The 57554-nt window shown below is 57.7% G+C and carries 50 protein-coding genes (2 of these 50 cut by a window edge); 23 read left to right on the top strand and 27 right to left on the bottom strand.

Annotated elements, in window-relative coordinates:
- The 5 genes from Pan97_RS09045 to Pan97_RS09025 form a co-directional block, all read right to left on the bottom strand.
- Positions 1 to 965, bottom strand: partial view of an FG-GAP repeat domain-containing protein gene (locus Pan97_RS09045; RefSeq protein WP_144971787.1) — the 5' portion only. The gene continues 223 nt to the left of window position 1, outside the view; only the first 965 of its 1188 coding nucleotides appear in the window; its start codon is at positions 963 to 965; its stop codon lies beyond the left edge, outside the window.
- Between the two features lie 118 nt (positions 966 to 1083).
- The gene (locus tag Pan97_RS09040) at positions 1084 to 1506 is read right to left on the bottom strand and encodes a hypothetical protein (RefSeq protein ID WP_144971786.1); all 423 of its coding nucleotides are present in this window, start codon (positions 1504 to 1506) and stop codon (positions 1084 to 1086) included.
- A 34-nt stretch (positions 1507 to 1540) separates the two neighbouring features.
- Positions 1541 to 2590 (bottom strand): M28 family peptidase, encoded by a 1050-nt coding sequence (locus tag Pan97_RS09035; protein ID WP_144971784.1) that lies wholly within the window; start codon positions 2588 to 2590, stop codon positions 1541 to 1543.
- 14 nt (positions 2591 to 2604) lie between these two features.
- Positions 2605 to 3648 carry a glycosyltransferase family 9 protein gene (locus Pan97_RS09030; RefSeq protein WP_144971782.1) on the bottom strand — a complete coding sequence of 348 codons (1044 nt, stop codon included), beginning with the start codon at positions 3646 to 3648 and terminating at the stop codon, positions 2605 to 2607.
- A gap of 111 nt (positions 3649 to 3759) precedes the next feature.
- Positions 3760 to 4968, bottom strand: a complete 1209-nt coding sequence (locus Pan97_RS09025) for a PDZ domain-containing protein (RefSeq protein WP_165698670.1) — start codon at positions 4966 to 4968, stop codon at positions 3760 to 3762.
- A gap of 122 nt (positions 4969 to 5090) precedes the next feature.
- Between Pan97_RS09025 and Pan97_RS09020 the strand changes: the two genes are divergently transcribed.
- Complete coding sequence (locus tag Pan97_RS09020) at positions 5091 to 5960, top strand: class I SAM-dependent methyltransferase (RefSeq protein WP_144971778.1); 870 nt, start codon at positions 5091 to 5093, stop codon at positions 5958 to 5960.
- A 278-nt stretch (positions 5961 to 6238) separates the two neighbouring features.
- The gene (locus tag Pan97_RS09015) at positions 6239 to 7039 is read left to right on the top strand and encodes a TrmH family RNA methyltransferase (protein WP_144971777.1); all 801 of its coding nucleotides are present in this window, start codon (positions 6239 to 6241) and stop codon (positions 7037 to 7039) included.
- A 2-nt stretch (positions 7040 to 7041) separates the two neighbouring features.
- Here Pan97_RS09015 and folD read toward each other — a convergent pair whose 3' ends face one another.
- Complete coding sequence (gene folD / locus Pan97_RS09010; RefSeq protein ID WP_144971775.1) at positions 7042 to 7926, bottom strand: bifunctional methylenetetrahydrofolate dehydrogenase/methenyltetrahydrofolate cyclohydrolase FolD; 885 nt, start codon at positions 7924 to 7926, stop codon at positions 7042 to 7044.
- Between the two features lie 333 nt (positions 7927 to 8259).
- On the opposite strand from folD, the gene Pan97_RS09005 reads away from it, so the two are divergent.
- Positions 8260 to 9969: an NADPH-dependent assimilatory sulfite reductase hemoprotein subunit gene (locus tag Pan97_RS09005; RefSeq protein WP_144971773.1), complete on the top strand. Its 1710-nt coding sequence runs from the start codon at positions 8260 to 8262 to the stop codon at positions 9967 to 9969.
- Between the two features lie 95 nt (positions 9970 to 10064).
- Here the strand turns inward: Pan97_RS09005 and Pan97_RS09000 are convergent, their stop codons facing one another.
- On the bottom strand, positions 10065 to 11720 hold the full coding sequence (locus tag Pan97_RS09000; protein ID WP_144971771.1) for a formylmethanofuran dehydrogenase subunit A: 1656 nt from the start codon (positions 11718 to 11720) through the stop codon (positions 10065 to 10067).
- Between the two features lie 28 nt (positions 11721 to 11748).
- Entirely contained in the window at positions 11749 to 12867 is a 1119-nt protein-coding gene (gene tatC / locus Pan97_RS08995; protein WP_144971769.1) for a twin-arginine translocase subunit TatC, read from the bottom strand.
- 480 nt (positions 12868 to 13347) lie between these two features.
- Here tatC and Pan97_RS08990 point away from each other — a divergent pair, with 480 nt between their 5' ends.
- The 4 genes from Pan97_RS08990 (at position 13348) to Pan97_RS08975 (ending at position 16799) form a co-directional block, all read left to right on the top strand.
- Entirely contained in the window at positions 13348 to 14319 is a 972-nt protein-coding gene (locus tag Pan97_RS08990; protein ID WP_144971767.1) for a type I phosphomannose isomerase catalytic subunit, read from the top strand.
- 286 nt (positions 14320 to 14605) lie between these two features.
- Positions 14606 to 14866 carry a hypothetical protein gene (locus Pan97_RS08985; RefSeq protein ID WP_144971765.1) on the top strand — a complete coding sequence of 87 codons (261 nt, stop codon included), beginning with the start codon at positions 14606 to 14608 and terminating at the stop codon, positions 14864 to 14866.
- A 94-nt stretch (positions 14867 to 14960) separates the two neighbouring features.
- Positions 14961 to 15923 (top strand): pseudouridine synthase, encoded by a 963-nt coding sequence (locus Pan97_RS08980; RefSeq protein WP_144971763.1) that lies wholly within the window; start codon positions 14961 to 14963, stop codon positions 15921 to 15923.
- Positions 15924 to 15947: 24 nt separating this feature from the next.
- Positions 15948 to 16799 (top strand): dihydroorotate dehydrogenase electron transfer subunit, encoded by an 852-nt coding sequence (locus Pan97_RS08975; RefSeq protein ID WP_144971761.1) that lies wholly within the window; start codon positions 15948 to 15950, stop codon positions 16797 to 16799.
- Positions 16800 to 16828: 29 nt separating this feature from the next.
- Here the strand turns inward: Pan97_RS08975 and rpsT are convergent, their stop codons facing one another.
- Together rpsT and Pan97_RS08965 are read right to left on the bottom strand one after the other, a co-directional pair.
- Positions 16829 to 17107 carry a 30S ribosomal protein S20 gene (rpsT, locus tag Pan97_RS08970; protein WP_144971759.1) on the bottom strand — a complete coding sequence of 93 codons (279 nt, stop codon included), beginning with the start codon at positions 17105 to 17107 and terminating at the stop codon, positions 16829 to 16831.
- Between the two features lie 73 nt (positions 17108 to 17180).
- The gene (locus tag Pan97_RS08965; protein WP_144971757.1) at positions 17181 to 18623 is read right to left on the bottom strand and encodes a tetratricopeptide repeat protein; all 1443 of its coding nucleotides are present in this window, start codon (positions 18621 to 18623) and stop codon (positions 17181 to 17183) included.
- A 166-nt stretch (positions 18624 to 18789) separates the two neighbouring features.
- Here Pan97_RS08965 and cobA point away from each other — a divergent pair, with 166 nt between their 5' ends.
- A complete protein-coding gene (cobA, locus tag Pan97_RS08960; RefSeq protein ID WP_165698669.1) occupies positions 18790 to 20334 on the top strand; it encodes a uroporphyrinogen-III C-methyltransferase in 1545 nt (514 codons plus the stop codon).
- On the opposite strand, the gene Pan97_RS08955 is transcribed toward cobA, so the two are convergent.
- Both Pan97_RS08955 and Pan97_RS08950 read right to left on the bottom strand, forming a co-directional pair.
- Entirely contained in the window at positions 20331 to 21380 is a 1050-nt protein-coding gene (locus Pan97_RS08955; protein ID WP_196782330.1) for a prenyltransferase/squalene oxidase repeat-containing protein, read from the bottom strand. The genes cobA and Pan97_RS08955 overlap by 4 nt on opposite strands.
- Before the next feature lie 161 nt (positions 21381 to 21541).
- Complete coding sequence (locus Pan97_RS08950; protein WP_144971755.1) at positions 21542 to 21724, bottom strand: hypothetical protein; 183 nt, start codon at positions 21722 to 21724, stop codon at positions 21542 to 21544.
- 287 nt (positions 21725 to 22011) lie between these two features.
- On the opposite strand from Pan97_RS08950, the gene Pan97_RS08945 reads away from it, so the two are divergent.
- Genes Pan97_RS08945 through coaD form a run of 3 tightly spaced genes read left to right on the top strand, consistent with a single transcriptional unit; the run spans position 22012 to position 24412 of the window.
- Entirely contained in the window at positions 22012 to 23172 is a 1161-nt protein-coding gene (locus Pan97_RS08945) for an aminotransferase class V-fold PLP-dependent enzyme (protein ID WP_144971753.1), read from the top strand.
- A 50-nt stretch (positions 23173 to 23222) separates the two neighbouring features.
- The gene (locus tag Pan97_RS08940; RefSeq protein WP_144971751.1) at positions 23223 to 23864 is read left to right on the top strand and encodes a hypothetical protein; all 642 of its coding nucleotides are present in this window, start codon (positions 23223 to 23225) and stop codon (positions 23862 to 23864) included.
- Positions 23865 to 23908: 44 nt separating this feature from the next.
- Entirely contained in the window at positions 23909 to 24412 is a 504-nt protein-coding gene (coaD, locus tag Pan97_RS08935) for a pantetheine-phosphate adenylyltransferase (RefSeq protein ID WP_144971749.1), read from the top strand.
- Here the strand turns inward: coaD and Pan97_RS08930 are convergent.
- The 3 genes from Pan97_RS08930 to Pan97_RS08920 form a co-directional block, all read right to left on the bottom strand.
- On the bottom strand, positions 24409 to 26715 hold the full coding sequence (locus tag Pan97_RS08930; protein ID WP_144971747.1) for a TIM44-like domain-containing protein: 2307 nt from the start codon (positions 26713 to 26715) through the stop codon (positions 24409 to 24411). The two genes, coaD and Pan97_RS08930, sit on opposite strands and share 4 nt — an antisense overlap.
- A gap of 316 nt (positions 26716 to 27031) precedes the next feature.
- Positions 27032 to 28072, bottom strand: coding sequence for a protein arginine kinase (locus Pan97_RS08925; protein ID WP_144978248.1), 1041 nt, complete (start codon positions 28070 to 28072; stop codon positions 27032 to 27034).
- Positions 28073 to 28204: 132 nt separating this feature from the next.
- On the bottom strand, positions 28205 to 28714 hold the full coding sequence (locus Pan97_RS08920; protein ID WP_144971745.1) for a UvrB/UvrC motif-containing protein: 510 nt from the start codon (positions 28712 to 28714) through the stop codon (positions 28205 to 28207).
- Between the two features lie 289 nt (positions 28715 to 29003).
- Between Pan97_RS08920 and trpE the strand changes: the two genes are divergently transcribed.
- A complete protein-coding gene (gene trpE / locus Pan97_RS08915) occupies positions 29004 to 30518 on the top strand; it encodes an anthranilate synthase component I (RefSeq protein WP_144971743.1) in 1515 nt (504 codons plus the stop codon).
- Positions 30519 to 30550: 32 nt separating this feature from the next.
- Complete coding sequence (locus Pan97_RS08910; RefSeq protein ID WP_241676376.1) at positions 30551 to 30871, top strand: putative quinol monooxygenase; 321 nt, start codon at positions 30551 to 30553, stop codon at positions 30869 to 30871.
- A 46-nt stretch (positions 30872 to 30917) separates the two neighbouring features.
- On the opposite strand, the gene Pan97_RS08905 is transcribed toward Pan97_RS08910, so the two are convergent.
- On the bottom strand, positions 30918 to 31622 hold the full coding sequence (locus tag Pan97_RS08905; RefSeq protein ID WP_144971741.1) for a class I SAM-dependent methyltransferase: 705 nt from the start codon (positions 31620 to 31622) through the stop codon (positions 30918 to 30920).
- Positions 31623 to 31806: 184 nt separating this feature from the next.
- Between Pan97_RS08905 and Pan97_RS08900 the strand changes: the two genes are divergently transcribed.
- Positions 31807 to 32856 carry an XdhC family protein gene (locus tag Pan97_RS08900; RefSeq protein WP_144971740.1) on the top strand — a complete coding sequence of 350 codons (1050 nt, stop codon included), beginning with the start codon at positions 31807 to 31809 and terminating at the stop codon, positions 32854 to 32856.
- Complete coding sequence (locus Pan97_RS08895; RefSeq protein WP_144971739.1) at positions 32853 to 33458, top strand: nucleotidyltransferase family protein; 606 nt, start codon at positions 32853 to 32855, stop codon at positions 33456 to 33458. Before Pan97_RS08900 ends, Pan97_RS08895 begins: the two co-directional genes overlap by 4 nt.
- Positions 33459 to 33519: 61 nt before the next feature.
- On the opposite strand, the gene Pan97_RS08890 is transcribed toward Pan97_RS08895, so the two are convergent.
- On the bottom strand, positions 33520 to 34164 hold the full coding sequence (locus tag Pan97_RS08890) for a hypothetical protein (protein WP_144971738.1): 645 nt from the start codon (positions 34162 to 34164) through the stop codon (positions 33520 to 33522).
- A gap of 169 nt (positions 34165 to 34333) precedes the next feature.
- Positions 34334 to 34978 (bottom strand): hypothetical protein, encoded by a 645-nt coding sequence (locus tag Pan97_RS08885; RefSeq protein ID WP_241676375.1) that lies wholly within the window; start codon positions 34976 to 34978, stop codon positions 34334 to 34336.
- Positions 34979 to 35650: 672 nt separating this feature from the next.
- On the opposite strand from Pan97_RS08885, the gene Pan97_RS08880 reads away from it, so the two are divergent.
- A complete protein-coding gene (locus Pan97_RS08880) occupies positions 35651 to 37051 on the top strand; it encodes a transglutaminase-like domain-containing protein (protein ID WP_165698668.1) in 1401 nt (466 codons plus the stop codon).
- A 125-nt stretch (positions 37052 to 37176) separates the two neighbouring features.
- Here the strand turns inward: Pan97_RS08880 and Pan97_RS08875 are convergent, their stop codons facing one another.
- Together Pan97_RS08875 and Pan97_RS08870 are read right to left on the bottom strand one after the other, a co-directional pair.
- Positions 37177 to 37620, bottom strand: coding sequence for a bis(5'-nucleosyl)-tetraphosphatase (locus tag Pan97_RS08875; RefSeq protein ID WP_196782329.1), 444 nt, complete (start codon positions 37618 to 37620; stop codon positions 37177 to 37179).
- Between the two features lie 8 nt (positions 37621 to 37628).
- Entirely contained in the window at positions 37629 to 38720 is a 1092-nt protein-coding gene (locus Pan97_RS08870; protein ID WP_241676374.1) for a TolB-like translocation protein, read from the bottom strand.
- A gap of 332 nt (positions 38721 to 39052) precedes the next feature.
- Between Pan97_RS08870 and Pan97_RS08865 the strand changes: the two genes are divergently transcribed.
- The 3 genes from Pan97_RS08865 to glnD all read left to right on the top strand — a co-directional run bounded on the left by Pan97_RS08865 (position 39053) and on the right by glnD (position 43705).
- The gene (locus Pan97_RS08865; RefSeq protein ID WP_144971735.1) at positions 39053 to 40528 is read left to right on the top strand and encodes an ammonium transporter; all 1476 of its coding nucleotides are present in this window, start codon (positions 39053 to 39055) and stop codon (positions 40526 to 40528) included.
- Positions 40529 to 40633: 105 nt separating this feature from the next.
- Positions 40634 to 40972 (top strand): P-II family nitrogen regulator, encoded by a 339-nt coding sequence (locus tag Pan97_RS08860; protein ID WP_105356788.1) that lies wholly within the window; start codon positions 40634 to 40636, stop codon positions 40970 to 40972.
- A gap of 96 nt (positions 40973 to 41068) precedes the next feature.
- Entirely contained in the window at positions 41069 to 43705 is a 2637-nt protein-coding gene (gene glnD / locus Pan97_RS08855) for a [protein-PII] uridylyltransferase (protein ID WP_144971734.1), read from the top strand.
- A 6-nt stretch (positions 43706 to 43711) separates the two neighbouring features.
- Here glnD and Pan97_RS08850 read toward each other — a convergent pair whose 3' ends face one another.
- From Pan97_RS08850 to mutM, 3 genes are all read right to left on the bottom strand, one after another.
- Positions 43712 to 45112 (bottom strand): DUF1570 domain-containing protein, encoded by a 1401-nt coding sequence (locus Pan97_RS08850; RefSeq protein WP_144971733.1) that lies wholly within the window; start codon positions 45110 to 45112, stop codon positions 43712 to 43714.
- Between the two features lie 13 nt (positions 45113 to 45125).
- The gene (locus Pan97_RS08845; RefSeq protein WP_144971732.1) at positions 45126 to 46148 is read right to left on the bottom strand and encodes a DUF3500 domain-containing protein; all 1023 of its coding nucleotides are present in this window, start codon (positions 46146 to 46148) and stop codon (positions 45126 to 45128) included.
- A gap of 97 nt (positions 46149 to 46245) precedes the next feature.
- Complete coding sequence (gene mutM / locus Pan97_RS08840; RefSeq protein ID WP_144971731.1) at positions 46246 to 47085, bottom strand: bifunctional DNA-formamidopyrimidine glycosylase/DNA-(apurinic or apyrimidinic site) lyase; 840 nt, start codon at positions 47083 to 47085, stop codon at positions 46246 to 46248.
- 169 nt (positions 47086 to 47254) lie between these two features.
- Here mutM and trpB point away from each other — a divergent pair, with 169 nt between their 5' ends.
- From trpB to Pan97_RS08825, 3 genes are all read left to right on the top strand, one after another.
- On the top strand, positions 47255 to 48469 hold the full coding sequence (trpB, locus tag Pan97_RS08835) for a tryptophan synthase subunit beta (RefSeq protein ID WP_196782328.1): 1215 nt from the start codon (positions 47255 to 47257) through the stop codon (positions 48467 to 48469).
- A 133-nt stretch (positions 48470 to 48602) separates the two neighbouring features.
- The gene (gene trpA, locus Pan97_RS08830; protein WP_144971729.1) at positions 48603 to 49406 is read left to right on the top strand and encodes a tryptophan synthase subunit alpha; all 804 of its coding nucleotides are present in this window, start codon (positions 48603 to 48605) and stop codon (positions 49404 to 49406) included.
- Between the two features lie 408 nt (positions 49407 to 49814).
- Positions 49815 to 50354 (top strand): hypothetical protein, encoded by a 540-nt coding sequence (locus Pan97_RS08825; protein ID WP_144971728.1) that lies wholly within the window; start codon positions 49815 to 49817, stop codon positions 50352 to 50354.
- Between the two features lie 184 nt (positions 50355 to 50538).
- Here the strand turns inward: Pan97_RS08825 and Pan97_RS08820 are convergent, their stop codons facing one another.
- Positions 50539 to 51465: an ABC transporter ATP-binding protein gene (locus tag Pan97_RS08820; protein ID WP_144971727.1), complete on the bottom strand. Its 927-nt coding sequence runs from the start codon at positions 51463 to 51465 to the stop codon at positions 50539 to 50541.
- 31 nt (positions 51466 to 51496) lie between these two features.
- Positions 51497 to 54151, bottom strand: coding sequence for a hypothetical protein (locus Pan97_RS08815; protein ID WP_144971726.1), 2655 nt, complete (start codon positions 54149 to 54151; stop codon positions 51497 to 51499).
- 540 nt (positions 54152 to 54691) lie between these two features.
- Here Pan97_RS08815 and Pan97_RS08810 point away from each other — a divergent pair.
- On the top strand, positions 54692 to 55564 hold the full coding sequence (locus Pan97_RS08810; protein ID WP_144971725.1) for a hypothetical protein: 873 nt from the start codon (positions 54692 to 54694) through the stop codon (positions 55562 to 55564).
- A gap of 48 nt (positions 55565 to 55612) precedes the next feature.
- Here Pan97_RS08810 and Pan97_RS08805 read toward each other — a convergent pair whose 3' ends face one another.
- Together Pan97_RS08805 and rnr are read right to left on the bottom strand one after the other, a co-directional pair.
- Positions 55613 to 56728, bottom strand: coding sequence for a pyridoxal phosphate-dependent aminotransferase (locus Pan97_RS08805; protein ID WP_144971724.1), 1116 nt, complete (start codon positions 56726 to 56728; stop codon positions 55613 to 55615).
- A 96-nt stretch (positions 56729 to 56824) separates the two neighbouring features.
- A protein-coding gene (rnr, locus tag Pan97_RS08800) for a ribonuclease R (RefSeq protein ID WP_144971723.1) crosses the window boundary here: on the bottom strand, positions 56825 to 57554 show its 3' portion. Its footprint extends 1622 nt past the window's final position; only the last 730 of its 2352 coding nucleotides appear in the window; its start codon lies beyond the right edge, outside the window; the stop codon is at positions 56825 to 56827.

The following is a 57554-nucleotide window of genomic DNA, read 5'->3' as shown; positions in this document are numbered from 1 at the left end:
TAGCATTTGCCGGTGACGATGTCCTTGAGTCCGTCGCCGTTCATGTCGGCCATTTCCACGGCATGCAGCTGGCTGAAGACCAAGTCGCTGACCGACTTGTCTGGCGTGCCCATGATCTCGTGCTCAGTGAACTGAATCTCGCCGTTCTCCCCTTTGGTCTGTTCGTGCCATACCAGGCCGTACTTGTGCCCGTGCAGGCTGGTGACCACGTCGTTGTCGCCATCGCCATCCAGGTCGTACGCGTGGATGCCAGCTCCGCCGGGGGCAAAACGATAGGCATGTTTCTTCCAAGGCGTGGTACCGTCCCAGTTTTCTGGCTGTTCCCACCACCCTTCAGGCATCAGGAAGTCTTGCCGGCCATCGCCGTTGACGTCCCCCACACCGAGCCCGTGCTGGTAACGTCCCCAACCTTGCTTCTCCGAAATGGGCGTCCACACCCAGCGCTGGGTCGGATCCTTTTCGCTGGGTTTGGCATAGCCGAGTTGGCCTTCGAAGTGACAAATCAATTCCGGCTTGCCATCTCCGGTGATATCGAGAAACGTCGGAGCTTCGTTGTCGACCGCGGGGAAGGCGAAGTGCTTCTTCCAAGTGTCGCCGGACTGGCTATTCTCGTACCAATGGGCCGGCGTGCCAGGCAGGCCCACGACAAGGACGTCGTCGAAGCCGTCGCCGTTGAAATCGCTCACGAACGAAAAGAAGTTATCGGAGTACCCGCGATCGTTGGGAAATGCCTTGCCATCGTAAAACGTGTGCTTCGTCTGGAAGTCAGGGCCAGCGAACCAATGGGGGCCACAGACGATGTCGGTCTTGCCATCTTTGTTGAAATCGCCAACGGATGCCCCTTCGGCGAAGTACTCTTCGGTGAGACGGGTCTTCTCGAACATCGGCTGCGTGGCTTCTTCAGCCGCCAGAGAACCAACACAAAGCAACAGGGCGGGGGAGAGCAGTAGCAAGCGAGATAGCATGAGCGGGGAACTCCAGGCAGGAATAGGAAATCAACGAGCATGAGGCCTCTATTGTCCCACTGAAATATTCACGTGTCACGTAAATATTTTCCACACCCGATGCCGCTGCCCGCGCGGCCTATTCTTCGCTGTGCGGGCCGGCCTGGGCTTTTTCTTCCCGCATCCGCCGTACTTCTTCTTCTAAAGCACGACGGCTGGCGATGCGTTGATCGCGAAGCGCGAGAATGTAGTTCTTGGTCGCAAAGCCATCGAGCCCCGCCAGCACCACAATCCGCAACAGCAGCAGCGAAACGCAGGCCCAATACAGAACGTAGAAGATATTCACCGGCACGACATTGCTAAACAGAAAGGCGACCGCGATCAACACGATCGTGTGCGTCACCTTCGTGCGCCGGCGCACTTGCGAAAGCAGAAACTCGCGTTTGCGGTCGTCCCATTCGGTGTGCTTCTCGACCATCTTGATCGTGTGCTGATGTTGCGTATGCATCATCCAGGCAACGACGATCAACACGAAAGCAATAAGTGATGTGGCGAAGAGCATGTACGAGTATCCGCTCGAATCGAGTACGGCGTGGTTATTCGACTTCTTGCAGCCAGGTCAGCACCACTTTCCCAACTTTGGCCAGCGATGCGGCTGAGCAGTTCTCAGGCACGTCCTGCTGCGTATGCCAATATTTTGGTCCATAGCCCGGACTTGGGAAGTCAAAATCGATAATATCGATGATCGGAATCCCGCCAATATCGTGCAAGGGGACATGGTCGTCATTGATCGTATGTCGTGGCCTGCGAACGAATTCCGGAATATTCAGCCGGTTCGCCACACGCCAGACGTCAATCACCAACGGCCGGGTATCTTTCCAGGACAGACTGTTGCGCTCCTGGTAGATCTGCAGATCCTTGTCCCCAACCATGTCGAGCAAGATGCCCCACTTGTACCGAAAATCGATGTCGGCGCTGCGATATCTCTGGGCAAGATAGGTCGAACCGAGAAAGAATGGATCGCGTTCCTTATCGAAGATGAACTCTTCCGCGTCCAGAAAAACCACGTCGATGCCGTACTTTGTATCGACCTGGCTCAGGTGCCGAGTCAACTCCATCAGTGCCGCGGCGCCGCTTGCTCCATCGTTCGCCCCCAGAAACGGAGCTTTGGGGTTATCGGGATCTTCGTCGGCGTAAGGACGGGTATCGTAGTGGCAGCAAAGCAAGATCCGCTCGGTACGCTCGGGATGAAAGCGACCAAACAGATTGGTCAGCGTTACCGGCTGTCCTGTTTCCGGATGGCGAACTTCCCACGACTGCTTTACCACCGTCGCCCCATGCTGGGTCAGGTGATCCTCGATCATCTGCTGCTGCTTCTGCATCGCAGCACTGCCGCTGACTCGCGGCCCGAGGGCACAAATATCTTTCAGATGCTGGTACGCTTTTTCGCCGTCGAAGGGAAGGTATCGCGAAAGGTCCTCGGGGCCGTTGACGTTGGCGGCTGGAGGTGTCGGGTCACCGTTACCACTGAATGCGATCATCACGACAATCGCGACCACGCCGATCATGCCAGCGACGAGCGTACTCCAAAGCGGGATCCGTTGTTCTTGCTGATCGGACGGCAAAGTGAGGCTCGATTGGGGCACAGAATAAGTCCAGGTTACGCAGCTTTAGGATGCCGCATATTAAGCAGGATGTCTACCTGGCTTAGGACGTCCACCGTAGGAATTGCCCGCATCGCGTCGTTTCCGGCTCGGCGTCGCTTGCGGCAGGAAAGCGGATCGTGCATGTTTTGAATCGTGCGGTGGATGCCGCGACATGGACTATAGTACTCTGCCTTGGTGACGCCGAACAAGGAAATGGTCGGCGTATCCAACGCCACGCCGAAGTGCAAAGGCCCCGTATCGCCGCTGATTAGCAGCGATGCGTGCCGAATCGTCTCTTTCATTTCCGCGATCGACATTTTGGGCAGAATCGTGACGCAGTGCGGGGCGATCGCACGTGCCGTCTCCGCCGCTTCCTCGGCGTACTTGTGCTCGACGTCGTTGCCCCACAGCAGCAAACTGGGGATCTCGTACCGCATGAACAGGTCGGCCGCGACCTCGCCAAAGCGGGCCGGGACCCACGTTTTCGAGAACCATCCGGCACCGACGTTCAGCACCGCATAGCGACCAGTTGAGATGACCGGCACGCGACCGGCGACCACCTGATGGGCGACCTGGTCGTACGGCATCTGAAACTCAAGTTTCGGCTTCTCGATCCCCAAGGGTGCCAGCAGTTCCAGGTAACGCTCGGCAATGTACTTGGCCGTCGGGGCAATGCGCGTTCCGGCCAGGTTCGGAGCGATTTCGCGCGATTGTCCGCGTTTAAAAGTGATTTGATGTTTTCGCCCCGAAAGCCAACCAGCGACGGCACTCTTGGTCAGTCCCTGCACGTCGAGCACGATTTCAAACTTATGCCGCGAGAGCGCACGTCGCAGCCGATTGATTTCAACCGGTTTGGTGAGCCAACCTTTTTCGACCGTGAACAAGAAGTTGAGGTCGGTCCGATCGGCCAGCACCTTCGAGGCCGCTGGCTCGGCTACCCAGCCAATTTGAGCCGAGGGAAATGCCTTTCGCAGCGCACACAGCACCGGCAGCGTAAGAACAGTATCTCCCAGAGCACTAAGGCGAGTGATAAGAATGCGTGGGGCAGGTGATAGCATGAATTCGACAACTCCTTTTGTCGCGTGCCAGTTCTGGCGGCACGGATGCGGAGCGTATCGTAGGGGTAATCGGCCTGCCGTGGCAATAGAGGTTCGCCGCCTTAGTGCCTCTTAATAGACTTCGCGAAGCTGCCACTTTCCGAGGGTAACGTCCAGTTCTTTGGTTTCGGTTCCGCGAACGGCAACCATTTTAACCTTATCGCCTGCCTTCTTATCTTGCAGCAACTCGATCAAGTGCATGAACCCTTGGACCTGCGTCCCGTTGACTTCGGTCACCGTGTCCCCACCCCGCAGGCCAGCCTTGTAGGCTCCGGTGTCCTGGTCGACACTCTGCACGACGCACGGACCGCGGTTGCCATCACTGGGACCGCGTACCCCCAGAAAGCCACCGCTACGAAACTTGATTCCTTCCGGCAGAACGCCTGGTAAAGCCGAGCGAATACGCTGCTGTTCTTGTGCGTCCTGGAAGAGTTCTTTGCCGTCGATCACCATGCCAAACAGTTCTGCCTGGCGAAGCATCGTCATCTTCGACAACAGCGGAGCAGGGGAGGTCTTCAGTTTCAGATAGTAGAGCCGCACAAACTCAATCTTGTGCAGAAGCGGTTCCAGTTCCCGCAGCATTTCGATATCGACCGGTCCATCTTTGATCGTCAAATGATCGACGTTAGGCATCTTGGCGATCTCGGCAAACCAGTCCGCCGTGATCTTGTCGTTCTCGATCTGCACGTCTTCGATGAAGCCCAGGTGCTGCAGGTAATGCAGATGCTTGGCCGAGCCGGTGTAGTCGTTGGTGATCCAGATGCCGGGCCCTTCGTCCATCCCCTGAAACCCTTGCATCGGGGCGTAGCTGGTGAACTTCACCCCGAGACCGCTAAGGATGCGAATGGCCCGTTCACGCTGAATCGGCTCGATCCGCTTCAGTACGTCGCCGGCGTATGCCCCCACACGATCATTCTCGGTGGCGGCGATCAGGGCCAGTTTCGCGCTGGCCTGGATCTCGGTCTCGATATCGTCCCCGATGGCGAAGGCCCGCAGGACATGGATACAACGAAAAGCCTTTTCCAGGCTGCCAGTACGAACCGCATCGGCCAGGGGCCCAATCGCCGCCTGCTGGGCACTGATCAGTTTCTGCGTGGCATTTTCGCGCAAGAGGAACTTGTCGCTATCGAGTTGATCGATCCAAGACGCGATCTGTGCCGAGGTCGGAGGCTGCTTCGCCGGGGCACCCTCAGCAGGATCGGCCCCGTGGGCAACGGGCGCGAACATGATGCCGCCGCAAATCAGGCAAACCAACAGACTTAGTACTAGACAACGTGTCACGAGCGATCTCGATTCAGGGGACGACGACAGACGAGTCATGTTCTGCTATTGTGGGAAGATATGGTCAATTATTCCAGGGCAAAACCAATTTCCCGCCCCTTGCGTTACCTTTGTTGATCAACATGACCGCTGCCGATCTGGCCTCATTTCAATATAGCTTGCTCGACTTTGGCTCCGGTCGAAAGTTAGAACAATTCGGATCGGTCGTTCTCGATCGGTATTCTCCTTCCGCCGAAGGATTTAAGGCCACCAAGCCCGATCTCTGGTCGCAGGCCATCGCCAAATACGTACGCCGCACCGAAACCCAGGGAGACTGGCTCGACGCCGACTGTTTGCCCCCAACCTGGGAGGTCGCCGCGGGCTCTCTGAAATTTCGTTTGAAAACGACCAAGTTTGGTCACTTGGGTCTCTTCCCCGAACAGTTCGCCAACTGGAAATGGCTGACCCAGACCTGTCGCGAGAGTTCCCGCCCGCTAAGAGTGCTCAACTTGTTCGCTTACACCGGAGGCTCTTCGCTAGCCTGCGCCCTGGGTGGGGCCGAAGTCGCCCATGTCGATGCAGCCGCCAACGTCGTGAAATGGGCGCGAACCAACGCCGAACTTTCCGGCATGGCCGGTGCACCGATTCGCTGGATTGCCGAGGATGCCCGCAAATTCGTGAAACGCGAGATCAAACGAGGCAACACGTACGACGGGGTAATCCTCGATCCACCCAGCTACGGCCACGGCTCGAAGGGGGAAGTCTGGCGGATTGACAAACACCTTCCGCTGCTCATGGGATACCTGAACGAGCTTTTGGCCGAAGACCCCAAGCTCGTTTTGCTGACGTGCCACTCCCCCGGCTATGAAGACGATACCCTTAAGCAAATGATCGACGAAGCGTTCCCCAGTATTTCCCCCCGAAAAATCGAAGCCGGACCATTAACCATCGCCGATCGCAACGGACGCCAATTACCCAGCGGGTACTACGCAAGTTTTCAAAACGTGTCGTGAGCCAACTTCATACCATCATTTCACGCCTCAGTAGCGTGCGAATCACCAACTCTTAAGCCCCAAAGGGGCGGCAGATAATAGCCAGGGGCGTAAGCCCCTGGTAGCGAACCACGAAGAACGAGAGCCCCACAGGGGCGACAGAATCGAATCACAAGCGACAACTTCTGTCGCCCTTTCAGGGCTAACCACTTCTTGAAACGCCTTCCAGGGGCTTACGCCCCTGGCTATTGTCTGCCGCCCTTTCAGGGCTTGGGAGGTTTACCTACTGACCACCATCTATGCCAGAAATCATCCGTTCCCTCCAGAACGCTCAGATCAAGTCGGCCGTTAAGCTTCGTGACCGGCGTGGGCGCATGCAGCAGAAGCGAACCGTGGTGGATGGCCTCCGCGAGATCCGCCGGGCTCTTCAATCGTGCTTTCCGATCGAAACGATCTTCGTGTTTCCCGACGCCATCTCCGGTCCTGAGGCCGCCTACTTCGAACAACTTCTAGCCGATTACGGCGACATCCCCATCCTGCACGTCACCCGCGAAGTGATGGAGAAACTGGCGTTCGGTCAACGCATTGAAGGGGCCGTCGCCGTCGCAAAAGTTTCGGAAAAGAAGCTGGCGGACATGGTTCTTCCCGAGTCTCCGTTGGTCGTCGTCATCGAACAAGTCGAGAAGCCCGGCAACGTCGGGGCCATCTTACGCACGATGGACGCCGTGGGAGCCGATCTCCTGATTTCGGCCGATGGCCGCACCGATTTGTTCAACCCCAATGCGATTCGCGCGAGCCTGGGGACGATCTTTTCGATGGCGGTGGTCGATGCGACCTCGGAAGAGACGATTGCGTTTTTAAAGGACAACCAGTTTCAGATCTATGCGGCCAGGGTCGATGGGTCGGTACCCTACACGACGGTCGACATGCAGCAGGCCACGGCCTTGGTTCTCGGCAGCGAAGCACACGGCCTCAGCGACCAGTGGCACCAGGCAGGGATCGTCAACATTCACCTGCCGATGCAGGGAATCGCCGATAGCCTGAACGTTTCGACCACTGCGGCAGTCCTGCTGTACGAATCGCTGCGACAGCGATCGTAGCGTTAGCCGCCGGCCTGAATCATGGCGGCCTGAAGCGTATTCTCCATCAGCATCGTGACCGTCAGCCGTCCGACACCACCCGGCACCGGCGTGACGGCTCCGGCGACTTGCAGCAGGGCGTCGTAGTCGACGTCGCCGCAAAGGCCGTCATCGGTGCGATTGATCCCCACGTCGACGACCACCGCTCCTGGCTTCACCATGTCGGCCGTCACAAACTTGGCGACGCCGATCGCCGCCACCAAAATGTCGGCCTGGAGGGTCAGTTCTTTCAGATTCGGCGTGCGACTATGGGCAACCGTAACCGTGGCATTGGCGTAGTCGGAACCGCACGTCTGGCTGGTTCGCTGCATGAGCATCAGCGCTAACGGCTTGCCGACGATATCGCTGCGGCCAAGGATAACCACGTTCTTCCCGGCGGTCGGCAGATCGAAATGTTTCAGAATCTGGACGACCCCATGGGGTGTGCAAGGCAAAAAGTTCGGTCTTCCTTGAGAAAGCAGACCGACATTGCTGGGGTGAAAACAATCGACATCCTTACGAGGATCGATCGCATCCAACACTTCCGAGGCATCCAAGTGCTTGGGAAGAGGGAGCTGAACCAAAATGCCGTTGACGTTGTCGTCTTGGTTAAGCTGCTGGACCAGGGCCAGAAGATCCGCTTGCGAAATGTCTTCGGCCCTGCGAAACAACTGACTGGTCATTCCGACCTTGGCACAGGCCCGCTCCTTGTTCCGCACGTACACTTGGCTGGCCGGGTCTTCACCCACCAAAACCGCTGCCAGACAAGGAGTTACGCCCGTTTTCGCTTTGAATTGTTCGACTCGCTGGGCGATATCGTCTTGCAAAGCGGCAGAGACCGTTTTTCCATCCAGAATCGTCGCAGTCACGGGGAACCTCGTTCATCGAGTAGCAGGCACGTGGGAGAGACTCATTTTATAAGCCGACACCCCAGCGCAAACTACCACCTCAAGGCGAATGTCCCCCGTTTGTCCCTCCCTTCAGGGCAGCGAAACGGGTTGTCAATTGTCAATTTAGGCAAGAAGGATCAGCTAAACGGCGACAAATTGACGCATTACGAAGAATTGAAGGAATGTGTATATTAGGCGCGTTGTCCCCTGTTTTGGCCGGATTGCCATGACCTGGGGACTTTTAGCGTGCCGAAGAACTGAATTTTCGCAGGCCATCCTCCTGCCACCTACTTACCCACATAACTTAGCTCCATGGCTTCCACTGATAACAAGCTGAGCCCGGTTGAGGGCATCAAAGACGAAAGCAACTACCTGCGCGGCACTGTCGCTGAAGAACTGGCCGACGGAACGGACCATTTCAGCAAGGAAAGCATCCAGCTGATCAAGCATTTCGGGATGTATCAACAGGATGACCGCGACGCTCGCGCCTCGAACCGAGCCGCCGGCGGTGGCAAAGATTACATTATGATGGTCCGCACGCGTTTGCCGGCCGGCCTCTTGAATAGCCAGCAAATGCTGGAAGAGTTGGATCTATGCGACGAAATCGGCAACGGTACGCTCCGCATCACTAGCCGCCAAGGCACGCAGTTCCACGGCATCCAAAAGAGCGATGTTCACCAACTCATGCAGCGTATGAAGGGGGTCGGCCTGACCTCGCTGGGCGCTTGCGGCGACGTCAACCGAAACGTCATGTGCTGCCCGGCTCCCTTCAAGAACAACGAACTGCACGACCAGATTCAAAAAACCTCGTTTGCGATTGCCGATCACTTCGCCCCCCGCACTGGTGCTTACCGCGAGATCTTCCTGCAAGATCCCGAAACGGGCGAGAAGACCCGCGTCGATGAAAACGGCAACGAAATCGTCGAACCGATCTACGGCAAGCATTATCTGCCGCGTAAATTCAAAATGGGCATCTGCCTGCCGGAAGACAACTGCATCGACGTCTACACCCAGGACTTGGGCATGATTGCCATCCACGAAGGAGGCAAGATCCTTGGCTATAACATCCTGGTCGGTGGCGGCATGGGGCGTACGCCCAGTGCCGACAAGACCTACCCGGCCTTGGGCATGAAGCTGACCTACGTTTCGCCGGAAGACCTGATCGGCGTCTGTGAAGCGATTGTGAAGGTCCAGCGCGACTTCGGCAACCGCGAAGACCGCAAGGTTGCCCGTCTGAAGTACACCGTCCGCAACATGGGCTTGCCGGAGTTCAAGAAGAAGGTCGAGGAATACTTCGGCCGCGAGCTTCCCGAACCGCACGAAGCCGACGTGACCGACTTCGACGACCACAAAGGCTGGTCCGCCCAGGGAGACGGCAAGTGGTTCTACGGCCTCAACGTCGAAAACGGCCGCATCGCCGACTTCGAAGATTGCAAGCTGAAGACCGCCATTCGTGAAGTCTGCACCACGCTCAACCCAGGCATCCACTTCACCGGCCACCAGGACATCATCTTCAGCGACATCGTCGAAGAAGATAAGCCAAAGCTGGAAGCGATCCTGAAGAAGCACAACGTTGTGCTGACCGAAGAAATCAGCAATACGCTGCGTTGGTCGATGGCCTGCGTTGCTTGGCCGACCTGCGGGCTTTCGATCACCGAAAGCGAACGGGCCTTGCCTGGCATGGTCGACGACCTGGAAAAGGAAGTCGCCAAGCTCGGCCTGCAGGACGAGAAGTTTACCCTGCGAATGACCGGCTGCCCCAACGGCTGTGCTCGCCCTTACAACAGCGACATCGGCCTGGTCGGACGTGCCAAGGAAAAGTACACGATGTTCCTCGGCGGCCGCCTCTTGGGCAACCGTTTGAGCTACATCTACAAGGACATGGTCCCCGCCGACGAAGTCGTTCCGGAACTGGTGAAGGTCTTCACCGCGTTCAAAGAGCAACGCAACGATGGGGAAAGCCTCGGCGACTTCTGCGATCGCCTCGGCCAGGAAAAGCTGCTGGAAGCCACCGGCGGCTAAACCGCATCTCCATTTCAAGCCAAAACAAAAGGGCACGCTCAATCGTGCCCTTTGTCATTTCTTGTCCCCTCCGAGGCCGAGGGGACAAGAAAGACCTAAGAACTCGCCACGGTCTCCACCGTGCCCAGGTGTTCTTTCTCGATCGCAAAATTCCGGAAGCGGATCGTGTGGGCGTCATCAAACCACTTCTGAATCACCGGTAGCTGTCCCTCGTCCATGCCTGGCGAAACGGTGAATAGCTTGCCGAACACCTCGCCGCCGATCTCGCCATCTTCGACAATCACGCGGCCGGCCTGCACGACGTAGCGTGGCCTTTGGAACATCTTGGTGCGGTCGGTGCTGGGCGTGTAGATCGTCACGTCGGCGTCGGCACCTTCGCCGAGGTGTCCCTTGTGCTTCAGTCCCAACAGCCTGGCCGGCGCGGCCCGGGTGATGATGGCGATGTCGTTCAGTGAGTACTCACGATCCAGCTGGGCCAGCGTGGTCCGTTCACCCAGCAGCTTGTGCATTTTGCCGATCGCTTCGCGGCGGAAGGCCGAATCCATCAACAGGTGAATCACTTCCGGATAGCGGAAAACGGCACCGCCGTTGGGATGATCGCTGCTCATCGCGATCCGCCACGGGTCATCGATCAGCAAGTACCACTCGAGCGCGGCTGCCCACTGCACGGCATGCACCAGGGCTTTCTTCGGCTGGAACTCCATCGGAATCACGCCGCAGCTGGCTTCCAGCTCGCTATCGGCCGCGTACCAACGATTGCCGGTCAGCTTCGACAGGAAGTAACCAAACGGGGCGTCGCCGGTGATGCCGAGCGTCTTGCCTGGGTTCACGTGGCCGACGTCGATCGAAATGTTCGGGTTGGCGTTCACATACTCGGCCAGTCGAGCCGCGTCAGAGCGGAAGCTGGACGGGTCGTTCTCGTCGCCGGCGTAGCTATGAAACTGCGTGTGAGCGAAGTGACCGCGATGTCCGTCGAGGGCTTGCATGGTGCGAAGCGTCGTCTCACTATTGCCTGGCACGCCCAGGTTGTTGCAGTGGATGTGTACGGCATGCGGCAGCTTCAAGCGATCGACCGACGCCGCCAGGTTTCGCACGATCGCCCGTGGCGAAACACCAAAGCCAGGGACTGGCTCGTCCAGTTGCTGCACCGTCTTGCGACTGACCTGCTTCCAGTTCTCGACGCCGCCAGGGTTCACGACCTTCACGGCATAGCCATGCGTTGAAGCGAGTGCCCAGGCCAGGTAGGCATCCAAACAGTCGTTCCGGTCTTCGCGAATGCGGTCCATCACGAACTGGTTGTTACCGAACAAAAGGTAGAAACCTTTGTCCAATAGCGGCGTATCGAGCAAATCTTCGTGAGCATGCCGCGCGTGCAAACCGGGGATGGCCGCATCCATGGCCGTTGTGTAGCCGAGCCCGGCGAACATGTAACCAGTACCAACGCAGCTAGGGAGCAGTCCGCCACTGGCACTACGGCGTCCTTCGCCGCGGGGGATTCCTTCGTCGCGGCGGTACTCAGGCGTCATCTGCCGCCCGATGTTCACCTTGGGGCCGGCGATGTGGCAGTGCATGTCCACCCCGCCTGGCATGATCACGTAGCCGCGGCAGTCGATGCGGCGATCGATCGGTGGGTGGTCTTCAGTCGGCGGGCTGACGATCTTGCCGTCCTTCAGCCACAGCGTACGCACCTCGCCATCGACGCCGTTAGCCGGGTCGTGAACGGTTCCGTTTTCAAGGACGAGGTATCCCATGAGCGAGTCCTTGCAGGTGCGCAACTAACTATGACTTGGCGGCAGGGAAGGGCTTTCGAATGCCCGGCATCCATTTGCACAAACCAATCCCTAAACCATAAAGCAGCGTCAGCGGCACCGCCAGCAGGAGCATGCTGATCGGATCGGAGGGCGTCAGCAGCATCGACAAAACAAAGATCACGATCACGGCGACTCGCCAGTTGGCGGTGTAGGCCTCAATGCTGAACAGACCAATACGGTTGAGCAGCAGCATCACCAGCGGCAACTGAAAACTGATCCCGAAGCCCAAGGGAAGCATGATCACGAAGCCCAGCCACTCGTTAATACGCGGGCGAGGATCGATACCGGTCATCAGATTGAACTGGAACAGGAAGTCGAGCACCGGTTCGAATGCCAGGAAGTAAGCGATCGCGGCGCCACCGAAAAAGAGGGACAGGCTGAAGGGCATGAAGATCCAGACGTACTTCTTTTCGTGCGGGTACAAACCGGCGGCCACGAACTGCCACAAGTGCCAGAAGATACCAGGGCTAGCAATGATGAAGCCGAACACGATGCCCGCTTTTAACCAGACCATGAAAACTTCTTCGGCACGCAGAGCCTCGGTCGAAGGTTGAATCCGCTGCCAGGTTCGCATACGAACGGGGGCCTCGGTCGGAAGCACCTTGGCGTTCTGCAGTGCCTTCAAGATATCTTCGTCCGAGAGGGACTCGTCGGTAGGCAGTTCTGCCGGGGGCACTTCTCTCTCCGGCTCTGGCGAAGCCTCGACCTCCGAACTAGCGTCAGTCAGCGGACGATTCTTGGCCTGGGATAACCGTTCGATTTCGGCCGGCTCGATCCACATATCGACGGCAATCCAGTCGTTTTCCTTCAAGTGGTTAGCGACCGCGGTTCGCTGCTTGCTGTTGAGCTTGATCCCGAGGTTTTCTTCCAACTGCGTGATCGACTTCGCTTGATAGTACCTGATCAAGGCGCTTTGGATCGGCTGCTCGAGAAACTTGACGACGTCGCTGCCGAAATACAGACCAATTGACACCCCCACGGCCAGCCAGATCACAGCGCGGAACAAACACTTACGTAGTTCCTCCAGGTGATCGCCGAAGGACATCGAACTGCCTTCGAAGAAATCATCGTTGATCTTGCTGTTCATTCCGAGAACCTCAGTGCAGGAAGCGCATCGCTATTTGATTGGCTGGGTGACAGAAAGTCGCAGTAAGCTTGTGCCTGAGCGGATCTGGGTGACCGACGGCTGGCCTTAATTCAGGCCGACCGCTTCACGCCTATCGAAGCGAACAGGTTGTCTTACCATGTCGGTGGATCCTGCCCGGCACCCCGAAAGAGCACTTCGCGCGACAGCAATGGGGCTGAGAAATGAGCCGGTCCTGCCACCAGACATAGTTTTATCCTATCAACGACTCGGTTTCGTTACAATATGCGGCAGTGGGTCCAACCACTCTGGTCCCCTCGCCCTTCCCAAGGGAGAGGGCTAGGGTGAGGGTTGGTGCAGCGGGTACCAGCTTCGCCCCTCACCCTAACCCTCTCCCCAAAGGGGCGAGGGGACAGGATTTCGCAGCCAAATAACACGCACAACCGATATAACCGTTCGACTCGCAGCTAAGAGGGAACCGCCGTGTCGCTGAACTATCCTTTGATCTTCAAGCCAACGTTTCGAGACTACATCTGGGGCGGCCGGCGGCTTGGCACGGTGCTGGGCAAGCCCATTCCGGAAGACGGGATCTTCGCCGAAAGCTGGGAAGTGGTCGATCATGGCGAAGACCAGAGCGTCGTGGCCAACGGCCCCGAAGCCGGTAAAACGCTGGGAGAGTTAGTCCAGCAGTTTCCGCAAGATCTCTTCGGCGTGAAAGCTCCGACCGAGACGTTTCCGCTGTTGTTCAAGTTTCTCGATGCCAACCGCGATCTCTCGATTCAGGTCCATCCCAACGACGCCCAGGGAGCCCAACTCGATCCGCCTGATTTGGGCAAGACCGAGGCCTGGTACATCCTCGATGCTCAGCCAGGGGCCAAGGTCTATGTCGGCTTGAAAGAGGGAGTCACCCGGGAAGACTTGGCCCAAGCGGTCGAACAAGACACGGTCATCGAAACCATGCATGTCCTCCAGCCCCAGGCCGGCGACTGCTTGTTCATCCCGGCCAACACGGTGCATGCGCTGGGTAAAGGCCTGTTGGTGGCTGAGATCCAACAGGCCAGTAACACCACGTTTCGCTTGTACGACTGGGGCCGCGTGGGGGCCGACGGCAAACCCCGCGCACTGCACATCGAGCAATCACTCGACACGATCGACTACGACAAAGGCCCCGTCCAGCCGCAAACGCCCCAGGCAACGTCAGATCCGGAAATTGAACGCCTGGTCACATGCGACAAATTCGTCCTCGATCGCTGGGAATTCGACGACCGCAAGTCGATTGGCGACGAGAAACGCTTCCACATCGTAGCCGTCCTCGAAGGGAAAGTACGTTCGTCGCACGCCCACTTGGACCAAGCCCTGGGCAAAGGATCAACATTCCTGGTCCCAGCCGCCTGCGGTCCGCTGTCGCTAAGAGCTCTGGAACCGACCGTCCTGCTCGACATGTACTTGCCGTGAGGGGACAAAGGATTAGCCACAGAGCACACAGAGGTCACAGAGAAGAAGAATTTTGACCACGGATTTCACGGATAGGATGAAGAATGGACGAGCCAACAGTGGCACCAACTTCCCAGTTCTTTCCCATCCGTGATATCCGTGGTTACTTCCCTCGGTGATCTCTGTGTCCTCGGTGGCTAATGCCCTCTTCCCAGGACCCAAATCGGTTCTCCATTGCGGGAATCCGGGGAAATCGGTATGGTTCGCGGAAATGACCTCGGGTTTTCCCTCTCGGAGACTTTCCCCCATGTTGGTTCGCCTGGCGATGATCGGCCTGTTTTTGCTGACCACGGCCGGCTGCGCGAATTTGGCGGGACCCAACTGGTTCAACCCAGGCACCGTCCAGCAACAACGCATAAGAGCTTTGTACAGCGACCCTTACCCGGATACCGATGCCGGACCGGAAATGTTGGGCGTGCGGCCTCGCGAGTTCAGCTCGTCGCTGCCTGAGGCGGTCAAGAACCAGCCGTACAGCTATCTCGATCCTTACGGAAACCCCGCGTTTTAGCCGGTTTACGCTCGCTACCCATGGGCTAAGTAGGACTCCAGGCTTATCATAGAGCCATTCGCAAGAGTCCTATTTATCGCAGTCTGCTGGCCCCATGCCTGGTTCATCGTCCTCACTCGTTCGTCTCCACAAAGTCCTCGCCGAAGCCGGAATCGGCTCGCGCCGCAAATGCGAAGAGATCATCCAGGAAGGACGGGTCGAAGTTGATGGAGAATTCGTGACCGAACTGGGCACCTCCGTCGATCCGGCCAAACAAGAGATCATGGTCGACGGCCAGCGAATTCGCGTCCGCCGCAAGCAGTACTTCATCCTGAACAAGCCGGTCGGCGTGGTCAGCACCAACTTCGATCAGGCCGGTCGAACCCGCGTGATCGACCTGGTCCCGCAAGACGAGCGGCTGTTCACCATCGGGCGTCTCGACCGCCAGAGCGAAGGGCTGATCATCATCACCAACGATGGCGAGTTGGCCAATCACCTGGCTCACCCTCGTTACGGCGTCCCCAAGACGTATCACGTGGAAGTCGCTGGATCGGTCTCGGTTGAAGAGATCAAGATGATCCAAAGCGGCGTCTACATCGCCGAAGGCTTCGTCAAAGCCGAAAGCTGCCGCTTGAAACAGAAACGGGGCAAAAGCTCGATCCTTGAGATCGTCCTCCGCGAGGGCAAGAATCGCGAAATTCGCCGACTGCTCGCCAAAGTCGGGCACAAGGTCCTGCGTCTGAAGCGCATTTCCATTGGTCCCCTTAAGCTCGGTGACGTTCCAGCCGGATCGTTCCGGGAATTGAAGCCCTCGGAAGTGAAAGCCCTGCGCGAGGCCTCGGAAGCAGGTTCCGCCAAGGGTGCTCCGAAACGCAAACCAGCCGGTCGCCGCACGACCGGCACCAGCCCAGGCAAGACGACGGTCAAAAAGGGTGGAACCACGTTCCGCGGTGGTAAGAAGAAAAAGACCAAGCAGAAGACCGGCCAGTCGCCGACGGTTAACGAGTCGCGCCGTGGTCAGGGGCGAGCCGTGAAACAAAAGCAGGCTTCCAAGAAGAAGCAGATGCGCCGTAAATAGTGCCCGATCAAGGATTGCCAGGCCATGTCCCAGTTCCACTTCCAAGCGATTTCGATCGTCGAAAACGTTCCCCTCTCGGCGAGAATCTATCGAGTACGCTTCGAAGCCCCTGAGATCGCCGCGAAGATTCGGCCTGGCCAGTTCGTCATGGTTCGCATTGCCGACTGCTTCGATCCGCTGCTGGGACGCGCCTTCGCTCTGTATGACGTGATCGCCGGTGACGATGGACAGCCCAAGTACGTCGACGTCGTCTACCAGGTACACGGCAAGCTCACGTCGCGGCTCAAGCAGCTCGAACCGGGGCAGAAGCTGGAAGTCTGGGGCCCGCTGGGTAACGGCTTTACGATTCCCGAAACCCAGCACCTGATACTGGTTGCCGGTGGCATCGGCCAGACCCCGTTCCTGGCGGTCGCCAAGCAGGTCCTCGGCCAGCAGTCGTACGGCAGCCAGCCTTTCAGCACCGGCAAGCCTAAGAAGGTCACGCTGTGCTACGGGGCCCGCTCGGTCTCGGACTTCGCCGGCCTCGATGATTTCAAGGCCACGGGAATGGACGTTAAGATCTGCACCGACGACGGCAGTGCAGGGCACCACGGGCTGGTGACCGATCTGCTTGCGCAGGCAATCGCCGAAGGCGTCGGCCAGGCCCAAGTGCTGTGCTGTGGTCCTGAGAAGATGATGGAAGCGGTCAGCAAGCTAACGACCGAGCGAGAGATCCCTTGCCAGGTTTCCTTGGAAACGCCGATGGCATGTGGTATCGGGATCTGCTTTACCTGCGTTGCCCCGGTCCGCCAGGAAGATGGCAGCTGGGACTACAAACGAACATGCGTCGAAGGACCAATCTTCGACGCATGCGAAATTGCTTGGGAGCATGCCTGAGATCTGATATCAGGCAGCCGCGAAAAGAACTAGGCAGAAGCCTTGTCTTTGGCGGACTTGATGTGATGGTTCAGACGCGACTTCAGGCGCGAAGTGGTCTTTTGGTGCAAAACATTCTTGGCACCAGCCTTGTCCAGCTTCTTGACCGTCGTGCGGAACAGTTCGTCTGCCTTTTCGAATTCATTGGCCGCGACGGCTTCTCGAACCTTACGGATCGAAGAACGAATCGAGGACTTGACCGCGCGGTTGTGGGTGCGGCGAACAGCATTCTGGCGAAGACGTTTTTTGGCGCTCTTGGTATTAGGCATGATTGAACCGGGTAACTCGGAAACGAACAGTCCTTTGTCAGACTCTTAATGGAAGCTAATCATCATGCCGGATTTACTTGAGTTTGTCTAGCCGTCGCTTTACATCTTTGTAGCTTGGATCCATTTTCTCGAGTCTTTTCAGATAAGACGTTGCCGAAGTCCACTCCTTGAGCCCCTGAGCGAGCACGCCGGCTCGGTACAGAAGAAGCTTCAATCGTTCGGAACTCAAGGTGTCAGCATAGTTTAGGGCTTCTTCGTAGGTCTCCATGGCCGTCACGAACTTTTTACGAGCCTGCAGACACTCTCCCTTGCCTAAGTAGCAAATTGCTAAAAGTTTTTCATCGGCAAGCGAGATCTCGTCAAACAGCTCTTCGGCCTGCTCGTAATTTCCCATCCGTTTGAGCCGCAAACCGAGTTCGTACTTGATCAGCAAGTCGTCTGGATGACGCTCGTTCCGCTTGGTGTAAATCTCTAATTCCAGTCGGTTGAGGTCCGTCTTGGCCGTTTCGACCAGATCGAGAAGCTGGGGACTCGATTGAGCAGAGGCCTGGTTTTCGGCCATTTTGTACCGGTGGCGGGCCTTAAGGATCAGCAGATCTTCCTGCTTTTCGGTCAGTTCGATCGAATCGCCAAAGTGGGCCTGGGCCTCTTTCCAGACCGCTTCGGCCTCGAAGAACTTCCCTTCGTCGACCCATAAATCCATCAGCTTCAGGTAGTTCTCGAGTTGATCTGGGTCGGCCTCGATCTTGGCTTTCAGCTTTTGCTTTGCGTTCAGTTCGATCTTCGTGGCCGGACGTTCCTGCACTTCCGACTTTCTTTCTCCTGCCTGGCCGGCTTGTCGGCGGCGAACTTTGGCCGCGTCGGCCGGATCGATCCGGTTGGTCACCGTGGCCAGGCCCTTGGCTCGGCGTTCGCGGTCGATGGTCAGCTGCGAAATCATCTGATTCGCTTCTTTGTCTCCGCGGTTCTTTTCTTCGATGAAGTGCCACAGGGAAATGGCCTGATCGAACTGCCCCACACGCCCCAAGTAGCGAGCACAGTGACGCATCACTTCCATGTCGCCCGGCGAGCCGTCCATCGCGTTTTTCATGTAACGCAGGCCCACCTCGTTGTAGCGCATCGCTTCGCACGCATCGACCATGGCCCGCAGCGTCACGCTGTCGTAAGGGTTGCTCTTGAGCAGATCGATCCCTTCCTTGATGACGTCCTGCCACTTCTTGGCCGATAACGCCTTCTTCAGGCCCCCTTTGCCACCGAAACCAGAAAACAGTGAGCCTTTCTTCTTCCCTTTGAACTTCAGGTCCAGGTTTTCGAGCATCTTCTCGACGTAAACCAGGTTCGCCGGGTCTTTCTTGCAGCAATCCCCCAGTAGACTATGCGCGTAGTCATAGTCGTACTTAGGCTTGCTCATCATTTGCGTTGCGTGGTCAAACAGCCGCTGCAACTGAGTGCGCAGTGCAGGCGAGACCTCGTAGTCGGCATCTTCAGATACTGAGAAACTTCCACCGTCAGACATAAGCCGGGCCAAATCAATCAGATACGCGTGAGGAGTTTTTAGTTCTTGCCAAGCACAATAATCCGTTACTCCTATTGTATCAACCGCTTCCGTCAGAGGGTGGATTCGTTTTAAATCAGGGAAGCGTAATTTTCCATGCCTAAAACCTCTCTTTTGAGGGACCGCTGTGACACCCACCGATCAAGATTCCGCTGACGCAGGAACCGGAACCGTCTATCTGGTAGGTAGCGGGCCCGGTGACGCGGGTCTGATCACGCAGCGCGGCATCCAGTGCCTGCGGCAGGCGGACGTGGTCCTGTACGACTACCTCTCGAACCCGGAACTGCTCGAGTACGCCATTTCAGCCGACGAGATGCACTGCCTGGGTAGCCATGCCCAGCGCAAGCTGTGGTCGCAAGATCGAATCAACGAAGAGATGATCGCCCAGGCCAAGCAGGGCAAAAAGGTCGTCCGGCTGAAAAGCGGCGATCCGACCGTCTTCGCCAGGGCCACCGAAGAGATCGAAGCCCTGCGGGCCGCCGACGTGCCGTTTCAGATTGTGCCTGGCATCACCACGGCCTTGGCTGCCAGCGCCTATGCCGGTATTCCATTGACCCACTCCGACTACGCCTCGGCGGTCGCGTTCGTTACGGGGCACGAAAAGCCCGGCAAGGATGGCTCGGCGATCGATTTCGCCAGCCTGGCCAGTTTCCCCGGGACGCTGGTCTTCTACATGGGGGTCACTACGGCTCCGCAGTGGTCGGCCCAGTTGATTGCCCATGGCAAGTCAGCCGATACGCCGTGCGCGATCATCCGCCGCTGCAGTTGGCCTGACCAGGAAACGTTTCGCTGCACGTTGGGCGAGATCCCCAACCTGCTGCATTCCGGATCAAAGATTCGCCCGCCGGTGATTACCGTGGTAGGGGAAGTCGCCCAGGACCAAAGCATCCCGAACTGGTTCGAAGAGCGGGCGCTGTTCGGACAATCGTTCCTCATTACGCGTCCGGAGCACCAGGCATCTGAACTGCGTTTGCCGCTGGCGGAATTGGGCGCGGAAGTCTTCGTGCAGCCGGCTATCGATATCAATTTCGCCAGCGACCAGGCCCCGCTCAACGATGCGATCGCCAACTTGAAATCGTTCGATTGGATTGCCTTCTCCAGCCGCAACGGCGTGGTGTTCTTCATGGAACGCCTCCGCGCTCTGGGCTTCGACTTCCGCCTGCTGGGGCACCTGAAGATCGGCGCGATTGGCCCTGGCACGGCCGAACAGCTGCACTACTATGGCTTCAAGGCCGACGTCATCCCGGACGAGTACCGAGCCGAATCGTTGGTCGCAGCGATGGCCGACCAGGTCGCCGGCAAACGCGTTCTACTGCCGCGAGCTTCACGCGGACGCGACGTGCTGCCGGCGGGTCTGACCCAGCATGGCGCCGACGTGACGGAAGTGATCGCCTACCAAAGCACCGACGTCACGCAGGTTTCACCAGAGGTGCAGCGGCAGATGGAGTCAACCGGGTTCGATTGGGTCATCGTCACCAGCAGTGCGATCGCACGGGCAACGGCTCAGTTGGTTCCCGAAGTGATGAAGAGCAGCAACATCGTCAGCATCAGCCCAATCACATCCGACACGATCCGCCAGCTAGGGTACGAAGTAACCGTTGAAGCGAAGGTCTACACGATGGACGGCATCGTCGAAGCGATTCTCGCGTACGAAGACGAGAATTCGGTTTAACGCTGATAAATCGGCAAATAGCCCATGTCCAGCTGCATCATGATCAGGTTGCAGGCCGTGACGTAGATGGGGCCGATGCTGGTTTCGTCCCAGTAGCCTTCGCTGTTTTGCTCGCCGGTGATGCGATCGTACAAACGGTTGCGGAACGCTTCCCAAAATGTCTTGTCGTCGGTCCCTTCGCGGTAGACGACCTGCGAGTAGTACAGGTACGAGTAGTGCCAGTGGCTGAAACTCTGGGCCTGGGTTTGGATCTGGTAGAGGTTCTTCTTGCAGTAGTCGAGCATCTTCTGCACGACGTCTGACTTCGTTTCGCCGGCGTTCTGCAGGCAGCAGATCGAGGCGGCCGTGATCGCCGGGCGGGACGTGCCACGGTTCTTCGAGCTATACGAAATGCCTCCGTCCGGATTCTGGCAATCGTAGATGTACTTCTTGGCGTTCTCGATCACCTCGGTCGGAACCGGGATGCCGGCATTGCGGCATCCGCGAAGTCCTTGCACCTGGGTGATGGTGGTCGAACCTTCGTCGAAGTCGTTACCGTCCTTCGCGCTCACGTAGCCCCAGCCGCCTGACTTGGTCTGGGCGAAGACGCTGAACTTCACAGCATTGGTCAGAATCTTGATCAGTTCTTCGCGACGCAGCGAGTCTTCTTCTTCCCCGAGGACCTGCGAAAGGAAGAGCATCGAGAAACCGTGACCGTACGTGTAGCGGTTGTCGGTCAGCGGATCGCCGATCAAGCCGTTGGGACGCGCCTTGGATACGAGAAATTCCACCGCGCGGCGGAGGTTCTCGGAGTAGGGGCCCTGCATGGTGGTCGAACCCGACGCACACAAGGCCGTGCCAGCCAATGCGGTCATCGCCGTGGGATAGTTGGCGGCGGTCCAGTGACCGAGTCTCGATTGCGTCCGCTGTACCCAAGCCAAGCCTTTTTCAACACAGGCTTCCCAGGTGCGGCGTTGTGAATCGGACGGAGGTGCTGCCCAGAGAGGTGGAGCAGCGGCGGCTGCGGATATTCCCCCGAGCATTCCCAACATTCGTCGACGATTCATATTCAGCACTCGCTATCTCCCTTGATTTGCTTTGGCTTTGCTCTATTTTTCCAACCAAAGCGAACCACGTAAAGCAAACTTTCTCGTTACCAGGGGGCGAGTAGCGGAAAGACGCACAATAGACCGGGCGAATTCCCACACAATGGGCTAGATGCGCCGAACTATTTTTGTTCAGCGAAGGTGGTATAAGACAGAAACCCAAGGATCGCAGAACAGATCACAAACGCAATATCCATCGTCATGCTGGCGCCACCGAAGGGGACACCTGCCAACAGGTCGAGCGCGAATACCAGAATCAGGAGAACGGAGACACCCATTCCCACAATCGTCAGCGCTTTCGGCATTGGCAACTCCTGGAGCAAATCAGCGATACGCTACGGTAGTGAAAAGACAAATTTTGACCAATTTATCTAGCCCATCCAGTATACCTCAAGCTTAGGCAATGTCACCTAGAGTGCACAATCTGCCTGATCAAGGGTTACGCGACGAGCATTACCCGCCGCTTCGATGATGTTGGGCAAGTGGAAAAGTCTTTAAATTGGTACGGAACCGGCCCGGTGAAAAACGTCCTAATTTACGACGTAACTATATTTCCAACAAGTCTTTCAGTCGATCTTAAAAGAAGCTTTTCATGACGTTTTCTAATGATTCTCGCTGGCAGTCCTTCCGAGATGCGATGCCAGTGACCCAGAAGTGGGCCTATTTCGATCACGCGGCGGTCGCCCCATTGCCCCAAGCGACCGCTTTAGCAATTAAAAATTGGTGCGATCAGGCCGCCCATGAGGGGGATGTCGTCTGGCTCGAATGGGAACGAGCAGTCGAAAACACCCGAGCTTCCGGGGCCAGGCTGATCGGAGCCCGAAAGGAAGAGATCGCTCTGGTCAGCAACACGACCCACGGGATCAATCTCGTGGCGGAAGGGCTGGCCTGGAAGCCGGGCGACAACCTGGTCGTGCTGGGGAACGAGTTCCCCTCAAATCTCTATCCCTGGCTTCATCAGCAAACCAAGGGAGTCGAGGTGCGCGTCATTCCGGTCGATGGCGTCCAGCCTGACCTCAACCGAATTGCCGAGGCCTGCGACGAGCGAACTCGGCTGCTATCGATCAGTTGGGTTAGCTATAAGACCGGCTGGCGGATCGATCCGAAGACGCTCGCCAAGATCGCCCACGACGCCGGGGCGTTGTTCTTTCTCGATGCAATCCAAGGGATGGGGGTCTTTCCGCTGGACGTTCGCGACGCCGATATCGACTTCCTTGCGGCCGATGGCCACAAGTGGATGCTCGGGCCGGAAGGGGCAGGACTGTTCTATGTGAAGCAGGAACTGCTCAGTGAGCTGCATCCCATCGGCATCGGCTGGAACAGCGTCGCTGGCCGGAAGAACTTCGACAACATCGATCTCACGTTCCGCGACAGTGCGGCTCGATACGAGGGAGGTTCGCAGAACATGCCTGGCCTGATTGGATTGGGGGCGAGTCTTGACCTATTGCTTGAGTATGGCGCCGGGCCGAAGACTTCCGCCATCGGAGATCGCGTGCTCGAAGTGACCGATTATGCCTGCGAAAAGCTTACGAGCGTCGGTGCCAAGATCCTGGCCAGTCGGCAAGGGGACGAACGCTCGGGCATCGTGTCGTTCCAGATGCCTGGCAAGTCGCCGCAAGACCTTCGCGCGGCGGGTCAGAAGATGGGGGTAAACTTTAGCGTTCGCGGCGACTTTGCCCGCATCAGCCCGCATGCCTACAACAATCAGGCCGATATCGGGCGATTGCTAGAAACACTGGCCTCGGTCGATTAAGCTTTCAGCTGTTTAGAGCCTGTTTCGCAATAGCTGACTCGGAAAAGCCGATGGTTGATTTCACTGACAAAGAGGAAGAACTGGCCGAAGTGCTTCCCAGCGAACCGGCCCGGCCGAAGAAGATCACGATCGTGGTCGTGATCGCCATCATTCTGGCCGTCCTTTACCTGATGGGTTTCCTGGGCACGATCCCCGGCTTGATCATGCATGTGGTCTCGCCAGGCGGCTTCAACTTCGCCCCGCAATCAGACGATCCGCAGTTTCGGATGCAAGCCGAAATGCAAGCGAACATGGCCCAAGTGACTCAGACGTATTTCATCCCCATGATACTGCTGGCGATTGCCTCGCTCGCGGTCGGCACCCTTTTGCTCTATTCCAGCATTCAAGTGCTTCGTCGCGGACAACTTGGTGATTATCGTTTGCTCAACAATACGTTCATTGCCGCGATCGGACTGGGCATTGTGAACAGCATCGTGACGGTCTTGGTCCAGATGGCCAATTGGGAGGCGATGAACAGGGCGTTTAGCGCCGAGAACGTCGGTCCGCAAGCCGAGTTTCTCAAGAACGTCATGATGTTCTCGATGGTCATCGGCGTCGGGCTGGGCATTGCCTTTCAGCTCGCCCAACTGATCTATTTCATCATCGCTCGCTGGATAATGGGTCACTACATTACGAAACTTGAACAGTCGTAATACGCCCCCTGACACCTTGCTAGAAACACGTTTGGACTGAATCGATGGCCGATGGCAACCGAATCGCCGTTTATGTTGGATCGTTCGACCCGATCACGCTGGGGCATCTGAACCTGATCGAGCGGAGCAGTAAGCTTGTCGATCGCTTGATCGTGGGGATTGGCATCAACGCCGAAAAGACGGGACTGTTCACCCCGGACGAACGAGTCGACCTGGTACAGCGCGTGACCGCCGAGATGCCCAACGTCGAAGCGAGAACCTTCGATGGCCTGGCCGTCGAGTTCGTTCGCAGCGTAGGTGCCTACGTGATGATCCGCGGCATTCGTCCTTTGACCGACATCGCCGGCGAGTTCACGATGATGATGGCCAATCGCAAGCTCGACAGCGAGATCGAAACGATCTTCCTCATGGCCGACGAAGAGTACGGGCATGTTTCCAGTTCGCTACTCAAGCAGATCACGCCCCTGGCCAACGACGAGCAGTTAGAGAAATTCGTCCCCAGTTCGATCATCCCTGATCTACGTGCCAAGCTATCCCGTAAAGGTTAGTCGTTCCAATCGGCCTTCAAGTGTAGCTCGCCATCATCGGCGGGAGGTTTGCCACGCAAAATCTCTTTCGCCTTCTGATACAGCACCGCTCGGCGGCGGCGGATGAGTTGCTTCAGGTCGTAGTCGGTCAGCCCGATCTTCTTGGCGACCTTGGCTAAAACTTTTTGTTCCTTCGCACAGACGCTGCCGTCGGCAAAGGCCATATCGATCATCTTGACCAGCCAGAACTGGCCCACGGTTTGATCTTCCGGGACGCTCACCTCCAGCCGATTCTCTTTGGCCGCCACGCACATCTCTTTCAGCCGCTTGTTCGAGATGCCGTAGTGCGCGGCAAGCTCTTTGAGCTGCTCGATCTCCTTCGGATCGAACTGTCCGTCGGCGGCCGCCATGTAAACGATCCACGAGAACATATCGACGCTGCGCATTCCCTCGGTCCACTCTTCCAGCTGGAGCATTCGGGCACGAATCGCCGCTTCCACGTCATACCGGCTTAGCCCCAATTCGGCGGCGGTCGCGTTGATGTAAACCTTTTCCCAGGCTTCCATGCGGCTATCGATCAAGCTGACGTCAATCATTGCCATCAGCCAGCGTTTGACGACCTGCGAGTTCAAGTCTTTCAACCGGCGGCGATCAAGCTTCTCGCGGCCGCGCATCGCTCCGGCGAGCGTCGCGTTGTCGATCCCGCACTTCCTGGCAACTTCGCGGATGAAGTCCTTCGCAGCGGCCTTGGAAATGTGCAGCCCACCGGCTACCTGCCCCATCAACTGACAGAGCGTAACGTCGTCTTCCCGCACGACCACGTTGGGAGCGAGCCCGTCAATCTGGACCCCCTCGATCTCGCTCTTGGTGAATTCCGGCAGCTTTTGCTCCATCATCACCACGCGCTCGATCGGGGCGTCCTCGATGTTTTCGAACTTCATGACCGACACCTTCGTCTCGATCCCCTCGTAGGCCCGTTTCCGCAGGGCCATGGCAGCGGTCGACGTAAAGGGAAGCACGTCGGCCAGCGTCCATTCGAGGGCGCCATCGTTGAGCACCGTGTGGCAGAACTCGCACGCGTGCGAAGCGTTGTTCGACTCAGGGGCACCACACTTGGGGCAATGCGAACTGGTGATCGTGCGTTCGATCCGTGTCTTCGTTCCATGCTTACGCACCAGCACCATCATCGTGCTGATCTGCACTGGATCTCTTTCGAGTTCCAGTTCGCCTTGGCGATCGATCGTACCGCGGCGGGCCGTCCAGCGAATGTGCATCAGGGCCCTATCGAACGGCTGTTCGGCAATCACGCCCGAGACGTCCGCGGCCAGGATTCGCGGGTGAATGTAGACCATGCGTTTGCCGAATTCGTTCGGCTTAAGCTTCTTCTCGTAGCCGTCGCAAAAACGATTGGTCGCGACCTTACCCAGCGGATCGATCACGCCCAACCGGTCGGCCAGGAACTTGCGAAAGAAAATCACGCTCGCGCGGTCTTCCAGGTAATGCGAACTGAAGCCTTGGTCTTGCTTGATCCAGTAACGCGTCGCGCTGCTCATCTTGAACGGCTTGGTCACTTTCCAGGAAGACTGATCCGAGATCTCGGAAAGGATCCAGTCATGTTCGCCGGAACGAACCGTGCTCTCGCACGAAGGGCACTTCTCCCACTGGTTCACGGAAATGTCCGTACCGCAGTTGGGGCAGTGGCCATGGACCGAACCAAAGTCCTTCGACTTGGTCTGGGCTCCGCGGCGACGCAGGAAGGTCCATACCTCCGAGATCGGCTCCGTCTCTTCGGTAATGACGTCGGTTCCGTCCTGCTTGAGCCGATATTGGCGAACGGCCGAGCCGGAAATCCGCATCGAGATCACCTCGAATGCGTTCTGGTTGTTCTTGGAAGAAGTCACCTCGGCAGGCGAAAGATTATGCACCTGCAGCTTGATCGTCTTACGCGTACGCCCCAGGCTCTTTTCTTCGTCTAATCGAAAGGCCATCCGCTGGTAGATCCCATCGGACACAAACGAACGAATATCGCTCAGGTCGCCGGTGTCGAGGGCCTTTTCGACTTCGATATAGGCGTTGGTGGCCGCGATGCAGAAGTTCTGCAAGTCGAATTTAGGGTCCGCTTCCTGGATCGCCTGCAGCGCCTGATCCATCCGGCTGAGTTCTTTCTTCTTATTGCCCAGACGAATCATCGACGCGCTGCGCAAGCCGCCTGTGAGATGCTCCTGAAAGATGCCTGCCAGGATGAACAACGTAATCACCACCAGACTGATGCCATCGACGGCATCGGCAAGCAGAACGAAGTTTTCTGGCAGCAGGATGAACATAGGTGACGAGTTGACGAGGATGGTGCTGAATGAACAAGGATCGACTTGCCAGCCCCGATGGGCTGATGAGTAGTTGTCGAGTTGGAACTCTTGCCCGGCGACATCAGGCGAAGGTCGCTCAGGAAACCCTCACCCTAGCCCTCTCCCTGCGAGGGAGAGGGGACAAGATTTGGGCTATGTCCCGATAGCGTATTGCGAAACCGGCTTTCAATTCGCGAAAGCTACTGCGTATTCACGAAGCCGATTTGGTAATCACGAATCCGACAAGGTATTCGCCGAGTCTATAGAAATATTCAGGGAAAATCGACCGCCAGCGTTAATTTCGCTCGTCGCGGTGCTCTTTTCCTCGGTCTTGCAGATAGCGCCGCAAGTAGAGGGCTCGTTCGATGTTTCGGCCGGCGGTGTCCAACTCGTTGCCGCGCAGCTTCTGCAAATGCGCCGGCTGCGTTTCGACGAACAGCTTGTTGATGTCGGAGATTGCCAGGTCGTCGATCAGTCCCAGGTTCACCCCCATGCGAACGCTGGAAAGCAGGTGCATCGTCTCTTCGCTGCTGATCGTCTGCGCGGTGCACAGGATGCCGTACGCTCGGCTGATCTTGTCGTGCAGATCTTCGCGATTCTGCGTGATCAGGAAGTCGCGGGCCTTGCGTTCGTACTCGATAATCATCGGTACCACGCCGCTGACCTGGCCGATCAGTTCTTCTTCCGACTTGCCAAGGGTGATCTGATTGCTGATCTGGTAGAAATCCCCCATGGCCTGCGAGCCTTCGCCGTACAAACCACGCACGGCCAGATTGATCTTCTGCAGGCTGCGGAAGACCTTCTCGATCTGGTTGGTGATCACCAGGGCAGGGAGGTGCAGCATGACGCTCACTCGCATGCCGGTGCCGACGTTGGTGGGGCAGGCGGTCAAATAACCGAGCCGCTCGTGAAAGGCGTAACTGAGCTTGCTTTCGAGCTGATCGTCGACTTCGTTGATCTGCTGCCAAGCGCTGTGCAGATCGAGACCACTCTTCATCACTTGAATGCGGAGATGGTCTTCCTCGTTGATCATCACGCTCAGGCGTTCGTCGTTGTCGATCGCCACGCTGCGGGCACCTTCGGCCTCGGCGTGCTCGCGGCTGATCAACTGACGCTCGGTCAGAAACTGACGATCGACATGCGGCAGTTCATCGACACGCAGGTAATACAGAGTGTTGAAGCCGGGGATGGCCTGAAGGCGATCGTGCACCATCTTCTCGATCGACTTGCGATCTTGCGGAGTGCAACGGCGAATGAAGGGGAACTCAGCCAGATTGCGAGCCAGGCGAATACGACTGCTGATCACGATATCGGACTCAGGCCCGCTACCGCGCATCCATTCGCCAGATCGACATGCCAATTCTTTGAGTTCCACTTAAATTGTACCTTCACTCTCCAGTTGGGTATTCTCGGCCAGAGACGTCGTGTCGCCACTTTCCCACAATGTACGCTGCCCCACAGTGTAAGCTTACGACTCACCTTCCTCAATCTTACGGATTTCATCCCGGATTTGGGAAGCACGCTCGTAGTCTTCCTTTTCTATGGCAGCTTTCATGTCGTTATGAAGCTGAATCAATCGCGTCTGATCTTGCGACGACTGATGATGATGCTTGGGATGCTTGCCGCTGTGCTGCGTGTCGCCATGAATATTGACGATTAGCGGATCCAGCTCGCTGCCGAAACAGGTGTAGTCATGCGGACAGCCAAGCCGCCCCTGGTTGCGGAACTCGTAAAAGCTGATGCCGCAGATCGGACAGACCTGCTCGTCGAGCTTGGCCAGTTCCTTGGCCGTGTCGGCCACTTTCAACTGATGGTGCAGCATCCCGGCAAGCGACGGCTGAATCGGCATGCCACCCGAGGGGTTCTGCGTCAGGTACGACTGCGCGCACTGCTCGCACAGGTGCAGTTCATGCGGTTTCTCGCCGGTGAGTTCGGTGATATGAAACGTGGCAGGCTTTTCGCATTGTTGACATTTCATGACGAAAAATCGCCTCCTATCACATGGGTTTTACGCCACTGGATGGTCTCGTTCCACTTGACGGCCCCCATCAGGTGATCGGCCGATCAACGTAAATCCAATTCGCAATTAGAGATACTGCGAGAGGATTATTCTGGATTCTATCGACGCCAAGGGGGGTGTCAAGATTAGACGCCATGCCGTTCAATGTTACCAGAGACCGATTATCGGTAGGCGTGAACATTTATGACGCCTCGCGGGTCTCCTCCAACGGATTGGCAAGCACTACCCTTTGGCAGACACCTGACATATGCCGTACCTCCCAGAGTTCTCCGAGTTTAAAAAGCTCGCGGAAAAGTTCGAGATTATTCCCGTTTATCGGCGCTTGATCAGCGATTCGATGACCCCGGTCTCGGCATTTCACAAGTTGGACGACGGCAAGCCAGCTTGCCTGTTTGAAAGCGTGGTCGGCGGCGAGAAGGTCGGCCGCTACAGCTTTATCGGAATTCACCCCGAATACCACCTCAGCGCGACACGTGATCAGGTCACTATCTCCAGCAAGCAAGGCACCGAGACCTTCACCAGCGCCAATCCGCTGGAAGAGCTTCGTAAGCGACTGGATACCGGCAACGTCGCCCACATCGAGGGGCTCCCCCCGTTTAACGGTGGCGCGATTGGTTACGCGGGGTACGACGTCGTTCGCTACGTCGAAAACCTCCCCAACGCCCCCGAGGACGACCGCCACCTGCCAGACCTTTCGTTTGGCTTCTACAACAACCTGGTCGTCTTCGATAACGTGACCAAGACGGCCTACGTCATCGTGATGGCCAAATGCCCTAAGGGGAAAGCCCACGACTACCAGGCCATCTACGATGCTGCCTGTCAACAGGCCGAAGAGATCGTCGCCCAGTTGACCAAGCACGACCCGACCCTCACGCCAACCGACATCGACTTGGCCGGCCTCCCGACGATACCGTACCGCTCGAACTTCACCCAGGAAGATTTTGAAGCGGCCGTTCGCAAATGTGTCGAGTACATCGTCGCTGGCGACATCTTTCAGGTCGTCTTCAGTCAACGGCTGGAAGTCGACATCCACAGCGACCCGTTCGAGATTTACCGCACGCTGCGGATTGTAAACCCGAGCCCGTTCATGTTCTTCCTCCGTACGCCTGACACCACCCTGGTCGGTAGTTCGCCTGAGATCATGGTTCGCGTGATGGATGGCACGGTAACCGTTCGCCCGCTGGCTGGCACGCGTCCGCGTGGCTTGACCGAAGCGGAAGACCTGCGTCTGGCCGAAGAGCTACTGGCCGATCCGAAAGAACGCGCCGAGCACGTCATGCTGGTCGACCTGGGCCGCAACGACGTCGGCCGGGTGGCCAAGTACCGCAGCGTCCAACTGTCCGATGTGATGGCCATCGAACGCTACAGCCACGTGATGCATATCACCTCGAACGTCACCGGCGAACTCCCCGCAGGAAAAGACGCGTTCGACGCGCTGGCGGCCTGCTTGCCAGCGGGTACCGTCTCCGGGGCACCGAAGGTTCGGGCGATGGAAATCATCGACGAGATCGAGCCCCATCGCCGTGGTCCGTACGCCGGCGCGGTTGGCTACATCGATTACGGCGGTAACATGGATACGTGTATCGCATTGCGAACGATCGTCATCCAAGACGGCACTGCCTACGTGCAGGCCGGGGCAGGCATCGTCGCCGACAGCGATCCGAAAATGGAATACCAGGAAACGCTCAATAAGGCCCGCGGTATTCTCAAAGCGATCGAGATTACCGAAAAACGATCGGCCGCTGCGAAGAGCGACAAGTAAACCCATCGAAACGACAACCCTGAGAAAATAGCATGCGCACCATGGTCCACGTTATCGCCACGATCAACCTGAAGCCTGATACCCGCACCGCCTTCCTGGCGCTGTTCCATGAACTGGTTCCGAAGGTTCTGGAAGAAGACGGCTGCATTAGCTACACGCCCACCATCGACGTCGATGCCAACCTGGGCGACGTGCAAGACGGCGGACGCGAGCACACCGTCACGGTCGTCGAAGCCTGGGAATCGGTCGAGCACCTGCAAGCCCACCTGGTCGCACCGCACATGAACGAGTACCGCGAACAGGTCAAAGACATGGTCACCGACATGAAGGTGCAAGTCTTGGCCCCGGCGTAGGTCAACACATCCCATCCGTGCAATCCGTGGTCACTCATCTCCTGTCTTACTTCCGTTCGAACTGCAGGAAGTAGTTCTCCTTGAACGACGGCACCTCCACCTCGTTCACAAAACGGAAACCTGCCTTTTCGATCTCGGCTCGGAAGACTTCTTTGCCGGCTCGGACGTGGTTAAGCGTCCACTCGCGGGACTCGCCGGGCACGCGGTTGAAGTCGATCACCACCAGCTTGCCGCCGGGCTCCAACGCTTTGTGAATCGACGCCAGCGACTCTTGCGGGTATTCAAAGTGATGGTACACATCGCAAATGAACGCCGCGTTGATGCTGCCTGGGGCCAGTCGAATATCATCCTGGCCGCACAGCACCGGCGTCACGTTGTTCAAGCTGCGAATCTCGGCCAGCTTCTCGACTCGCTCGACGAACCTCGGAGCGATGTCGAGCGCATAGACCCAACCTTTCTCGCCCACCGCTTCAGAAAACGGCTCGACGAACAGCCCCGTGCCGGTACCGATGTCGGCAACCCGGTCGCCAGGCGAAAGCTTCATCCGCTCGACGATCTCGCTTCGGGCGGCAAACACCTCGCGGCTTTCCACCTCGAACCGTTTCACGTAGGCCTCGACGTCGAGATCCGGGTCGAGAAACGAATCGTTGATCCCAGGCTTGACGCTTTCGGGAGCGGCCGCTTCTTGAGCCCAGGCCCGGGAACCGAATACCAAAACGACGAGCAAAGTGGCAAGCGATAAGTGACGCATGACGATCTTCTTCCAGCGAAGGTAACAATAGCCAACGATCTTACGATGTATTGGAATTTAGAAGCCGAAACGCCGCCGGTCAATCACTCGCCCGGCATGCTATGGCGCTCGCTACTGGCCTCGGCCCGGTGGTTCGCAGTACGATACAGACACACATTCCCACGATCTTTCTCGAAGTCCCTGCATGCGTGACGTCTTAACAGCCCTGGTCGCCGATATTCCTGCCGGCAAGTCGGCTGCCTATTGTCAGCTGATCGATACCCGCGGTTCGACCCCACAAAAGGCCGGGGCGGCGATGCTCGTTTACCCCAGCGGTCAGCAGGTCGGCACGCTAGGGGGCGGATGCGTCGAGGCCGAAGTCAAACGTCGGGCGATCGAACTGCTCGAGGTAGGGGAGGGGATCGTCACCGAGTTCGTGCTCGATCACGACTACGGCTGGGACGACGGACTCATCTGCGGCGGCCGGATGGAAGTAATCATCGAACCGCTCACAGCGGGCAGCAAGGTCGGCTTCTTTCAGTCGATCCTGGAAGCGATCACTTCGAATCTGGGCGGCACGTTGGCCATCCTGGCCGATCCGCGGGAAGACTCGCCTCGCAACTTCGGCATGGTCCTGCTTTCCCCGACCGGAGCGATCATCGCTACCCAGGGAGACGCCAACCATTGCCGCCAGGCCAAAGGCGTCGCTGCCCAGTCGCTGCGGCCCCTGTCAGGCCGACCCCTCTTCTATCGGGAGCAAGGCGTTGCCTTCGTTCCGATCTTGCCGCGATGTGAACTGGTGATTGTCGGTGGTGGGCACGTCGGTCAGGCCGTCGCCGGGCTGGCCCACTGGGTTGACTTCGATGTGACCGTGGTCGATGACCGACCGGATGTGATCAGTGCCGAGCGTTTCCCCACGGCCATGCGGCGCGTGCCTGGGAAGTTCCAAGAGGTCCTCCCGAAGCTTCCCTTGCGGGACGGAGCCTACGGCCTGGTCGTGACCCGCGGGCACAACCACGACGAAATCGGTCTCTACCACTTACTCAAACGGCCGCTGGCCTATCTGGGTATGATCGGCAGCAAGCGAAAGATCCGTTTGATCTTCGACGACCTGCTCGAAAAGGGAATCACGCAAGAGCAACTCGACAAAGTCCACGCCCCGGTCGGTCTCGACATCGCTTCCCGCACGGTCGAGGAAATCGCGATCAGTATCGTCGCGCAATTGGTCTCGCATCGCAATCGGCCTGCCAAATGACGAAGCCTCGGCGCAGTTTCGCGATCATCCCGGCCTGCGGTGAAAGCCGCCGGATGGGAACCGATAAGCTGCTGCTACCGTGGAGCGATAGCACGATTCTGGAAACCGTCATTGCCGCGTGGCAGAAGTCCGAGGCCGATCACATCTTCGTCGTCATTCCCCAGGAGCGACGCGACCTGCGGAACGTTCTGCAAAACCTCGCCGTGCATGTGATCGCCGCCGATCCACGCCCGGCAGACATGAAAGGTTCGATCCAACTCGGTTTACAAGCGATCGAATCTCGCTTCTCTCCTACGCAGGACGACGTCTGGCTGGTCGCTCCGGCCGACATGCCGACCCTCTCGTCGCGGACGATCAACCTTGTTTTACGTGAAGCGGAACGCCATCCCGGTCGAATCGTAGTACCCATAAATTCGGAAAAACGCGGCCATCCGGTGCTCCTCCCCTGGTCGTGCACCTCCGACGTATATGCACTGGCCAGCGACCAAGGGATCAACGCTCTGTTAGCGAAATCTCCCCCGTTATTGGTCCCCGTTGAGCAACTCGGAAACGACGTCGATACGCCGGCGCAGTACCAAAGTCTCCGCAACAATTTGCAGTAAGTGCATTTCTCGACAGCTGCAACGAGTTTTCCCCAGCCTAGAAGGGGCGAAGGGACCAAGACTACGGATGAATCGTGAACGGCGTTTTGGGGCGTTCCGTTTCAATGCCGTTGAGCCGCGCGAGAATGTCTTGCAGGATGCGTTGTTCGAGCAGCACATCGCGGCAGAGCGGAATCCAGCCGTCGGTTTGCGGTCCGAGTTCCTCGGTCGATTCTTGACTGCGGAGAGTGCCGTCGAAGCGAACTCCGTCGAGCGCCATTTGCGTGTTGGAAGGTCCGGTGACGTCTTCCATTTCCTTGTGCACTTCGACGCCGATGAAGTAGCCTCCCTGTTCTGGCATGACGCGAACGATGCAGCGGCGGCGGATCGTTTGTAGGGTGCTCTCCAGCTTTTCGTAGCCGCGGGTCGAATCGGTGTGCCACGGTTCGAGCATGGTACTGCCGATCCGCGGGTACGTTTCCAGGCGGCCCTCGGTGAGTTGCCCGGCCACGACACGGACTCGCTGTTCCGTGCGAATCTTGAAGTGGGTGTCGACCGCATCGACAATCTGTTCCCACATCAGTTCATGATCACGGATGGGTACGAAGTGGGGATTGTCGACGGGGGCTGCCGGCGCACTTCCAGCGTGGTGCAGCAGCGGTACGAAGCTACTGCATCCGAAACTGCCCAAAAGCAGCGAGCATACTAGAGGTATCCATCGCGCCAAAGCTGCGCTCCTGTCGACTGAATAGAGGGAGCGAGAGTTTGACGAATCGACCTGCTGACAGCAAGGTCAAATCAGCGGCTTGCTAGCATGGCCGGCAAGAAACACCTCAGGCCGTGACATGCATCACGGCCTGAAGGGCTTTCTCTGGTGTTTTTTTTCGGGCAGACGCTTAACCGTAGTTTTCGTCCATGCCCAATCGCATCCGAAGTTCCTCGAACTGCTGCTGGTATCGCTGCGACGAGGAATGGACGTGCTCGGCTTCCGTGATGAACTTCATCTCGGGGCTGGGGTAAACGTCTCGGTCGATGAAGGCCTGTTCAAAAGGCTTCAGTTCGTTGCCGTAGACGATCAGCAGTTTGTGTTCGTCGAACTGAACTTCCAGCGGCTGGTGAGGATTCAACACGGCGATCCCCGTGCAGCCGTCGTTCAGCAGCAGATCTTCGTAGTCCCAAAGAATGCTTTTAAGAACTGGAAGATCGATGTGTTCGCGGTACATGTCGCCATTTTTCTGGCCCTCGCCGTGGTGGCTCGACTCGAGAACGACGTCGACTTCCGTACCCAGTGGATCCAACAGATCCATGAACGTTTCAAACAAGTTCGATCGAGTCGCGCTTCCCATCAGGACAGGAACCGTGCTGCCGGTTTGATCGTCGCGATACACTTCTCGGCGGAAGCCTTGGGTTGGCACGACCTTCAAATCAAACGAAGGGCGAACCGCTTCGGTGAGTTCGAAGCCGTTGTAGCTACCAACGTCCAGGTGTGCTTCCAATTGCTCTTCCGAGAGATGCTCGAAACTATTGGCGATGTGGCCCATTTCGTTCTCGTGAAAAACACTCTTGAAAAATCGTTTCAAGAAGCCCATGAGTGACCTCTGCTTCGGTGTTCTTGCTCGGTTGGGAAGCCTTGCGTGTCCCGTCCAAGTAGTTCTCTGATTTCTTTACAAATCCTAGGTTGGATTTTGGTCGCGTGACGCCTTTTCTTGCCGAGGGGGTTCCCGCAATCGGTATCCACTGAAGTGAAACGGAATGCGGCTGCCTCGCGGCGGGCAATTCACGCGAATCTAACGAGAACATAGCACCGTAAAACGGTCCACCTTCCGGGCTTAGGTGACAATCTTTGAAATCAAACCAAGCAATTTACTTGGCGCTAGCGGCACCAAATCGCGACCTATGCCATCGGCCGCAGCTTGATTTGATCCCTACGATCGCCCTAACTGGGGCGTGGCGAAGCGCGTTGCTTTCGCGATGATTCTTTGGCGAAACGCATGAGGTGTTTGGTATACTTCCCGGTAGTCGCGATGTCCCCTTTTTGAAGCTTTTCTCCCCCCGCCTGGATGATGCTACGCCCCAATCAACGCATTGCATGGATGATTTCGTTTGGGCTGATTTGGTTCGGATGTGCCGGTTGTCCGGCCCCGAAGCCCGCTGAGACGTCCCGGCAGAATCCCGAAAAAATAAAATCCTCGCAGGAAAGTTGGGGAGCGATCGTGCTTCAGGGCGAGAAAATCGGTCACACGATGGAGAAGATCGAGCGGCTCACCCACGATCAAACCGACTACGTTCGGACCACCACGGTCGAGCAGATGCAGATCCAACGGGCTGGCCAGCCGCTGAAGATGGCCATCGAGAATGTTTTTCTGTCGCTGCCGGATGGCTCTTTAAAGCAGTTCAGTACCAAGGTCGATCAAGCCGGTTCGGTCACTCGATTTACCGGCCAGGTTGCCAGGGATGGTAAAACCCTCTCGATATCGACCCAGGGAGGCAGCAGTCAAGGCGTTGCCAACGACTCTATCCCCTGGCAGCCAGGCTACGGCGGGCTGCATGCGGTGTATCGATTATTCCAAGAGCCTCCCATCGAAGCGGGGCAGAAGCGTTCGGCGATGGCGCTCGTTCCCACGATGAACCGCATGGCCAAGCACTCGATCCAGGGGCAGGAAAAAGAAGCGGTCTCGATGCTGGACGGGTCGATGGTCACCCTCCTGAAAACAAAATACCTGACCGAAATCGAGGGGCAACCACCGCTCGAATCGACCGCTTGGGTCGACGAAGTTGGTGAAATCGTGAAGATGACCTCCCCGGTCCAAAACTTCGAGATCTACCGCTGCTCGAAAGAGTTCGCCCTGAGCCCCAACAAGGCCGTTTCGTTTGACCTGGCACTCGATACGATCGTCCCGGTCGACCGTATGCCGCAGCGAAATCGCGACGAACTAGAGGAATTGACGTACGAGGTGAAGCTGAAGTCAGGCGACCCGGCCAAAATCTTCGCGAGTAGCTCGAATCAAAAAGTCACTGCCATCGACGCAAATACGGCGAAGCTACGCGTCTGGCGAATCCGTCCCGACACAAAATTGCCTGCCGAGTTGCCCGAAAACGACAAGCCAACTGATGCCGACCTGGCTTCCAGTCCATTAGTGCAGGTCGAAGACCCGGCCGTACAAGAACTGCTTCGGAAGGCCAAGTTTTCGGGGGCCAATGCCACTCAGCAGGTCATGCTGCTGGAAAAATTCGTTCACGACACGATCGAAGAGAAAAACTTCTCGCAAGGGTTTCTGTCCGCTGCCGAAGTAGCGCAAGGGAAGACAGGCGATTGCACCGAGCACGCCGTGCTGTTGATGGCTCTCCTACGTGCGAAAGGATTTCCTGCCCGCGGGGCGCTGGGCCTGGTGTATGTCGACTACGGCGAAAAGAAAGGCTTTGCCTATCACATGTGGACCGAGGTCTGGATGGGGGATCGCTGGTTGCCATTGGATGCAACCCGAGGCAAAGGGGGAATCGGCGTCGACTACATCAAGGTAACGCAAACCGACCTAAGCGGTTCCGGAGCATTCGCGGCCTTCCTGCCGGTGACGCAAGTGATCGGACAGCTTGAGATCGAAGTAGCGGAATAGCAAGGCAATCTTGTCCCCCTCTCCCCTGCGGACGGTGGAGAAGGGACAGGATAAAGGAGACCCGATACCCGGGGCTCGTGCCCCTGGTTGCATTCGACCGGGCCTCCGGCCTTTAAGAGATTGCGTTACTTTGACTGACCCACATGCTCAGCCACCGCGGCCAGCAGCCCGTCGACGGTTTGCTCTTGAATGATGTGCGGCGGGTCCCAGGCAAACCACTGGGCGTCGCCGTGCTCGGTCAGGTTGAGTTCGACCTCTTTATCGAGTCGAGCCAGAAAGTAGACGACCGTCTTCAGGGCATCGGTGCCGCCGAACTTCTTTTTGTAATTGACCACGTATTGCAGTTGGTAGCGGAAGTCCGGGTCAATCGCGATGTCGTCCGCCGTGATGCCCGTTTCTTCCTCCAATTCACGCAGCGCGCACTGCATTTCGGTTTCCCCCTCGTCGACATGCCCCTTGGGCAGGTCCCAGCGATTGGGGTGCTTCATCAACAGAAACGACTCGATCGGGTTCCCTTTGACAATCAGAAAGCCGCAGGCCTTGGTCTGCGGCATGGATTGATCCGTCATGTTGCTCGTTACTTTTCTTCCGTGGGTTCGTCTTCGGGAAATGTGAAATCGGCGATGAAGAGTTGGCTGCTATGATCATCGGTGCGGGTACTGGTCCACATCAGTTTCTTGCCATCAGGCGAAAAGACCGGCAGCACATCGGCCGCGGGGCTATCAGTGATCCGCCAAATGGGGCCCGGCTTGATGGCATCGTCCGTTTCTTCGTACTTCATCAGCCACAGGTCGTAGTTGGGACGGCCCGGCTTCGAGTGATCGGCACCGGCCCAAATGATATACGGCTGGGTAGGATGCCAATAAGGTGCCCAGTTCACGCCGACGTTATCGGTCAGCTGAAACTCTCTTTCGCCATCGACCGAGATCACGTAGATCTGCAGGAAGCCTTCCTGCTTGCGATCGCTGCGAAAGACGATCCACTTACCATTGGGCGAAATGAACGGTCCCCCGTCGTAGCCTTTGGCGTTGGTTAGCTGTTTCAGGTTCGAGCCGTCGGCGTCCATGATGTACAGGTCGGGGTCGCCGTCGCGGTCGCTACAGAACGCGATCTTCTTGCCGTCGTACGAGAAGGCCCCTTCGGCGTCGTAGCCTTGGGCGGTCGTCAAACGGGTGAGTTCGCCTGACTTCATGTCTTTGACGTAGATATCGGTGTAGGGATCGAAGTCCCACGAGTACCGCCGACGCTGCCCGGTACGACGTTCTTCTTCCTGCTTGGCGACTTCTTCCTCTTCGGTCTGCTTCATGTTCGGGTCGCGATGACTGCTGGCGAACAAGATGTCCTTCCCGTCGACGGTGAAGTAAGCGCACGTCGTGCGTCCGCGCCCGGTGCTGACCAGTTCCGGTTCGCCGCCGGCCAGTGGCTGGGTGTAGATCTGATAGAACGGGTACTGCGGGGGAACGGCCTGATAGACGATCCGCTTGCCGTCTGGCGAAAAGTAACCTTCGCCGGCCTTCACCATGCCGGAGGTAACCTGGCGAACGTTGGCAAGGTATTTCGATTCGACCGATGGGGCATCGGCCGTCTCTTGGTCCTGGGCAAAGGAGGTGGCAGTGCAGATCGCAATGAGGGTGGCAAGCGATAGAAAGGTGTGCAAACGCATCAGCATGGAGGCGACTCCCTGGTGTGGTGGCAAACGACAAACACGGAAGGGTTTTCGTCCATTATAGGCAGGAAGCCACCTTCCGTCCGGCCTTGATGCGGCCGGGGCTACCTAAAAAAGTTACCAGAACGGGACTTATCTACTTTACGCGGAGCCCGCCGCCCCCTATTTTCTGTACTGAACTTTGTGCATCTTCCGCATCAGGCAAGACACTGGGACATCTCTCCAGTCCCCGTGGCGGGGTCGCAAAGGGCAACGAGCGCGATGATCCAGGCAAATCATCAGGCGGCGCGCGTACCACTCACAATCTGATACAACCTTTTTCGAGGTGGAGATTCATGCGCACGTATTTTCTTCGTGGACGATCGGCCTGCGCGCTGATCGCTATGTTAGTTGGACTCATTCTCTGTCAGCCGTTGACGGCTCAACTCGTTCCCGAGAACCTTCAAGACCCGCCAGCGGAAGAGAAGAACGTCCCGGTCGAGGCCGGCAACGCAGGCGAAGTCGAGGTTCCGGAAGAAGAAGCCCCTGGGCTCGATACCGGCGACAATGCCTGGATGCTGACTTCCAGCGCGCTGGTGCTGTTCATGACCGCCCCTGGCCTGGCCATGTTCTATAGCGGCCTGGTTCGCAAAAAGAACGTCCTGGGCGTGATGATGCAGTGTTTGTTCCTGATGGGCTTGATGACGGTCGTCTGGAGCCTGTGGGGCTACACGCTGTGCTTTGGCGGCTCGAATCCCTATTTCGGCGATCTTGAGTTTCTATTCATGAATAACGTCCAACCGGCATGGGACTCCGAGCTGGGCGAGCCGGTGACTCCGATGCACGGAACGATTCCGGAATACACGTTCATGTTGTTCCAAGGGATGTTCTTTATCATCACTCCGGCCTTGATCTGCGGAGCGTTTGCCGAACGGATGAAGTTCTCGGCGATGGCGGTCTTCTCGATCTTGTGGGGAACGCTGGTCTACTGCCCGCTGTGCCACTGGGTTTGGGACGGTGGAATTCTCGCCTACGGAGAACCCAATTCGCTGGCCGGCGGCGCGCTCGACTTTGCTGGCGGGACCGTCGTGCACATCAGCTCCGGGATCTCGGCCCTGATTTGTGCTTTGTTTGTCGGCAAACGTCTCGGCTTCGGCCACGACGACATGCGTCCGCATAACTTGACGTATACCACGCTGGGCGCGGCCATGCTGTGGGTCGGTTGGTTCGGTTTCAATGCCGGTAGTGCCGGTGCCGCCAACGGGCTGGCCTCGAACGCATTTGCGGTCACGCACTTTTCAGCGGCCGCTGGTGCCGTGGCGTGGGCGATGATGGAGTGGATTGCACGTGGCAAGCCGAGCGTGCTCGGTTGTGCCTCGGGTGCGGTTGCTGGCCTGGTGTGCATCACCCCGGCCGCTGGTTTTGTTTTGCCGATGCCGGCTTTGGCCATGGGAGCCGCCGCGGGGATTGTTTGTTACTATGCATGTGCTGTGCTGAAACAAAGCATGGGATACGACGATTCGTTGGACGCGTTTGGCGTTCATGGTATTGGCGGAACCTTGGGAGCCGTGCTTACCGGTGTCTTCGCTTCGCGTCACGTTTGTGGCGATTTGACCGGTGGCGAGCCGATCGGCTTGTACGAAGGGGGTGGCGTCACGCTGGTGATTGGCCAGGTGGTTGCCGTGTTGGTAACGATCGCCTTTTCGGTGGTAGCTACCGTGATCTTGCTGAAGCTGATCGATGTCGTGATCGGCCTGCGAGTGACCCAGGAAAGCGAAATCCGTGGTCTGGATATCTCCGAACATGGAGAAGAAGGCTACATCTTCAGCTAACGTCGCACGCCGCCAAGGGCGATGCATTTTCATATTTCATGACCGAGCCAGTACTTGCTGGCTCGGTCCACAGAACAGCACTAAGGCGCACTAGGAGATAACCCAATGAAAAAAGTCGAAGCGGTGATCCGCCATTTCAAATTGGATGATGTGAAGAACGCGCTGAGCGAGCAAGGGGTGTTCGGGATGACCGTCATCGAGGTCTCGGGCTACGGTCGCCAAAAGGGACACACCGAAACGTATCGTGGCACGGAATACGCGGTCGACTTCGTTCCCAAAAAGAAGATCGAAGTCGTGTGCAGCGATGAAAACCTGCAAAAGGTGATCGACACCATTTTGCGGACCGCCCAAACCGGCCAGATTGGGGACGGAAAGATCTTCGTCACCAACTTGGAAGACAGCATCCGGATCCGCACCGGCGAAACGGGCGAAGATGCGATTTGAATCCCGTCGGGGAATTCTTAATTAGATTAAACTAGCAGCGGCGCCACCCGGTTGAGTCGGCGCCGTTTTTCCCTGACGACACAGGCGAAGCATTTCATGGCAGCACTGCGCCTTCGTGAATCGGTAATCGCGGCAAAACAGAAGCTCGCGGCAGACCGAGAGAAACTTAAACGTCAACATCAGGCCGGTACGCCAGGCGTGCAGCTTTGCGCGCAAATCACCGATTGCTTCGATGCCATCCTGCTGGAACTGGTCAATGAGGCGGCCGAGGATGTGCCTGGGTTTACGGCCGAGCGGGTACTGAGCAACATCACGATCGTGCCGCACGGCGGTTACGGGCGGCGCGATACGGCTCCGTACTCCGACATCGATTTGATGATCATGCATTCGCCGACCTTTCGCGAGCCGGCGATTCAGTTCACCAAGCGGCTCCAGCAAGACGTGTTCGACGTCGGTTTGATACTGGGGCACAGCCTTCGAACGCCGAAGCAGGCCGTTTCGGCTGCCTTGTCCGATGCGACGATCTTCACTTCGCTCGCTGAGAACCGATATCTCGCAGGCAGCGTCAGTTTGTTTCGCGACTTTGCGGAACCCTTTCGCCGCCGGGCGAAACGCAATTTCCGCGGCCTCTACCGCGCGATCATGAATGCACGGGACGAAGAACGCGCGCAGTACGGCGAGATCATTCACCTGCTCGAACCCAACATTAAACGCTCGAGCGGCACCTTGCGCGGAATTCAAATGGTGCGGTGGCTCGGTTTTGCCAAGTATGGCGAAAACGAAGTCGACGCGCTCAACCGCATCGGTGCGATTTCCGATCGCGATCGCAAGAGCCTACGCGACGCCCGCGAGTATCTGCTGCGGCTCAGAAACGAACTTCACTTCCACGCCGGCAAGTCGTCCGACTTGTTGGACCGGGCCGAGCAGATTCGGATCGCCGAATTGTACGGCTTCCAAGGCACCGCGGGTTTGTTGCCGGTCGAGCAGTTCATGCAGACCTATTTCGAGCAAACGGGCGGCGTGCGCGACGCGGCCCGGCACTTCATCGCCTCGATTCGACCTCAGTCACCCATTACCACAATCTTTGGCCCGATCATGACTCGCCGCGTCGATCGGGACTTTCATGTGAGCCCTTATCGAATCAGCACTTCCAAGCGATGGAAACAGCATAAAGCCGGCCAGATTGATCAAGTGCTGGAATTAATGATAGCGGCCAGCCGATTTGGTCGGCAGATCGATCACCCGACCTGGGAAGTCATCCGTAGCAAGATGCAGGGACAAGGCGAAGTCGAAATGACCGAGGCGATTCGCCGGGCGTTTTTGACGCTTCTGTCCGAGCCCGGTCGTCTGGGCGAACTACTGCGCCGTTTGCACGAACTGCGGCTACTGGAAAAGATCGTGCCGGGCATGGCCCATGCGCGGTGTCTGTTGCAATTCAATCAGTACCACAAGTACACCGTCGACGCGCATTGCATCAAGACGGTCGAGTGCGCCACCCAGTTTCTCGAACGGGACGACACGCTGGGGGCCGTCTACATGAAAATCAAAAAGAAGTGGCTCCTGCACCTGGCCCTGCTGATTCATGACTTGGGGAAAGGGTTCTCCGAAGATCACAGCATCGTCGGGGCACGCATTGCCGAGGACGTGGCCGATCGTTTTTGGCTCTCGTCGCAAGATAAGGAAACGCTGGTGCACCTGGTGCTGCATCACCTGACGATGTCCCACCTGGCGTTTCGCCGCGACACGTCCGACGAACAGTTGGTTCTCAGCTTCGCCATGCAGAACGGTCCTGCCGAGCGGATGCGAATGCTGTTCGTGCTGACCTGTGCCGATTTCGCCGGCGTCGGACCTGGCACGCTTAACGACTGGAAGGTAAGGGTCCTGACCGATCTGTACCGCCGATCGATGCAGAACCTGGGCGGGGACGATACGGTCGATACGGTCGCCCAGCGGCGTGCGAAACTCGATCGCCTGGCATCGCTCGTTCGTGGGCATAAGAACGAAGAATGGTACCGTCACGTCATCGATTCGCTGCCGGAAGGATTCCTGCAGGAAACGCCTGCCACGCAGATTATCAGCGATCTCGAACAGCTTCACGCGATGAAGGACGACTCGCCGATGGTCGCGTGTCAGTACCGCGAAGATCGCGGCGTGCTGGAAATCACGATCGGCACACGCGAAGCCCTGATGCAGGGTGTCTTCCACCGTCTGACCGCCGCCGTGACCAGCCAACGCATGACGATTCTGGCCGCCGAGATCAACACGCTGGCCGATGGGTTGGTGCTCGATCGTTACTTCGTGCAGGATCAAGATCACGATGGCCAGTCGCCTCCCGAACGCATGGAAGACATCTGCCAGCGTATCCGCAAATACCTGACCGCCACGGAGGACCAGGCTCCCACGTTCACCACGACCTGGACCTCTCGCAATCAGCGGCTGGCCGAAGAAGCGATCCCGATTCCCACGGAAATCAAAATCGACAACGAAACGGCCGAACAATACACGATCGTCGAGATCTTTACCCAGGACCGCCAAGGCCTGCTCTATCAGATTTCGCGATTGCTTTACGATATCGGCCTGAGCGTTCACGTAGCCCGCATCACGACGCATTTGGATCAAGTGGTCGACGTATTTTACGTCACCGATTCGGAAGGGCATAAGATCTTCGACCAAGAGCGTCTCGAGTCGATCAAGCGGACCCTGGGCGAGGCCCTGGTCGAACAGACGTCGTAAACGACATTACGAATCCAACTGGCGGATGAACGCGACCCACTCGGCTTGAACCCGAGAAACGCTTTCGCCAAAGGTCTCTTCCACGGTCGGTGCAGGCTGGCTGCGCTTGTGCACGTAGCGATCCAGATTGCCCGGTGCGAACAACTGCTTTTGAAACACCAGGTACCAGGCCAATCCCCAGGCAACGTCGTAATCAAGCCGCCCTTCGTGCAGGTTCTCGAACAGGATGAAACTGCCTGCTTCGGTTTGCAGAATTCGTTGCAGACTCAAACCGTTATCGCGCTCCAGCCGGTCCTTCAAGCTGGCGAGGAGCTCTTGCGGAGGGAGGTCGATTCGGAACGTGCCGTTTTCAAACTGGGCATGTTCAAACAGCTGCGCCAAGCCTTCGTTCAGCCAGATGGGTACCTCGTACTCGCCTTGCGGGTAGAGATAGTTCTCGACATACGCGTGAAACGATTCGTGGCACAAGTGCTGCGTGGCCTGGTTCATCATCGTGTCGAGCATGGATTGATTGCGTCGATCGACGACCTGAATTTGTCCCTGCGCTTTCTTGAAGTCGCGTTGCCATGCTTCCCGACGCGTTTGCACTTCCGTAATGACCGCATCAGGTGACCAGCCAGCTTCCTTCAGTCGCTTGGCCAACTGGTTCAAGTCGTCCGGCAGCCTCTTTTCCCGCTCGGCCCACTGGTCGAGCATGGCCTGGTGTCCGGCGCTGGCGACTTCCAATCGTGCCAGAAAAGAACCCAGGTCGGAACCGATCAGAACCTGGTTGGTATGCGGCACGTAAACGGCCGGGTTGTCAATCTGCAGGCCGATCTTCTTCAAATAGGCAGAATAGCTGTCGATCGAATAGAACAGCACGATCTGAATCGGGCTGTTCGGCTTCTGCTTGGGAGGCAGCCAATGTTCGAAGGCCTGAAAGATCTGGTCCACACGAACGGCGAACGTTCGCGTCGTGTCTTCGTCCAAGGGGCTGATCAAAATGAAGCGATCCCCGCGATACTCCCAGACCTGATCGGTCTCGAGGATCGCGGACTTCGTGCGTTTGAGCGTCAGCGAGTCTTTCGCCGCGGCGCGGATTTGCGTATGGTTCCGCAAACGGTCGACAAGCTTCTCCAACTTCTGGCGATCTTCGCCCGAGACTTTGTCGACGCGTTTCTTATTGTTCGCGCTAATCGTGTGGATGACGGCAAACATCGGTTTGCCAGGCGGGCGGTTGATCTCGAGAAACTCGAGATTCCGAGGTGACTCGTCCAGAAGCATGCCCTGCAGCTGCGTACCGTCTTTCAGTTCAAGCCGATCGGTCGACTGATCGCGAAGAGGATCGTTCGGTTGAGCCCACAGCGGCAATATCATCCACGACATTGCCGCCAAAGTGAAACAAACGGTTCGCACAGCTGGCGTCACAGACAGATCCTGCTTAGGCAGCGTTGAATGGAACTTTGTGCGAGTCCGCCACGTTCACCCAGCAGTGAACATGCGGCTTGCCACGGAAGTACCAGACGAAGCTGGGGCCTTCCAGCCGCCAGTTGTCCCACACCTTGTCGTTGCCCAAGTCCGAGTCCTCGTAGAATGACAGGTGGCACGCGTCGAGGCCGCCGTACTTGTTCAAGCAGGCAACCACTTCGTCCTGATCGCTTTGGCGATACGGCTCGATCAGCAGCTTCAGGACGTTCTGCACGGCTTCCTTTTGGTCGTCCGACAGGTCACCCACTTTGATGCCGCTAAGCTTGGCATCGGGGCCTTGGAAGCTGTTTTCCTGTTCGATCGGGCTCTTCTTCACCAGCGCAATCTCTTGCTGCTTGCCGTCGAGGATCTCGTACACCTTGTTGGCAGCCTTGGCTTGATGCCAGAAGACGTTGCCAGGGTGGTCCGGCTTTTCGTTGAAGCCCTTGGCCGCGTGACCGTAGAAGATCGGTCCGCCAAACGCGACATGTTCGGCCGAGTTGCCATCGCAGCGCATCGTCATGTGACGACCGGTGATCACCAGTTCGAACTTGCCTTCGCCTGGCTTGCCGAAGATGGCGATGTTCTGCTGCTTGCCGAAGCCGCCGGCATCGTCTTTTAACTGCTGATCAAACTTCTCGACCCATTCCGGGTTGACCATCCCGACGAAGATTTGTCGAATCAGGTGCTGTTGATCCTTGGTGTAATAATTTCCGGCGATCGTTTGATCGACGATGTGCCAGTTGTTTTCGACGTGCGTTCGCAGCTTCCCTTGGAATACCGTTTCGTGATCCCATTCGAACGTGACGTCTTTCTTCTGCTTCTCGCTCAGCGAATCGTACAGAACCTTGACGAGGGACTCAGGCGTATCTTGCTTGGCGGTTTCATCCGCGGCGAATAGCGAAGTGCCACCCAGGGCGAGTCCCGCCGTGGTGGCGGCAGCCGTTTGCAGAAAATCGCGGCGATTGGGGGGAACCAGGGGAAGACGACTGGGCATGGAAGGACCTCCAGGAAGGGAGAGACAAATGAGGAGCGCACTACTACTATTCTTACCGACCTTACCTAGTGAAAACAATGGAAATGTCGATTCCCCCCTATTTCCCCTTCTGACAGCGGGGGCAATGAAACGTCGCACGCTGTGCCTGGACCGTCCGCACAATCACCGCTTTACCGCACGAACGGCATACTTCTCCCTGCTTGGCATACACGCGATGCTCGTTCTGATATCTGCCGTTCTGATTGAGCGCGTTCCGATAGGTCCCGTCGTTTAAGGTCGATCCCTCGTAGCGAATGGCCAGTTCCAGCACTTCGACCATGCACGCATGAATCCGCTTCCAGGCCTGGGCAGAAAGTTGATTGCACGGCTTGGCTGGATGGACCTTCGCCAGATGCAGGATCTCCGACGCGTAAAGATTCCCAATGCCCGCAATCCGGCGTTGATCGAGCAGTGCGACCTTAATCGGCTGCCGCGTGGAGGAAAACTTCTCGCGAAAGGTGCTTGCGTCGACGTCCAGGGCATCGGGCCCGAGCCGACCCTGGTGGAATTCGTTTGCAAATTGCTCGGCCGAAAACCACCGAACCGATCCCAGCCCGCGACGGTCCCAGTACAAAAGCTCTCGGTGCGTGGTGCCGGTGAGGGTCAGCCGCACGCGCAGGTGATCGTGTGTCGGAGGATCGGAAATGAGAACCAACCCAGTCATACGAGGCTCGAACATGAGCCGTGATTGGTCGTCCAGGACCAGAAGAACCCGTTTTCCGAGCCGATCGATGCGCTGGATCGTTCGCCCCACGAGCTTCTTACGGAGCACTCCAGCGGTGGGGGTAATGCCGATCGGTCGTCGCTGGCAGGGAAGTTTTTCAAACGTCTCGATTCGCCCGCCAACAAGGCCCAAAACGCCCCGGCGCATCGTTTCGACTTCAGGAAGTTCCGGCAATGCGTTGATCTCCGTTAGGTTTCGAGCCCGATCGCGGTTATCGCGTCCACTTGACCCCCTTACAGGTTGCCCGGATACTCAAAGGTTTATCACGCAGGCACCTGCGTCGCATAAAGGGAGCGATCCCCTTGCGACGTCATTCCCCAAATCGTGACACATGGATCCGCTGATGGAAAGTCTAGGTACCGCCAGTCGTAATGTTCCTGATCCTGCTGGCCGCTTTGGTCCGTTCGGGGGGCGATACGTCCCTGAAACGTTAACCCAGGCTCTCGACCAACTCACGGCCGAATACGAAAAGGCCGTCAAAGACCCGACGTTTTTCGAAGAGCTGAAGGGCCTGTTGCGAGACTTCGTCGGGCGTCCGTCCCCTTTCTATCATGCCCAGCGGCTGAGCCAGCAAGTCGGTGGTGCCCAGATCTGGCTCAAGCGCGAAGACACCAATCACACCGGCGCGCATAAAATCAACAACACGCTCGGGCAAGCGCTGCTGACCTTGCGGATGGGCAAGAAGCGAGTCATCGCCGAAACGGGCGCGGGCCAGCACGGCGTCGCCACGGCAACGGCGTGTGCTCACTTCGGCATCCCCTGCGTCGTTTACATGGGGGAAGAAGACATTCGCCGTCAGGCCCCCAACGTCTTCAGCATGAAGCTGCTCGGAGCGGAAGTTCGTCCCGTGACCACCGGTTCGCGCACCTTGCGCGACGCCATCAACGAAGCGATGCGCGACTGGATGGCGTCGGTAGAAGACACGCATTACATCCTGGGTAGCGTCGTCGGGCCGCATCCGTTTCCGCGGATCGTCCGTGACTTCCAAGCCGTGATCGGGGAAGAAGCCCGGCAGCAAAGTCTCGACCGCCTCGGAAAGTTACCCAACAAAGTGGTCGCCTGCGTCGGTGGCGGTAGCAATGCGGCGGGCATGTTCTACCCATTCGTGGAAGACAAAGAGGTCGAGCTGATCGGGGTCGAAGCTGGCGGACGCGGCCCCAGCGCCGGCGATCACGCTTCGCCGCTCACCTATGGCGAACCTGGCGTGCTGCATGGCAGTTACAGCTTCGTCATGCAGGACGAAGACGGCCAGACGTGCGACGTCCATTCGATGTCGGCCGGCCTGGACTACCCCGGCGTTGGCCCCGAACACAGCTACTGGAAAGCGACCGGCCGCGTCGAGTACACATGCTGCGAAGACGACGACGCGATGAAAGGCTTCGATGCTCTGGCCGCTGCCGAAGGTATTCTGCCGGCGTTGGAGTCATCGCATGCGATTTCCAAAGCGATGGAAGTGGCCGCCAAGATGCCAAAGGATCAGGTCGTCCTCGTGTGCCTGTCTGGCCGCGGAGACAAAGACGCCGCCGAGATCGCCCGCCTCAAAGGCGTGAAGTATTAATCCAAGAACTAGGCTCGATCCGTGTGCCACTGGCCGGTGTGAAGTGGGTACTCGGATGGCACTAGGCACTGGCTAGAAGCCAGTGGCACACGTTCGTCAAAACTCAGCAATCACCAACAAAGGTTACGCCCCGATGTCCGCCGTCGATCGAGCTTTTGAAACCCTGCGTTCGCAAAACAAAAAAGCGCTAGTTCCGTTCGTCACCGCAGGCGATCCTTCGTTGGAGATCACCGCCGCGGCACTGACCGAACTGGGCAAGCGTGGGGCGGCCGTGTGCGAAGTGGGGATTCCTTACAGCGATCCGATCGCCGACGGACCGGTCATTCAGGCTTCGTACACGCGGGCACTTGATAAGAAGATCAAGCTGAAGTCGATCCTTGAAACGATCGGCAGCGTCACGCCAAACCTTCCCTGTCCTGTAGTCACGATGATCAGCTACGCGATCATTCACCGTCATGGCCCTGAGAAGTACCTGGACATGGCCCAGGCAGCCGGCGTCAGCGGCGCGATTGTGCCAGATTTGCTCGTCGAAGAATCAGACGCGTTCGCCAAGCTGTGCCAGGAGCGTGACTTCAGCCTGATTCAGTTGGTCACACCAACCACCTCCAAAGAACGCGCCAAGAAGATCGTCGAAACGTCGACCGGCTTCATCTATTACGTCTCGGTCGCTGGCATCACCGGCGAACGCACCGAACTGCCGACGAACATCGTCGACAACGTCAAATGGCTCAAAAGCCAGACCGATCTGCCCATCTGCATCGGCTTCGGCATCAACAAGCCGGAACACGTCCACATGCTCAAAGAAGCGTGCGACGGCGTAATCGTCGGCTCGGCCATCGTCCGCCGCCTGTGCGAAGCGGAAACCAAACCGCAAGAGCAGGTCATCCAGGAAGTGGGCGACTACGCCGACTCGCTACTGGAAGCCCTGAACGGTTAAGACTCATCTGAGAAAGAGATTTAACCACGGATTACGAGGGTGAACACAGATAAGATTCGGGGAGAGTGGTCCCCCTTTCATTGCTTCTGATCCGTGACCATCCGTGTAATCCGTGGTTAGTTCCCTCTTCTCTCTTCGGCAATCCAAAGCTACCCTCTGGCCGTTTTCGAGCTACAATGGTATTAGGCGAATTACTGAACTTGACTCAGACTATTAGCCGAAATTAATGTAGCTTTAGAGCGTTTGCGAAAGGGAGCCAATTGGGGCACCGTTCGCACCTTGCCCCATCATGCGTGTGGACATTACTTCACCCTTCGGGCAACCACGACTGCACAATCGCTTGGCACCTAAGCCAAGTGCCTGACGGGTTTTGCTGACCGACTTCACTGTACGGGAGGGGAACCAACCATGCATGCCGACGATGACAGCACCAAGATGCACCGCTTCTTTGCAGGCATCACCGAGCAGACCTTTCAGGCCAAGCTCGGCGTTCCGGATACCGATTTGATCGACTATCTAACCGGGCTTCTGACCCGATTCATTCACAGCGACATGGTCTTCAAGGTTCGCAGTTTGACCGGCAAACCGCTGACCGAAGTGGCCGATATGCTGATCGAAGCCGAAGCCCGCATCGGCCAGGCCAAGCAGTCCGTTCACCAGCACGTGGGGGACTTCCTGCTCTTCTGGAGCGGCGTCTACCCGGAAAGTCTGACCCGGATGCAAAAGGCCGATCGCAAAGACCACCTGCTCAACTACTGGGTCGTCGGCAAACAGGCCTACTCGAAAGCGAGCCAACTGTCGGCCGAAGAACACGCCGACAACGAAGCCGAACTACTCAACAAACTGAGTCACGAATTCGAGCTGTGCGCCTACGGCCTGGGCGAAGTCCGCCGCGAATGGGAACGCCGCGATCAAGAAGGGGACTCGCCGCAGATTATCTTGATGTAAGAAGGGGTTAGCCACAGAGACCACGGAGGGGAAGGACCTTTTGAAAGAGTGTGCCACTTTTTGACGAGTTGGCAGTGACAGCCTATTTCTTTCCTCCTCTTATCCGTGTTCATCCGTGTAATCCGTGGTTGATCCCTCTTCCTCTCCGTGGTCTCTGTGTCCTCGGTGGCTAAAAAATCTTCAGCTAGGTCACCAACCCCTTGGTCACCATCATAAACACGTCTTCCAGCGTCGGATCTTTCTCGGCGAAGGTTCGCACGTTGATCTGGTTGTCGACCAGCTTCTTCAACAGCGAGGCGACTCCCTGGTCGTCGGTTTGTAATTCGCACGTGACCTGACCTCGGTCGACGTCGACGTCGACGCATTCCGGCATGCTGCGGATGATCGACAGGCCGGCGTCCATGCCGTCGACGAACTTGATGTTGATGATCCGGTTTTTGCGGATGCGGCGGTAAACTTCTTCGATGCTGCCGCTCATCAGCAGTTCGCCCCGCTCGATGATTCCGATCGACGTGCAGCAGTCGGCCAGTTCCGTGAGGATGTGGCTCGAGATGAGAATCGTCTTCCCCATCTTGCGAAGTTCTTTAAGCAGTGCCTTCACTTCCAAACGTGCCCGGGGGTCGAGGCCGCTGGCGGGCTCGTCCAGAATCAGCACCGGTGGATCGTGCACTAGCGTCTTGGCCAGGCACAGCCGCTGCTTCATCCCGCGTGACAGGCCGTTCACAAAGTCGTTGCGCTTGTGCGTCAGGTCTAACAGTTCCAGCACGTCGGTGATGACCGCTTTGCGGCGGCTGCGGGGGATCTTGTAGGCGACGGCGAAGAAGTCGAGAAACTCCCACACCTTCATGCCGTCGTACACGCCGAAGTTATCCGGCATGTATCCCACGCTATGTCGCACGTCCATCGGCTGATCGGCGACGTTGAATCCGTTGACGAAGCCTTGCCCGCGCGATGCCCTCAGCAGCGTGGCCAGGAAGCGGATGCTCGTGCTTTTGCCGGCACCGTTAGGGCCGATGAAGCCGAACATCTCGCCAGCGTCGATCTTCAGGTTCAGGCACTTGACTGCGGTGAAATCGCCATAGTCTTTGCCGAAGTCGACTAATTCAATCATCGAGGTACGTCCTGAAGGTGCTTGGGAAAAATTATAACGCGTCGATGGCGTCGAGTTCCATCGACGGGATCTGAGCCGGTTCCTGTCCCAGGAAGCGGCGGGTATTCGCATCGGCCTTGGGTTCCGGCAAAGCGGCGTGCTGCAGGTGGGCAACCACCATCGTGCGGATCGTGCGTTGGTTGGCCGCCGGCGTGATCGTCATGCCAGGCATGTCCTCTTCGGTCCAACCGATCAAGCGAGTCTCCCCTTTTTTCAGTTGTCGAACGTCTTTCACCGTATTCAGCAGATGCCGCAAGTTGACCTCGCCTTCGGTCGGCGTCAGCGAAAGGACCGGAGACTCGGTCCACTGATCGAACAGAAGCCACTCGTCGTTGACCTTGCCGAAGCGAATGTCACGCTTCGTTTCCGGTTCCAGGTCCCCCAGCCAGGCCACTTCGATTTGGTTCGACTGGGCATTGCGGCGAATGACTCCCACGTCGTGCAGCGTCTGCGTCGAGGCGTATTCCAGCGTGCCAGCCCCGGCGGTGTCGGTGTTCCACTGGAACATCGGCTCGATCGACGTCGAAAGGAAATACTCGCTGTGGATCATGGTCGACGAGTTCGAGGCAACTTGAACGCCGCTCAGTTGGATATCGCCCCCTTCCTGGTGATAGCGAACTTCGCTGGTCCCTTCGCCAAAGCGGCGCGACTGCGTGCTGAACGCATCGGCTCCGCGGCCGAATGGAAGGGCCACCGCGGTCGATTCCGAGAAAGTCATGTCGTACGTCGTGCTCAGCGAGGTGTACAACGAAGTGAACCGGGTCAGGTGAGCCCGGTGGTAGCCTGCGTGAGCTTCCAGGAAAGCAATTTCCGTACGGCTGCGAGCAAACCCGATGTCGAGTTCGGCCAGCTTGATCACGCAGACGGCACCGATGATGGCAATCACCGGAGCCGCGATCCAGGCCCACTCCACTCGCCCCATCATCCAGAAGACCAGCCAGTTCAGCGGCACCAACACCAGCAGGTACCCGGCGGTCACTCTCAGGACGAAGTTGCCGTTAGGAATGCTGATACCAGCCGCGTCCCGCAAACAAGCTCGGGCCGCACTCGAGACCCCACTGGAATCGCTCCACCCGGCCACGCCGGACTGGTTGTCGTAGGCGAAACCGGCAAAGGCATCGATATTCAAGTCGCGTTCGGTCTGACGGATTTGGGCCTCCAGATCGTCAATCTTCCGCTGGTCGGATTCCGGCTCTTCTTCGACTACATCGCTCGCTTCCGCTTCCGGCTCGCTCGGTGCGAGCTTCTTTAGCAGGTTGGCATCGCGCTGCTGATAGGCAGGCATCAGGTTTGCCAGGTCGCGGCTCATATAGCGAAGCGACGTCACCAGGCGTGGGTCGTTCACCCCAAAGGTTTCCGCCCAAGCGTTGACCGGTTGCTCGTCATCGGTTTTGATGAACTTTCGAGGTTGTCTTCGTAGCAGCACGCCGTTGAGGAACGAATCGAAGTTCTTCCAGTTGCGAGAGATGTCCGGCGAGCGGATCTGAAACGCGGTGACGGCAATCCGTCCTCGTCCGACGCGCCGCTCGGCGACCAGGTCACCGGTCTTGGGAATGAACTGGCCTTCCGGGCGAAGCTTCAAATCCGAGCCACGCAGAGCCCCAGCACGCAGGTCGACCTCGTAGCGCAGGTCTTGCCACTTGTTGCTCTCGTAGATCCGCTCGGTCCTTACGAATTCATCGTTCCACTCTTGGAACCGATCTTGCCCCAGTTCCACGCTGCCGGCGTCGTCAGCCGGGAGGTAGTCCCCCAGGAAGCTCAGTTTCAAACGGTCGAGCGAGTCCGGCCCACTGATGATCAACTGCCCGCCAAAGTGCAGCCAGTCGACCATGGCCTGTTGTTGATCGAGCGACAGCAGTTCCGGATCGATCCCATCCCAAAACACGTAAGCGATCGACGTCCAGGCCATCGAGTTCTCCGGCACCGAAACGCGATCGACCGTCTTCGGCAAAACCAGCCGATAATGCGGAGCCGTTTCCGACTGCGCCAGCGGCGGATGCAGCGGGCGAACGACGTCGGTCACTTCCAAAAACTGGTACTCGTCCGAAGCACTTGCCAGCACCACCAGGTAATACTCTTGCGGATGCATCCGCGTGGTGGCCAGGCGATCGACCAACACCGGGCGACCTCCGCCCACGGGACGAAGATCGCAGGCAAACAGCCGCGTTTGCGAAATGTTGTGGTCGAAAAGGGGCGGGTAGAACAGCAGATCAGACCAGCGTTCTTGCCCCTTGGGCAGCGCCAAAGGGCGTGTCGCCGAGAAATAGTAGTCGGTGTCGGTAATCGGCACGGGACGATTGTTCGAGTCGACCGTCGACGCGTAAAGCTCTCCGCGGAAGTCGAAGTTGTTGGCCTTCATCAGCGTGCTGACGTTGACCCAGTGCCCCGGTTTGACGCGATTGAGCTGCGTGCGGCGATCGTCCGAAGGCAAGACGTTCAGCTTGGGGGGCTCGAAGTCGTCCTTGGTTTCTTCCTTTTTGAGCCGCTCCTGACGCTCTTCCAGCGTCTCGGCAGGTTGCAAGCAGCCGGAACAACCGGTCGTGCCGAGCATGCAGAAAAGAAGAAATGCGGCCATCCAATTGCGGCGCACAGGAGTTGCCCACAACGGAGTGAAGTCGTTTCGCGCCGAGTCGAATGGTGATGCCATGCCAGAGAAGTCTTTAGCCGCCGAATCAGGAATCCATTACGCCGAGCTAAATGCCGCTCGCGCCAGGCGTTATTTCTTTCCCGTAGCGTAGGAAAGTTACGTCCCCGAAGCAAGCAGAAGGAAAAGTTCGTCAGTAGAGATGATCGGCCGGACAACGAGAAAAAACCTTCGAACGCAACCATTCCACTCCCCTCGCCCCTACGGGGTAGAGGGTTAGGGTGAGGGGGCAAACCGGGAACCCGTTCTCAAATGCAAAAGGAGAAGACCAACCACGGATGGCACGGATGAACACGGATAGAAGAGAAATGGTGTGTGGGTGCCACTGCCGCCCCCGGCAGTGCGAAGTTGGTACCCGTTCTCGATTCATTCCCATCCGTGATATCCGCGTAATCCGTGGTCAAAAAAATTTTTCCCGCGCGCACTATCTCACTGAAGCGCTAGTCCTCTAAATTGCACGTACACCCGATGAAGCTATCTTGCTTCCGGGTGCCATGCCCGCGTCCGCGTGGGTACGCAAACCTTCAACACACGAATACCGTCATGTCCCATCAACACGCCTCACAACCTGAAAAACACGGAGCGCACGCTCCGCAGGTTGCCGTGCGCGAGGGGAACCGACTGCTCTGCCCTTGCTGCGGAGAAGTGTTGATGGTCTTGCAGGAAGAGCCGGCCAACGAGTCGCAGCCAAAAAAATTCTGGCCGCCGAAGATGGCCCCTCCGAAACGAACGCCGCGGCCCCAATCGGCCACGCTCAACGAAATCATTCGTCGGCAAGAGGCCCAGGAAGAAGCCGCGTTTCAGGCTGCGATGGCGAAGGACGTTCCTAGCAAGGAGCCGCTTGACGAAGCGTTCGACCCCGACCGGCCCCACTACCGGGCCGACAGCATCGTGGTCGAAATCGATCCGGAGGTCGCGGCGTACGAGTTCCCCGAAATCGATCCTCCCCTGGTCCCCAACGGCCTAACGCCCAAGCGTTCGCGAAGTGATTCAGGCGAATACCGCGAGCCCCGCGAGCGCGACGCCGTGACGCGTTACGAGGAACGAAAGCGTTACCGGCTGCGGCAGCCGCTGCGCGAGCCCCTCACGTACGAAGCCGCACGATTGTACGCGTGGATGTTCTACCGCATGAAAAAGCTCAACCTGCAGTTGATCGAGGAGATCACCGCGAAACAGGCCGAGATCGATGCGCTGGAAGAGGAACTCAACGCACCCGTCGAACAGGCTTCCAGCGAAGAACAATCCGAAAGCGAAACGCAGCCCCAAGTAATCTCCCGAGTCGAAACCAAAAAGATCATCACGCCCACACGACGCAAACGCGTGCTTCGCGTGATCGAAAAGCGTGTCCACGCGGACATGGCGTCCGAGATGGAAACACAGCAAGTCGAAACGGCCAACGAACGCGGGCCGCCTTGATCGTGATAGCCCCAAGGGGGCGACCATTCATAGCCAAGGGCGGAAGAACTAGCCTCCTTCTTGGGCCAGCTTTCTTAGCACTTCGATTCCACGATCGATCGTTTCGTCGGAAGCTGCGTACGAGATGCGGAAGTGCGTGTCCTGGCTGCTGAAGATGTTGCCGGGGATGATCAGCAGGTTGTTCTCGATCGCCTTGGTAACGAACTCGGTCCCGGTTCCCCAAGGAGCCTTCGGGAAGATGTAGAACGCGCCCCCCGGTTTTGTGATCTCGTAAAGGTCCGAAATGCCATCGATCAAACGATCACGCTTCTTGCCGTAGTCTTTGACGTGTGAAGACATATCGACTTCCATGGCCGCGGCCCCGGCCCATTGGACCGGCTGCGGAGCACACACGAACGTGTACTGCTGCAGTTTGATCATCGTATCGATCACCGCCGAAGGTCCGTGCACGAAACCCAATCGCCAACCGGTCATACCGTAGCTCTTGGAGAAGCCATCGATTACGATCGTGTTTTCGTTGTAGGTCGCCGGCGAGCAAAAGCTGTCGTCGTAGGTAAACACGCGGTAGATCTCGTCCGAGACGATGGCGATGTTCTTTTCCTGGGCCAGCTTGGAAACGGCCTGGACGACTTCCTTCTTGGCAACCACGCCCGTCGGGTTCGCGGGGCTGTTGAGCAGGATCAGCTTCGTCTTGTCGGTGATCGCAGTGGCCACCTTCTGCACGTCGATCTGAAAGTCGGGGTAGGTGCTCAGCACGACCGGCACACCCCCAACCAGCCTGACTAGCGAAGTGTACATGACGAAATAGGGATCGAAGATGATCACCTCGTCCCCGGGGTTGACCATGGCCAGCATCGACAACACGAGCCCACCGCTGGTTCCGGACGAAACGAAGACCTTGCGGTCGGCATGGCCATACTCGTCGTTGATCTGGGCTTGCAGCTTTTCTCGCAGGATGGGCATGCCCTGGGTCAGCGCGTAGCCATTCTTGCCCCCTTGGATCGCATCGATCGCCGCGTCTTTGACTTCCTGCGGGACATCGAAGTCAGGCTGGCCGATCGACAGATTGATCGGATCGGTCATGTTCGCCGCCAGGTCGAAAACCTTACGGATTCCGCTCGAATCGAAAGAAGCCGTACGCTGGGCAATCCAGGGATGGGTCATGGAATGGGTCGTTCATCTAGATGGGAAAATCAAACGAATACCGACCCGCAAGTATTACCGACCAGCAAGAAACTCACAAGAACCGCCTGAAAAGGGTTACCGCCCCCGTCGTTTCGAGCGTTTCTCTTTCTTCGGGCGTGACGGCGTGGTGCCCCCTTTGCCCTTGTCGGCACTCCGGCTGCCTTTTTTGGGCCGACTCGACTGGGTCGAGAACTTCATGCTCGAGCTTTGGACCTTCGGCTTGAACTTGCCACCGCCAGAGCGTCCGCCAAGTGATTTGGCAGGCTGCTTGGTACTCTGTTCGCCGGTCTTTTCGACGAACTGGTAATCAAGTTCGCGTCGATCGAGGTCGACCCGGGCAATTCGCACCGTCAGCACATCCCCCAGCCGGAACGAATTCCCCTCGTGATGTCCGACCAGGCTATGGGTGGTGGCATCGTAACGGTAGAAGTCGTCGTTGAGCGAATCGATCCGCACCAGACCGTCGGCCGGGATTTCCAGTGCCTGGACAAACAGCCCGAACGACTCGACCCCGGTAACCACCGCGTTGACTTCTTCGCCGATGCGGGTACTCATGTAGGTGAGCAGTTTGATCTTGACCAGTTCCCGTTCGGCATCGGCCGCGCGTTGTTCGCGTTCGCTGCAATGCTCTCCTTCAAGCTGCATCTGGCCGAAGTCTTGCGGCGGACGCACGCCATGCTCGATCTGGTCGAACATGCGATGGATCGTCAGGTCGGGGTAGCGGCGAATTGGCGAGGTGAAATGGCAATAATGCTCGCTCGCCAGGGCGTAGTGGCCGATCTCGTCGGGACTGTAAACGGCCTTC

This window comes from Bremerella volcania (genome assembly GCF_007748115.1).
In the GTDB taxonomy this organism is placed as follows: domain Bacteria; phylum Planctomycetota; class Planctomycetia; order Pirellulales; family Pirellulaceae; genus Bremerella; species Bremerella volcania.
Note: the sequence above shows the minus strand (reverse complement) of the source record. Positions and strands in the feature narration are given on the sequence as shown.

Bases quoted from the DNA above. Each gene is read 5' to 3' on its own strand.
- Pan97_RS09040 (WP_144971786.1), bottom strand. From the start codon at position 1,506: ATGCTCTTCGCCACATCACTTATTGCTTTCGTGTTGATCGTCGTTGCC.
- Pan97_RS09030 (WP_144971782.1), bottom strand. From the start codon at position 3,648: ATGCTATCACCTGCCCCACGCATTCTTATCACTCGCCTTAGTGCTCTG.
- Pan97_RS09020 (WP_144971778.1), top strand. From the start codon at position 5,091: ATGACCGCTGCCGATCTGGCCTCATTTCAATATAGCTTGCTCGACTTT.
- Pan97_RS09015 (WP_144971777.1), top strand. From the start codon at position 6,239: ATGCCAGAAATCATCCGTTCCCTCCAGAACGCTCAGATCAAGTCGGCC.
- Pan97_RS09005 (WP_144971773.1), top strand. From the start codon at position 8,260: ATGGCTTCCACTGATAACAAGCTGAGCCCGGTTGAGGGCATCAAAGAC.
- Pan97_RS09000 (WP_144971771.1), bottom strand. From the start codon at position 11,720: ATGGGATACCTCGTCCTTGAAAACGGAACCGTTCACGACCCGGCTAAC.
- tatC (WP_144971769.1), bottom strand. From the start codon at position 12,867: ATGAACAGCAAGATCAACGATGATTTCTTCGAAGGCAGTTCGATGTCC.
- Pan97_RS08985 (WP_144971765.1), top strand. From the start codon at position 14,606: ATGTTGGTTCGCCTGGCGATGATCGGCCTGTTTTTGCTGACCACGGCC.
- Pan97_RS08980 (WP_144971763.1), top strand. From the start codon at position 14,961: ATGCCTGGTTCATCGTCCTCACTCGTTCGTCTCCACAAAGTCCTCGCC.
- Pan97_RS08975 (WP_144971761.1), top strand. From the start codon at position 15,948: ATGTCCCAGTTCCACTTCCAAGCGATTTCGATCGTCGAAAACGTTCCC.
- rpsT (WP_144971759.1), bottom strand. From the start codon at position 17,107: ATGCCTAATACCAAGAGCGCCAAAAAACGTCTTCGCCAGAATGCTGTT.
- Pan97_RS08965 (WP_144971757.1), bottom strand. From the start codon at position 18,623: ATGTCTGACGGTGGAAGTTTCTCAGTATCTGAAGATGCCGACTACGAG.
- Pan97_RS08955 (WP_196782330.1), bottom strand. From the start codon at position 21,380: ATGAATCGTCGACGAATGTTGGGAATGCTCGGGGGAATATCCGCAGCC.
- Pan97_RS08950 (WP_144971755.1), bottom strand. From the start codon at position 21,724: ATGCCGAAAGCGCTGACGATTGTGGGAATGGGTGTCTCCGTTCTCCTG.
- Pan97_RS08945 (WP_144971753.1), top strand. From the start codon at position 22,012: ATGACGTTTTCTAATGATTCTCGCTGGCAGTCCTTCCGAGATGCGATG.
- Pan97_RS08940 (WP_144971751.1), top strand. From the start codon at position 23,223: ATGGTTGATTTCACTGACAAAGAGGAAGAACTGGCCGAAGTGCTTCCC.
- coaD (WP_144971749.1), top strand. From the start codon at position 23,909: ATGGCCGATGGCAACCGAATCGCCGTTTATGTTGGATCGTTCGACCCG.
- Pan97_RS08930 (WP_144971747.1), bottom strand. From the start codon at position 26,715: ATGTTCATCCTGCTGCCAGAAAACTTCGTTCTGCTTGCCGATGCCGTC.
- Pan97_RS08925 (WP_144978248.1), bottom strand. From the start codon at position 28,072: ATGCGCGGTAGCGGGCCTGAGTCCGATATCGTGATCAGCAGTCGTATT.
- Pan97_RS08920 (WP_144971745.1), bottom strand. From the start codon at position 28,714: ATGAAATGTCAACAATGCGAAAAGCCTGCCACGTTTCATATCACCGAA.
- trpE (WP_144971743.1), top strand. From the start codon at position 29,004: ATGCCGTACCTCCCAGAGTTCTCCGAGTTTAAAAAGCTCGCGGAAAAG.
- Pan97_RS08910 (WP_241676376.1), top strand. From the start codon at position 30,551: ATGCGCACCATGGTCCACGTTATCGCCACGATCAACCTGAAGCCTGAT.
- Pan97_RS08905 (WP_144971741.1), bottom strand. From the start codon at position 31,622: ATGCGTCACTTATCGCTTGCCACTTTGCTCGTCGTTTTGGTATTCGGT.
- Pan97_RS08900 (WP_144971740.1), top strand. From the start codon at position 31,807: ATGCGTGACGTCTTAACAGCCCTGGTCGCCGATATTCCTGCCGGCAAG.
- Pan97_RS08895 (WP_144971739.1), top strand. From the start codon at position 32,853: ATGACGAAGCCTCGGCGCAGTTTCGCGATCATCCCGGCCTGCGGTGAA.
- Pan97_RS08885 (WP_241676375.1), bottom strand. From the start codon at position 34,978: ATGGGCCACATCGCCAATAGTTTCGAGCATCTCTCGGAAGAGCAATTG.
- Pan97_RS08875 (WP_196782329.1), bottom strand. From the start codon at position 37,620: ATGACGGATCAATCCATGCCGCAGACCAAGGCCTGCGGCTTTCTGATT.
- Pan97_RS08870 (WP_241676374.1), bottom strand. From the start codon at position 38,720: ATGCTGATGCGTTTGCACACCTTTCTATCGCTTGCCACCCTCATTGCG.
- Pan97_RS08865 (WP_144971735.1), top strand. From the start codon at position 39,053: ATGCGCACGTATTTTCTTCGTGGACGATCGGCCTGCGCGCTGATCGCT.
- Pan97_RS08860 (WP_105356788.1), top strand. From the start codon at position 40,634: ATGAAAAAAGTCGAAGCGGTGATCCGCCATTTCAAATTGGATGATGTG.
- glnD (WP_144971734.1), top strand. From the start codon at position 41,069: ATGGCAGCACTGCGCCTTCGTGAATCGGTAATCGCGGCAAAACAGAAG.
- Pan97_RS08845 (WP_144971732.1), bottom strand. From the start codon at position 46,148: ATGCCCAGTCGTCTTCCCCTGGTTCCCCCCAATCGCCGCGATTTTCTG.
- trpB (WP_196782328.1), top strand. From the start codon at position 47,255: ATGGAAAGTCTAGGTACCGCCAGTCGTAATGTTCCTGATCCTGCTGGC.
- trpA (WP_144971729.1), top strand. From the start codon at position 48,603: ATGTCCGCCGTCGATCGAGCTTTTGAAACCCTGCGTTCGCAAAACAAA.
- Pan97_RS08825 (WP_144971728.1), top strand. From the start codon at position 49,815: ATGCATGCCGACGATGACAGCACCAAGATGCACCGCTTCTTTGCAGGC.
- Pan97_RS08820 (WP_144971727.1), bottom strand. From the start codon at position 51,465: ATGATTGAATTAGTCGACTTCGGCAAAGACTATGGCGATTTCACCGCA.
- Pan97_RS08815 (WP_144971726.1), bottom strand. From the start codon at position 54,151: ATGGCATCACCATTCGACTCGGCGCGAAACGACTTCACTCCGTTGTGG.
- Pan97_RS08810 (WP_144971725.1), top strand. From the start codon at position 54,692: ATGTCCCATCAACACGCCTCACAACCTGAAAAACACGGAGCGCACGCT.
- Pan97_RS08805 (WP_144971724.1), bottom strand. From the start codon at position 56,728: ATGACCCATCCCTGGATTGCCCAGCGTACGGCTTCTTTCGATTCGAGC.